At 70.3% G+C, this 57,671-nt stretch carries 47 protein-coding genes, 1 tRNA gene and 1 pseudogene (2 of these 49 only partly in view); 19 read left to right on the forward strand and 30 right to left on the reverse strand.

What is annotated here, in order from left to right; genetic code table 11:
* Positions 1-488, forward strand: the 3' end of a protein-coding gene (locus AS97_RS11790; protein WP_210567195.1) for a LacI family DNA-binding transcriptional regulator. Its footprint begins 493 nt before the window's first position; the window shows 488 of its 981 coding nt (coding positions 494-981); its start codon lies beyond the left edge, outside the window; the stop codon is at positions 486-488.
* A gap of 162 nt (positions 489-650) precedes the next feature.
* On the opposite strand, the gene prcA is transcribed toward AS97_RS11790, so the two are convergent.
* The 5 genes from prcA to arc all read right to left on the reverse strand — a co-directional run bounded on the left by prcA (position 651) and on the right by arc (position 6,324).
* Positions 651-1,424 (reverse strand): proteasome subunit alpha, encoded by a 774-nt coding sequence (gene prcA, locus AS97_RS11795; protein WP_079059856.1) that lies wholly within the window; start codon positions 1,422-1,424, stop codon positions 651-653.
* Positions 1,425-1,477: 53 nt separating this feature from the next.
* A complete protein-coding gene (prcB, locus tag AS97_RS11800; protein ID WP_210564863.1) occupies positions 1,478-2,323 on the reverse strand; it encodes a proteasome subunit beta in 846 nt (281 codons plus the stop codon).
* A gap of 109 nt (positions 2,324-2,432) precedes the next feature.
* The gene (locus tag AS97_RS11805; RefSeq protein ID WP_059148607.1) at positions 2,433-2,651 is read right to left on the reverse strand and encodes a ubiquitin-like protein Pup; all 219 of its coding nucleotides are present in this window, start codon (positions 2,649-2,651) and stop codon (positions 2,433-2,435) included.
* Between the two features lie 135 nt (positions 2,652-2,786).
* Positions 2,787-4,298 carry a depupylase/deamidase Dop gene (gene dop / locus AS97_RS11810; RefSeq protein WP_210564864.1) on the reverse strand — a complete coding sequence of 504 codons (1,512 nt, stop codon included), beginning with the start codon at positions 4,296-4,298 and terminating at the stop codon, positions 2,787-2,789.
* A 259-nt stretch (positions 4,299-4,557) separates the two neighbouring features.
* Positions 4,558-6,324 (reverse strand): proteasome ATPase, encoded by a 1,767-nt coding sequence (gene arc / locus AS97_RS11815; protein ID WP_059148648.1) that lies wholly within the window; start codon positions 6,322-6,324, stop codon positions 4,558-4,560.
* 224 nt (positions 6,325-6,548) lie between these two features.
* Between arc and AS97_RS11820 the strand changes: the two genes are divergently transcribed.
* Positions 6,549-6,872, forward strand: a complete 324-nt coding sequence (locus tag AS97_RS11820) for a ferredoxin (RefSeq protein WP_086705815.1) — start codon at positions 6,549-6,551, stop codon at positions 6,870-6,872.
* Positions 6,873-6,890: 18 nt separating this feature from the next.
* Here AS97_RS11820 and AS97_RS11825 read toward each other — a convergent pair whose 3' ends face one another.
* From AS97_RS11825 to AS97_RS11835, 3 genes are all read right to left on the reverse strand, one after another.
* Complete coding sequence (locus tag AS97_RS11825) at positions 6,891-7,490, reverse strand: hypothetical protein (protein WP_059148649.1); 600 nt, start codon at positions 7,488-7,490, stop codon at positions 6,891-6,893.
* Positions 7,491-7,616: 126 nt separating this feature from the next.
* Positions 7,617-8,582, reverse strand: a complete 966-nt coding sequence (locus tag AS97_RS11830) for a tRNA (adenine-N1)-methyltransferase (protein WP_086705816.1) — start codon at positions 8,580-8,582, stop codon at positions 7,617-7,619.
* Positions 8,583-8,631: 49 nt separating this feature from the next.
* Positions 8,632-9,882, reverse strand: a complete 1,251-nt coding sequence (locus AS97_RS11835; RefSeq protein ID WP_059148611.1) for a site-2 protease family protein — start codon at positions 9,880-9,882, stop codon at positions 8,632-8,634.
* A 128-nt stretch (positions 9,883-10,010) separates the two neighbouring features.
* Here AS97_RS11835 and AS97_RS11840 point away from each other — a divergent pair, with 128 nt between their 5' ends.
* Together AS97_RS11840 and AS97_RS11845 are read left to right on the forward strand one after the other, a co-directional pair.
* Positions 10,011-10,910: a RecB family exonuclease gene (locus AS97_RS11840; RefSeq protein WP_228052868.1), complete on the forward strand. Its 900-nt coding sequence runs from the start codon at positions 10,011-10,013 to the stop codon at positions 10,908-10,910.
* A gap of 168 nt (positions 10,911-11,078) precedes the next feature.
* Complete coding sequence (locus tag AS97_RS11845) at positions 11,079-11,750, forward strand: response regulator transcription factor (protein WP_009719179.1); 672 nt, start codon at positions 11,079-11,081, stop codon at positions 11,748-11,750.
* Positions 11,751-11,840: 90 nt separating this feature from the next.
* Here AS97_RS11845 and AS97_RS11850 read toward each other — a convergent pair whose 3' ends face one another.
* From AS97_RS11850 to metH, 4 genes are all read right to left on the reverse strand, one after another.
* Positions 11,841-13,436, reverse strand: a complete 1,596-nt coding sequence (locus tag AS97_RS11850) for an ABC transporter substrate-binding protein (RefSeq protein ID WP_125755267.1) — start codon at positions 13,434-13,436, stop codon at positions 11,841-11,843.
* Between the two features lie 51 nt (positions 13,437-13,487).
* Positions 13,488-15,086 carry an ABC transporter substrate-binding protein gene (locus tag AS97_RS11855; protein ID WP_079059859.1) on the reverse strand — a complete coding sequence of 533 codons (1,599 nt, stop codon included), beginning with the start codon at positions 15,084-15,086 and terminating at the stop codon, positions 13,488-13,490.
* Between the two features lie 338 nt (positions 15,087-15,424).
* Positions 15,425-16,126, reverse strand: coding sequence for an HAD family phosphatase (locus tag AS97_RS11860; protein ID WP_059148613.1), 702 nt, complete (start codon positions 16,124-16,126; stop codon positions 15,425-15,427).
* 149 nt (positions 16,127-16,275) lie between these two features.
* Entirely contained in the window at positions 16,276-19,782 is a 3,507-nt protein-coding gene (gene metH, locus AS97_RS11865; protein WP_210564865.1) for a methionine synthase, read from the reverse strand.
* Positions 19,783-20,018: 236 nt separating this feature from the next.
* On the opposite strand from metH, the gene AS97_RS11870 reads away from it, so the two are divergent.
* From AS97_RS11870 to AS97_RS11895, 6 genes are all read left to right on the forward strand, one after another.
* The gene (locus AS97_RS11870; protein ID WP_059148615.1) at positions 20,019-20,783 is read left to right on the forward strand and encodes an IclR family transcriptional regulator; all 765 of its coding nucleotides are present in this window, start codon (positions 20,019-20,021) and stop codon (positions 20,781-20,783) included.
* 276 nt (positions 20,784-21,059) lie between these two features.
* Positions 21,060-21,854, forward strand: coding sequence for an MIP/aquaporin family protein (locus AS97_RS11875; RefSeq protein ID WP_059148616.1), 795 nt, complete (start codon positions 21,060-21,062; stop codon positions 21,852-21,854).
* A 33-nt stretch (positions 21,855-21,887) separates the two neighbouring features.
* Positions 21,888-23,435, forward strand: a complete 1,548-nt coding sequence (gene glpK, locus AS97_RS11880) for a glycerol kinase GlpK (protein ID WP_059148617.1) — start codon at positions 21,888-21,890, stop codon at positions 23,433-23,435.
* A 3-nt stretch (positions 23,436-23,438) separates the two neighbouring features.
* On the forward strand, positions 23,439-25,049 hold the full coding sequence (locus AS97_RS11885; RefSeq protein WP_059148618.1) for a glycerol-3-phosphate dehydrogenase/oxidase: 1,611 nt from the start codon (positions 23,439-23,441) through the stop codon (positions 25,047-25,049).
* A 343-nt stretch (positions 25,050-25,392) separates the two neighbouring features.
* Positions 25,393-25,863, forward strand: a complete 471-nt coding sequence (locus AS97_RS11890; RefSeq protein ID WP_059148619.1) for a hypothetical protein — start codon at positions 25,393-25,395, stop codon at positions 25,861-25,863.
* A gap of 159 nt (positions 25,864-26,022) precedes the next feature.
* Positions 26,023-26,694 (forward strand): FadR/GntR family transcriptional regulator, encoded by a 672-nt coding sequence (locus tag AS97_RS11895; protein ID WP_059148620.1) that lies wholly within the window; start codon positions 26,023-26,025, stop codon positions 26,692-26,694.
* A gap of 22 nt (positions 26,695-26,716) precedes the next feature.
* Here AS97_RS11895 and AS97_RS11900 read toward each other — a convergent pair whose 3' ends face one another.
* The 7 genes from AS97_RS11900 to AS97_RS11930 form a co-directional block, all read right to left on the reverse strand.
* Entirely contained in the window at positions 26,717-27,568 is an 852-nt protein-coding gene (locus AS97_RS11900; RefSeq protein ID WP_125755263.1) for an amidohydrolase family protein, read from the reverse strand.
* Positions 27,569-27,570: 2 nt separating this feature from the next.
* Positions 27,571-28,593: an aldo/keto reductase gene (locus AS97_RS11905; RefSeq protein WP_125755261.1), complete on the reverse strand. Its 1,023-nt coding sequence runs from the start codon at positions 28,591-28,593 to the stop codon at positions 27,571-27,573.
* A 20-nt stretch (positions 28,594-28,613) separates the two neighbouring features.
* Complete coding sequence (locus AS97_RS11910) at positions 28,614-29,651, reverse strand: ABC transporter permease (protein ID WP_059148622.1); 1,038 nt, start codon at positions 29,649-29,651, stop codon at positions 28,614-28,616.
* Entirely contained in the window at positions 29,648-31,234 is a 1,587-nt protein-coding gene (locus AS97_RS11915; protein ID WP_210564866.1) for a sugar ABC transporter ATP-binding protein, read from the reverse strand. The genes AS97_RS11910 and AS97_RS11915 overlap by 4 nt, the downstream gene beginning before the upstream one ends.
* Positions 31,235-31,236: 2 nt before the next feature.
* On the reverse strand, positions 31,237-32,271 hold the full coding sequence (locus AS97_RS11920; protein ID WP_059148652.1) for a sugar ABC transporter substrate-binding protein: 1,035 nt from the start codon (positions 32,269-32,271) through the stop codon (positions 31,237-31,239).
* 117 nt (positions 32,272-32,388) lie between these two features.
* Positions 32,389-33,165, reverse strand: a complete 777-nt coding sequence (locus AS97_RS11925) for an SDR family oxidoreductase (protein WP_210564867.1) — start codon at positions 33,163-33,165, stop codon at positions 32,389-32,391.
* Entirely contained in the window at positions 33,162-34,562 is a 1,401-nt protein-coding gene (locus AS97_RS11930) for an enolase C-terminal domain-like protein (RefSeq protein WP_247204799.1), read from the reverse strand. Before AS97_RS11930 ends, AS97_RS11925 begins: the two co-directional genes overlap by 4 nt.
* A gap of 260 nt (positions 34,563-34,822) precedes the next feature.
* On the opposite strand from AS97_RS11930, the gene AS97_RS11935 reads away from it, so the two are divergent.
* Entirely contained in the window at positions 34,823-35,965 is a 1,143-nt protein-coding gene (locus tag AS97_RS11935; RefSeq protein ID WP_210564868.1) for a PAC2 family protein, read from the forward strand.
* A gap of 191 nt (positions 35,966-36,156) precedes the next feature.
* On the opposite strand, the gene mshC is transcribed toward AS97_RS11935, so the two are convergent.
* The 4 genes from mshC to AS97_RS11955 all read right to left on the reverse strand — a co-directional run bounded on the left by mshC (position 36,157) and on the right by AS97_RS11955 (position 39,971).
* Positions 36,157-37,386, reverse strand: coding sequence for a cysteine--1-D-myo-inosityl 2-amino-2-deoxy-alpha-D-glucopyranoside ligase (gene mshC / locus AS97_RS11940; RefSeq protein WP_086705823.1), 1,230 nt, complete (start codon positions 37,384-37,386; stop codon positions 36,157-36,159).
* Positions 37,387-37,658: 272 nt separating this feature from the next.
* Positions 37,659-38,597 (reverse strand): SCO1664 family protein, encoded by a 939-nt coding sequence (locus AS97_RS11945; protein ID WP_210564869.1) that lies wholly within the window; start codon positions 38,595-38,597, stop codon positions 37,659-37,661.
* Complete coding sequence (locus AS97_RS11950) at positions 38,561-39,151, reverse strand: DUF3090 domain-containing protein (protein ID WP_078640529.1); 591 nt, start codon at positions 39,149-39,151, stop codon at positions 38,561-38,563. The genes AS97_RS11945 and AS97_RS11950 overlap by 37 nt, the downstream gene beginning before the upstream one ends.
* Positions 39,152-39,275: 124 nt before the next feature.
* The gene (locus tag AS97_RS11955; protein WP_059148629.1) at positions 39,276-39,971 is read right to left on the reverse strand and encodes a histidine phosphatase family protein; all 696 of its coding nucleotides are present in this window, start codon (positions 39,969-39,971) and stop codon (positions 39,276-39,278) included.
* Between the two features lie 97 nt (positions 39,972-40,068).
* Between AS97_RS11955 and AS97_RS11960 the strand changes: the two genes are divergently transcribed.
* Positions 40,069-41,061 (forward strand): magnesium and cobalt transport protein CorA, encoded by a 993-nt coding sequence (locus AS97_RS11960; RefSeq protein ID WP_059148630.1) that lies wholly within the window; start codon positions 40,069-40,071, stop codon positions 41,059-41,061.
* 77 nt (positions 41,062-41,138) lie between these two features.
* On the opposite strand, the gene AS97_RS11965 is transcribed toward AS97_RS11960, so the two are convergent.
* Entirely contained in the window at positions 41,139-41,945 is an 807-nt protein-coding gene (locus tag AS97_RS11965) for a ferritin-like domain-containing protein (RefSeq protein WP_210567196.1), read from the reverse strand.
* 457 nt (positions 41,946-42,402) lie between these two features.
* On the reverse strand, positions 42,403-43,452 hold the full coding sequence (locus AS97_RS11970; RefSeq protein WP_086705826.1) for an LLM class F420-dependent oxidoreductase: 1,050 nt from the start codon (positions 43,450-43,452) through the stop codon (positions 42,403-42,405).
* A 127-nt stretch (positions 43,453-43,579) separates the two neighbouring features.
* On the opposite strand from AS97_RS11970, the gene AS97_RS11975 reads away from it, so the two are divergent.
* Complete coding sequence (locus AS97_RS11975; RefSeq protein ID WP_059148632.1) at positions 43,580-44,560, forward strand: aldo/keto reductase; 981 nt, start codon at positions 43,580-43,582, stop codon at positions 44,558-44,560.
* Positions 44,557-46,995: a helix-hairpin-helix domain-containing protein gene (locus AS97_RS11980; protein WP_210564870.1), complete on the forward strand. Its 2,439-nt coding sequence runs from the start codon at positions 44,557-44,559 to the stop codon at positions 46,993-46,995. The genes AS97_RS11975 and AS97_RS11980 overlap by 4 nt, the downstream gene beginning before the upstream one ends.
* A gap of 113 nt (positions 46,996-47,108) precedes the next feature.
* Here the strand turns inward: AS97_RS11980 and AS97_RS11985 are convergent, their stop codons facing one another.
* Positions 47,109-47,792 (reverse strand): hypothetical protein, encoded by a 684-nt coding sequence (locus AS97_RS11985; protein ID WP_059148633.1) that lies wholly within the window; start codon positions 47,790-47,792, stop codon positions 47,109-47,111.
* Positions 47,793-47,839: 47 nt separating this feature from the next.
* Here AS97_RS11985 and AS97_RS11990 point away from each other — a divergent pair, with 47 nt between their 5' ends.
* Positions 47,840-48,028 carry a DUF5703 family protein gene (locus tag AS97_RS11990; protein ID WP_014059547.1) on the forward strand — a complete coding sequence of 63 codons (189 nt, stop codon included), beginning with the start codon at positions 47,840-47,842 and terminating at the stop codon, positions 48,026-48,028.
* 216 nt (positions 48,029-48,244) lie between these two features.
* On the opposite strand, the gene AS97_RS11995 is transcribed toward AS97_RS11990, so the two are convergent.
* Positions 48,245-49,108, reverse strand: coding sequence for a chaplin (locus AS97_RS11995; RefSeq protein ID WP_210564871.1), 864 nt, complete (start codon positions 49,106-49,108; stop codon positions 48,245-48,247).
* Positions 49,109-49,435: 327 nt separating this feature from the next.
* Positions 49,436-50,773 (reverse strand): M20/M25/M40 family metallo-hydrolase, encoded by a 1,338-nt coding sequence (locus tag AS97_RS12000; protein WP_210564872.1) that lies wholly within the window; start codon positions 50,771-50,773, stop codon positions 49,436-49,438.
* Positions 50,774-51,006: 233 nt separating this feature from the next.
* Here AS97_RS12000 and AS97_RS12005 point away from each other — a divergent pair.
* A tRNA-Leu gene (locus AS97_RS12005) sits at positions 51,007-51,091 on the forward strand.
* 198 nt (positions 51,092-51,289) lie between these two features.
* Here the strand turns inward: AS97_RS12005 and AS97_RS47295 are convergent.
* Positions 51,290-51,439: a hypothetical protein gene (locus tag AS97_RS47295; RefSeq protein WP_236670061.1), complete on the reverse strand. Its 150-nt coding sequence runs from the start codon at positions 51,437-51,439 to the stop codon at positions 51,290-51,292.
* 780 nt (positions 51,440-52,219) lie between these two features.
* Positions 52,220-53,521, reverse strand: a complete 1,302-nt coding sequence (locus AS97_RS12015) for a glycoside hydrolase family 30 beta sandwich domain-containing protein (protein WP_210564874.1) — start codon at positions 53,519-53,521, stop codon at positions 52,220-52,222.
* A 1,117-nt stretch (positions 53,522-54,638) separates the two neighbouring features.
* Between AS97_RS12015 and AS97_RS12020 the strand changes: the two genes are divergently transcribed.
* The 3 genes and pseudogenes from AS97_RS12020 to AS97_RS12030 all read left to right on the forward strand — a co-directional run.
* The gene (locus AS97_RS12020; RefSeq protein ID WP_247204340.1) at positions 54,639-56,285 is read left to right on the forward strand and encodes a glycoside hydrolase 43 family protein; all 1,647 of its coding nucleotides are present in this window, start codon (positions 54,639-54,641) and stop codon (positions 56,283-56,285) included.
* 105 nt (positions 56,286-56,390) lie between these two features.
* Positions 56,391-57,470 (forward strand): annotated as a pseudogene (locus AS97_RS12025) (endo-1,4-beta-xylanase); the annotation flags it as partial.
* A gap of 134 nt (positions 57,471-57,604) precedes the next feature.
* Positions 57,605-57,671, forward strand: the 5' portion of a protein-coding gene (locus AS97_RS12030; protein ID WP_210564876.1) for a PHB depolymerase family esterase. Its footprint extends 845 nt past the window's final position; 67 of the gene's 912 nt are visible here — the first part of the coding sequence; the start codon lies at positions 57,605-57,607; the stop codon falls past the right edge of the window.

Here is a 57,671-nt window from a genome sequence, read left to right on the forward strand (position 1 = left end):
TGCTGGCGCTCGGGCACCGCCGGGTGGCCCATCTCGCGGCGGCGGTGGACTCCTGGACCTTCCAGGTCCGCGCCCGGGCCCTGGCGGAGGCGATGGACGAGGTCCCGGGCACCGCGTTGGGCATCGAACCGGCGGGGCTGACCGTCGAGGAGGGCCGCCGGGCCGCCGAACGCGTCCTGGCCCGCCCCGGGCTCCGGCCGACCGCGCTCGTCTGCGACGACGACATCCTGGCCGCGGGCGCCTGCAAGGCGGCCCGCCGGCTGGGGCTGCGGATCCCGGACGACATCTCGGTGACCGGCTTCGACGATCTGGCGCTGGCCACGGCGGTGGAACCGGAGCTGACCACGGTGCGGCTCCCGGCGGAGGCGGTGGGCGCGGCCGGTATGCGGGCCCTGATGACGCTCATGGACGGCGAGACGCCCCGGGACACCGTGCTGCCCGTCGAGCTGATCCCCCGGGGCTCCACGGCCCCTCCCCCACGGTCCTGACCGGCCCCGGGGCCACCATTCCGGTCGTTGCGCGGGGCCCGGGGGCGGTGTGTGGGGCCGTGTGGGCTCCTCAACGCGCCCCGTGGGGCCGTACACGACGTCGCCGCCGCCCCGGATGGGCCCGGGGCGACGGCGACGGAGAAACGAACGGCAGCGGCCGGGTCAGTCCTCGGACTCCGAGGTGGACTCCTCGGTCCCTTCGGAGTCGGACGACTCCTCCGAGCCCGCCGCGCTCTCTGCCGACTCCAGGAGCCGGGAGAGCTGACCGCCCAGGACGCGCTTGAACTTGCGCTTCTGGGGGCGGTTGCGGTCCAGGACCGCGACCTCGAGCTGTTCGGCGGTGAGGCTGCGCTCCCCGCCGTTGTTGTCACGGGAGAGCGAGTCGACGGCCAGCTTGAGAGCCTCGGCGAGGGTCATGCCGTCCCGGTGGCGCTGGTCGAGATAGCTGCTGATCTGGTCGGCGTTGCCACCGACGGCGACCGAGCCATGCTCGTCCACGATGGATCCGTCGTGCGGGAGGCGGTAGATCTGGTCGTCCTCGGGGCCCTCCCCGACCTCGGCGACGATCAGCTCGACCTCGTACGGCTTCTCGGCGGCACTGGAGAAGATCGTGCCCAGGGTCTGGGCGTAGACATTCGCCAGCCCGCGAGCCGTGACATCCTCACGGTCATAGGTATAGCCGCGCAGATCGGCGTAACGGACACCGCCGATGCGCAGATTCTCGAATTCGTTGTACTTACCGACCGCCGCGAAGGCGATCCGGTCATAGATCTCGCTGACCTTGTGCAGCGCGCGGGACGGGTTCTCCGCAACGAAGACGATGCCGTCGGCGTACTGCAGCACGACCACGCTGCGGCCGCGGGCGATGCCCTTACGGGCGTATTCGGCGCGGTCGGCCATGGCCTGCTGAGGAGAAACATAGAACGGCGTCGTCACCGGCTGTCCGTCCCTTCTGTCAATGGCGAATGCATTCCGGCTGGACCGTCCTCTCAGAGAAGAGCGGCGCGGGGGCCGTCCGGCTCTTCGAGGCGCCGTTCATGGATGGCACGGGCGAGCTCGGACACCTCGTCCTCGCTGAACCTCTTGAAACCGTCCTCGGTGAGGGAGGTGATGATCGGGTAAATGCGGCGGGCGAGATCCGGCCCGCCGGTCGCCGAATCGTCGTCGGCCGCGTCATAGAGCGCCTGGAGCACGGCGGTGGCGGCCTGCTCCTCGGTCAGGTCCTGGCGATAGAGCTTCTTGAGCGCGCCCCGGGCGAACATCGAGCCCGAGCCGGTGGCGGCGAAGCCGCGCTCCTCCGAACGCCCTCCGGTCACGTCGTAGGAGAAGATGCGCCCCTTCTCCCGGTCGACGTCCCACCCCGCGAAGAGCGGGACCACGGCGAGGCCCTGCATCGCCATGCCGAGGTTGCCGCGGATCATGGTCGACAGCCTGTTCGCCTTGCCCTCGAGCGAGAGGACGGTGCCTTCGACCTTCTCGAAGTGCTCCAGCTCGAGCTGGAAGAGCTTGACCATCTCCACGGCGATACCGGCGGTCCCCGCGATCCCGACGGCCGAATACTCGTCGGCGGGGAAGACCTTCTCGATGTCACGCTGCGCGATGACATTGCCCATGGTGGCGCGGCGGTCACCGGCGAGCACCACGCCGCCGGGGAAGCTCACCGCCACGATGGTGGTGCCATGGGGGGCCTCGATGGCGCCCTGCACCGGGGGCAGCGGACGGTTCCCCGGAAGCAGCTCGGGCGAGTGCTCGCCCAGGAAGTCCATGAACGACGAGGAGCCGGGCGTCAGGAAGGCAGCCGGCAGACGCCCTGTGCTACGAGTGTTGGCTTCCACACGTTTCCTTCCACCAGATCTTGAAATACTGCACGGACCATACCCCTGGCCATGGAAGTCATCCGTCCTGCGCCCCCTTCGCGGGGACGCAGGACGGAGAAGACGCGCTTTACTGCCCGCCCTTCTGGACGAACGACCTCACGAAGTCCTCCGCGTTCTCCTCGAGCACGTCGTCGATCTCGTCCAGCACGGAGTCGACGTCGTCGGAGAGCTTCTCCTGCCGCTCCTTCAGGTCCTCCGCGGCCTGCGCGTCCTGCGCCTGCTCCTCGACCTCTTCGGTCGAGCGCGACGCCTTCTGCTGACCGCCGCCGGTGTCCTTGGTCGCCATATCCCTCACCCCGCTCGGTTCGCCCGCTGATTCGATCGGTCTCAAGATCAGACCCTACAAGCCGGGTCCGACATCGGCCTCCCACTCGCTACAACGTACGGAGGCCACCTCGATGATTCCCGGCTGGGGGGCATTTCAGCCGCCGGACAGCACCCGGACCAGGTCCTCGGCCGTGCGGCAGCGGTCCAGCAGCTCCTTGACGTGGTTGCGGGTGCCGCGCAGCGGCTCCAGCGTGGGGACCCGTTGCAGAGAGTCACGGCCCGGCAGATCGAAGATCACCGAGTCCCAGGAGGCCGCGGCGACGTCGTCCGCGTACTGCTCCAGGCAGCGGCCGCGGAAGTAGGCGCGGGTGTCCTCCGGGGGCTTGTTCTGCGCGCGGGCGACCTCCTGGTCGTCCAGCAGCCGCTTCATCTTGCCGCGGGCCGCCAGCCGGTTGTACAGGCCCTTGTCGGGGCGTACATCGGCGTACTGCAGGTCCACCAGGTGAAGCCGGGCCGCGTCCCACTCCAGGGTGTCGCGCCGGCGGTAGCCCTCCAGCAGCTCCCGCTTGGCGATCCAGTCCAGCTCGCCGGACAGGCTCATGGGATCGCGCTCCAGCCGGTTCAGCACGTCCTCCCAGCGGGTCAGGACGTCCCGGGTCTGCTCGTCGGCGTCCGCGCCGTAGCGGTCCTCGACGTATTTGCGGCCAAGCTCGAAGTACTCCATCTGGAGCTGCACCGCGGTCAGCGTGCGGCCGCTGCGCAGCGTGATCAGACGGCGCAGTGTCGGGTCGTGCGAGACCTGGTGCAGGGTGCGCACCGGCTGGTCCACCGCGAGGTCCACGGCGATGAAGCCGTCCTCGATCATCGACAGCACCAGGGCGGTGGTGCCCAGCTTGAGGTAGGTCGAGAGCTCGGAGAGGTTGGCGTCCCCGATGATCACGTGGAGCCGGCGGTACTTCTCGGCGTCGGCGTGCGGCTCGTCGCGGGTGTTGATGATCGGGCGCTTGAGCGTGGTCTCCAGGCCGACCTCGACCTCGAAGTAGTCGGCCCGCTGGCTGATCTGGAAGCCGTGCTCATGGCCGTCCTGGCCGATGCCGACGCGGCCGGCGCCGGTGACGACCTGGCGGGAGACGAAGAAGGGCGTCAGGTGGCGCACGATGTCCGAGAAGGCGGTCTCCCGCTTCATCAGGTAGTTCTCATGCGTGCCGTAGGAGGCGCCCTTGTTGTCGGTGTTGTTCTTGTACAGGTGGATCGGCTGTCCGCCGGGCAGCTCGGCGGCGCGGAGCGCGGCCTCGGCCATGATGCGCTCGCCCGCCTTGTCCCAGAGCACCGCGTCCCGGGGATTGGTGACCTCGGGGGCCGAGTACTCCGGGTGGGCGTGGTCCACATAGAGCCGCGCGCCGTTGGTGAGGATCACATTGGCCAGGCCGATGTCCTCGTCCGTGAGCTGGCTGGCGTCGGCGGTCTCGCGCGCGAGGTCGAAGCCGCGGGCGTCCCGCAGCGGGTTCTCCTCCTCGAAGTCCCAGCGGGCGCGACGCGCCCGGTGCATCGCCGCCGCGTAGGCGTTGACGACCTGGGATGAGGTGAGCATGGCATTGGCGTTCGGGTGCCCCGGGACGGAGATCCCGTACTCCGTCTCGATTCCCATTACGCGCCGTACGGTCATGCGGCCCTCCTTGCCCGGCGCCGCCCCCGGCTGAGGTCGGCGCTCAAGTACCGCTGCGCTCCCGGTCCATATGCGGCCCCCGATCCCCCGTGCCGCGATCGTGCGGTACCGAAGAGCCTAGAACGGCCAAGCGGTGCTGCGGAGATCATTTCAGTCATTGCTCCGGTCGGGCTCGTAGGACTCATACGAAGAATGCGGTCCGAAAAGCGCATCCGGCTGCGGATGCCCCGTCCAGGACATCCGCAGCCGGACTGCGGTGTTACAGGTACTGACCGGTGTTCGCCACCGTGTCGATGGAGCGTCCCGTATCCGCGCCCTGCTTTCCGGTGACCAGGGTGCGGATGTAGACGATCCGCTCGCCCTTCTTGCCGGAGATCCGGGCCCAGTCGTCCGGGTTCGTGGTGTTCGGCAGGTCCTCGTTCTCCTTGAACTCGTCCACGCAGGCGGCGAGCAGATGGGAGACGCGAAGGCCCTTCTGGTTGTGGTCCAGGAAGTCCTTGATCGCCATCTTCTTGGCGCGGTCCACAATGTTCTGGATCATGGCGCCGGAGTTGAAGTCCTTGAAGTAGAGGACTTCCTTGTCGCCATTGGCGTAGGTGACCTCCAGGAAGCGGTTCTCCTCGGACTCGGTGTACATCTGCTCGACCACCGACTGGATCATCCCGCCGATCGCGGCCTTGGGCGACTGGCCGTGCTCGGTGAGGTCGTCCGTGTGGATCGGCAGGGACTCCGTGAGGTACTTCGAGAAGATGTCCTTGGCGGCCTCGGCGTCCGGACGCTCGATCTTGATCTTCACATCGAGACGGCCGGGGCGCAGGATCGCCGGGTCGATCATGTCCTCGCGGTTGGAGGCACCGATCACGATCACGTTCTCCAGGCCCTCCACGCCGTCGATCTCGGAGAGCAGCTGGGGGACGATGGTGTTCTCCACGTCCGAGCTGACCCCGGAGCCACGGGTGCGGAAGAGGGAGTCCATCTCGTCGAAGAAGACGATGACGGGCGTGCCCTCGCTGGCCTTCTCCCGAGCCCGCTGGAAGACCAGCCGGATGTGCCGCTCCGTCTCACCGACGTACTTGTTGAGCAGCTCGGGACCCTTGATGTTGAGGAAGAAGCTCTTCCCCGCGGGCTTGCCGGTCACCTCGGCGACCTTCTTGGCAAGGGAGTTGGCCACGGCCTTGGCGATCAGCGTCTTGCCGCAGCCGGGCGGGCCGTACAGCAGCACACCCTTGGGCGGCCGCAGTTCGTGCTCCTTGAAGAGGTCGGGGTGGAGGTAGGGGAGCTCGACCGCGTCGCGGATCAGCTCGATCTGGTTTCCCAGACCGCCGATCTTGTTGTAGTCGATGTCCGGAACCTCTTCGAGGACGAGCTCCTCGACCTCGCTCTTCGGAACGACCTCGTAGACATAGCCGGACCGGGACTCGAGCAGCAGGGCGTCACCGGGGCGGATGGTGGTGCGCAGCAGCGGCTCTGCCAGCCGCACCACCCGCTCCTCGTCGGTGTGCCCGATCACCAGGGCGCGCTCGCCGTCCTCAAGGACTTCCTTGAGAGTGACGATGTCCCCGGCGCGCTCGAACTCCATGGCCTCGACCACATTGAGCGCCTCGTTGAGCATGACCTCCTGGCCGCGCTCGAGGTCGTCGAGCTCGACGCTTGGGCTGACATTCACCCGGAGTTTACGGCCCCCGGTAAAGATATCGGCCGTACCGTCCTCGTTCGCCTGCAGAAAGGCTCCGAAACCGGCCGGCGGCTGGGCAAGCCGGTCGACCTCCTCCTTGAGGGCCACGATCTGGTCGCGGGCCTCACGGAGTGTGTTCGCGAGCCGCTCGTTCTGTGCGGAGACTCCCGCCAGATTGGTCTGCAGCTCGACGATCCGCTCTTCGAGAATCCTCGTATGACGCGGAGAGTCGGCGAGCTTGCGGCGCAGGACGGCGATTTCCTGCTCGAGATAGGCAACCTGGCCGGCAGGGTCGTCAGACCCCCGCCCCGGCCGGATGCCGCGGTTGATGTCGTCGTCGTGGGCTGCCACGGTCCTCACCTCCTCCAAGGGGAGCTGGACGCTTCCTGACCCTACCTGGGCCGGTGCGGGTTGAAACCCCTAGATCACAAACCCGGTCGGCGTGTGTCCGATCTTCACCCTTGCGCACTCCCTCACACCAGCCGAATACCCACCCAACAACATCGGAAAGCGACCGGTTGTATCGTCGACACGGTCAACACCCGTCAGGGCTGGCGATATTTAGACACTGTTGAATGGCGTATCGAAGGAACAGCAGGGGGCACACCGTGCGGAACGAGGAGCTCGGCGATCTTGAAGTGTGGATTGACCAGGACCTGTGCACCGGCGACGGCATCTGCGCCCAGTACGCTCCCGAGGTCTTCGAACTCGACATCGACGGTCTAGCCTACGTCAAGAGCGCCGACGATGAGCTGCTACAGGAAAAGGGTGCCACCGCTCCGGTGCCCCTGACCCTGCTCACCGAGGTCAAGGATTCGGCCAAGGAATGCCCCGGCGACTGCATCCATGTACGCCGCGTCACGGACCGGGTCGAGGTCTACGGCCCCGACGCGGAGTGACACTCCGCGAGCGACCGCTCACACACTCCCCGGAACCGGCAGCGCCTTCAGAACGAACCTGCCGTCCCGCCACCGCCAGTTGACCTTGCGCTGCTGATCCGGACAGCACCGCGGCACCTTGGCCGACGAGTATCCGAGCAAGGTGGCCGAAACCGTCTTTCCGCGCACCGCGAAATCGCTGATGCTCATCCCTTCCTTCGGGTCCACGAAGGTGGCCACCACGCGGGGCGCGGCGCCCACGCGGGCCGGCTGGGAGAGCACATACACGCCACTGGGCGGGGTGCCGAACGCCGTCCGGCAGCGCACCACGACGGCGGTCTCCGGCCGCCCGTCGCCGTTCAGGTCCGCCGAGGCCCGATCGATGACGTCGGGCCCGGCCCGTCCGCAGTCCACCGGATAGTCCGCGGCGCGGGGATCGGGCGCCTTGGCCGCCGGAAGCCCCCCGGCACGCGGGGCGGAGGCGGCGGCGGACGTGGTGGCCTTGGCGTCGGAGGGCTGGAAGAACGACCCCCCGGCGATGACGGCGGCCACGGCGGCCGCGGTCGCGACCCAGTGCACCGGACGGGGATGGGTGTGCGCGAGATCCGGGCCCAGAGGCTGCACGCGGGATGACTCCATGTAAGGGCTGAGGCGGGAGATGCCCCGCATCGTGCCACATCTCACAGGGGCGCGGCCACCGCCCGCACACGGGGAATTCGGTGGCCGCGCCGAGCTGTTGTGGCGCCGGTGTCCGTCAGGCGGCTCTCAGGCGTCGCCGGACGGGGCGTCCTGGCCGCCGGAAGCGCTCCGGCCGCCTCCTGAGGAGTCCGCGGCACCGGAGTCCTTCGCGGTGCCCCAGCCCACGTAGTCCTCGCCGTAGGCGCCCTTGGCGGGCCTGCGGCGGCGCATCGGGGGCTCCACACCGTCCGCGAGCCGGCGGGCGGTGAGCAGGAAGCCGGTGTGGCCGATCATGCGGTGGTCGGGCCGTACGGCCAGGCCCTCGACGTGCCAGGTGCGCACCATGGTTTCCCAGGCCGAGGGCTCGTTGAAGGTGCCGTGCTCGCGGATGCACTCCACGGTGCGGGCGAGCTGGGTGGTGGTGGCGACGTACGCACACAGGATGCCACCGGGGACGAGCGCCTTGGACACCGGCTCCAGGCACTCCCAGGGGGCGAGCATGTCCAGGATCACCCGGTCGACCTCGGTGTCGCTGAGGTTGTCCTGGAGATCGCCGACGGTGAGCCGCCAGGCGGGGTGCGGGGCGCCGAAGTAGCGCTCGACGTTCTGGGCGGCGATCTCGGCGAAGTCGGCCCGGCGCTCGTAGGAGTGCAGCATGCCCTGGTCGCCGATGGCCCGCAGCAGAAACATGGAGAGCGAGCCGGAGCCGACGCCCGCCTCGACGACACGTGCGCCGGGGAAGATATCGGCCATCGCCAGGATCTGCCCCGCGTCCTTGGGGTAGACCACGGCGGCACCGCGTGGCATGGACAGGACATAGTCGGGGAGCAGGGGGCGCAGCGCGAGATACGCGACGTTTCCCGTGGTACGCACGACGGTCCCCTCAGGGGCACCGATCAGCTCGTCATGGGGGAAGGATCCCTTGTGGGTGTGGAAGTTCTTCCCGGCCTCGAGCGTGAAGGTGTAGTGGCGTCCCTTGGGGTCGGTGAGCTGGACCTGGTCCCCGACCTGGAAGGGCCCGCGACGGCGGGCGGCACCGGTCGGTTCGGACATGTGAACAGCCTACCGGGCACTTCACCCTGCCCGGACCACACCGGGGGCCTCAGGAGGGGCCCGCGGGCGTCCTGGCCATGGCCGCCACGAAGGCGCGCTCGACATCCGCCGTGGAGAGCACCCCGTAGATCTCGCCACTCTCCTCCACCACCAGGTACTCGGTGGCGGGGGTGGCCCGCAGGGTGTCCAGCAGCTCCTCGCCGGTGAGCTCGGCGGAGACCCGCATACCGTCCTTGAGATCCTGGGCGAGACCGCTGACCGCGACCCAGGGGCGGCGGTGCTCGGGGATGCCCACGATGGCGGCCTCGCGCACCACGGCGGTCGGGGTGCCATGGCCGTCCACCACGACCAGGGCGCGGGCCCCGGCCTCGTTCGCCCGGCGCAGCGCCTCGGAGAGCGGGGTGTCGGCCGCCACCGGGACGGCGCGCCGGGTGAGCGTACGGGCGCGCAGGTCCGGCAGCCGCTCCCGCAGCCGGGCCATCCGCAGGCTGTTGCCCGCGCCGGTCCAGATGATCGCGGCGAGTATGGCGGCCAGCAGCGCGTCGGTGAGCGAGTCGACGCTGCCGAAGCTCTCGGGCTCCTCGCCGAGCCCGCCCGCCTGGGTGAGCAGCGGCAGTCCGACGAGCACCGCGACGGCGAGCGCGCGGCCGCTCCAGGCGGCGGCGACGGTGCCGGTCATGGGCCTGCCGCTGATCTTCCAGACCACCGCGCGCAGCATCCGCCCGCCGTCCAGCGGAAGCCCGGGCAGCAGGTTGAACGCGGCCACGATCAGGTTGGAGATCATCAGCCCGGCGAGCAGCACCCCGGGCACCGTGCCGGGCTCCACAACCATCATGCCCAGGTAGAACACGCCCGAGAGGACCAGGGAGAGCAGCGGGCCGACGAAGGCGAGCACGAACTCCCGGCCGGGAGTCTCGGTCTCCTTCTCGATCTCCGAGACACCGCCGAAGAACTGCAGCTGGATCCGGCGCACCGGCAGCTTGAAGCGGAGCGCGGCCACGGTGTGGGCGAGCTCGTGCACCAGCACCGAGGCGTAGAAAGCCACCGCGAAGAAGAGCGAGACCAGATAGCGGGCGGCGCCGAGCTCGGGCAGCACCCGGTCGAGCTGACCGCCGAAGACCCAGGTGATGAGGGCGGCGACCAGGAACCAGCTGGGCGAGACATACACCGGCACGCCGAACGGGCGGCCCATGAGAATGCCGCCGCCCGCCTCGCGTGGGCGCGGCTGTTTGCCGCCCTCGGGCTCGGTCGTGCGGTCCGATTCCCCGTTGTCGGACTGCCGCTGCCCGCTGTTGTCCACGGTGTCCCCTCGTCGGATGCTCGGTCGCACCCCTCTTTTGATACGGTCCCCACGATCATGCAGTGCGAGGGGCTCGGACGTCGATGGTATGCGTCCGGCTGTCAGTGGCGGGTCGTAGGGTCTTCGCCATGGGAACCACCACGGGAACCACCACCGGGAAGGCCGAACCGTCGGACGGGCCGCCGAAGTCCCGCCCCGCCGCCTCGTTGTCACCGTCACGGGCGGCCGATTTCATGCGGTGCCCGCTGCTGTACCGCTTCCGAGTGATCGACAAATTGCCGGAGAAGCCCAGTGCGGCGGCCACCCGCGGCACGGTGGTCCACGCGGTGCTGGAGCGGCTCTTCGACGCACCGGCCGCCGAACGCACCTCGCCGCGGGCCCGGGCGATGGTGCCGGGCGAGTGGGATCGGCTGCTGGCCGCCAAGCCGGAGCTGGCCGAGCTGTTCCAGGAGGAGGACGGCGCCCCGGCGCCGGACCGGCTGGCCGAGTGGCTGACAGGGGCTCAGACGCTGGTGGACCAGTGGTTCTCGCTGGAGGATCCGACCCGTCTGGAGCCCGCGGAGCGGGAGCTGTTCGTGGAGACGGAGCTCGAGTCCGGGCTGCGGCTGCGTGGCATCATCGACCGGATCGACATCGCTCCCACGGGTGATGTGCGGATCGTGGACTACAAGACCGGCAAGGCCCCCGCGCCGCAGTACGCGGGCGAGGCCCTGTTCCAGATGAAGTTCTACGCGCTGGTGCTGTGGCGGCTGCGCGGGGTGATCCCGCGGCGGCTGCAGCTGGTGTACCTGGGCAGCGGCGATGTGCTGACGTACGACCCGGACGAGCGGGATCTGCTGGCGGTGGAGCGCAAGGTGCTGGCCCTGTGGGAGGCGATCCGGCTGGCCACGGAGACCGGTGCCTTTGTCCCCCGCCAGACCAGGCTGTGCGGTTGGTGCGACCACCAGGCCCACTGTCCGGAGTTCGGGGGTACGCCGCCGCCGTATCCCCTGGCCGTCGTGCCGCCCCAGAATCGAGGGTCCGCGTAGCGCCCCCTGAGGACGGTGGCGGGCGACGGGCAAGAAGGAGGTGCCGCGTAGCGCCCCCTGAGGGCGGTGGCGGGCGACGGGCAAGAAGGAGGTGCCGCGTAGCGCCCCCTGAGGGCGGTGGTGGGCGACGGGCGGGCAGAATGGACGCGGTCTAGTGAAGGAGTTCCCGTGGCGATCCGCGTCCTACTGGTCGATGACCAACCGCTGCTGCGCACCGGCTTCCGGATGATCCTCGAGGCGGAGCAGGATCTGGCGGTCGTCGGCGAGGCAGGGGACGGTCTGCAGGCCCTCGACCAGGTGCGGGCGCTGCAGCCTGATGTGGTCCTGATGGACATCCGTATGCCGCGGATGGACGGCGTGGAGGCGACCCGCCAGATCACCGGTCCGGGGCGGGACGGCCCGGCCAAGGTGCTGGTGCTGACCACCTTCGACCTGGACGAGTACGTGGTGGAGGCGCTGCGCGCCGGGGCCAGCGGCTTTCTGCTGAAGGACGCGCCCGCGACCGAGCTGGTGCAGGCCATCCGCGTGGTGGCGGCGGGCGAGGCGATGCTGGCGCCCAGCATCACGCGCAGGCTGCTCGACAAGTACGCCGGTCACCTCCCGTCGGGCGAGGAGCCGGTGCCGGACACCTTGCACACCCTCACCGAGCGCGAGGTCGAGGTGCTGAAGCTGGTGGCCCGGGGGCTGTCCAACGCGGAGATCGCCGCGGATCTGTTCGTCAGCGAGACCACGGTCAAGACGCATGTGGGCCATGTGCTGACCAAGCTGGGGCTGCGCGACCGGGTGCAGGCAGCCGTCTACGCCTACGAGAGCGGTCTGGTCCGCCCCGGCGCGCAGTAGCCGCATCGCGGGACGGTGGCGGTACGGCGGGAGGCCCGGGGCACGTGCCCCGGGCCTCCCGCCGTACCGCCGTAAAGCCGCGCGTGCCCGTCAGCTGTCGGACGACTTGCCGATCTCCCAGAAGCGGAAGACCGTCGAGGAGTCGAGGGTCCACTGCAGCCCGGAGATGTCGTCCTGGGCCACCGCGTACTGCTTGCCCTGCCACAGCGGGAGCATCGGCACCTCGTCGGCGACGATGTCCTGGATCCGCTGGAAGTCGCCGACCGTGGCCTCGCGGCTGGGCTGCTCGGCGGTGGCCGGGATGAGCTGCGCGGACAGCCGGGGCGAGGTGTAGTGGTTGGCCAGGACGTTGCCGGCGCCGAAGAACGGGGCGACGAAGTTGTCCGGGTCCGGGTAGTCGGGCACCCAGCCCTTCACATAGACGCCGTACTTCCCGTCGGCGACGCCCTTCTCGTACGCGGCGACGTCCGCGCTCTTCACGTCGACGTCGAACAGCCCGCTGGCGTTGAGCTGGTGGGCGATCTGGCGCAGGCCCGGGACGGTGCCGGGGCCGTAGCGGATCGGGGTGCCCCACAGCGTCAGCCTGACCTTGCCGGAGATGCCCTCGTCCCGCAGCGCCCGCTTGGCCTTCTCGGGCTGCGGGCGGTCGCCGTACTTGTCGTAGAAGGCGGTGTTGTGGCCGGTGATCCCGGCCGGGACCACCGAGTACAGCGGCTCGGCGGTGCGCTTGTAGACGTCCCGCACCAGGGTGGAGCGGTCGATGAGGTACGCCATGGCCTTGCGGACGCCGAGCTTGCCCGCCACCGGGTCCTTCATGTTGAAGACCAGGTGCTGGACCTCGGCGCCGGTGCCCTCGACCACGTTCAGGCTCTTGCCGCCGCCGAGGCTCTGCGCCTGGAGGTCGGCGAGGTCGCGCATGGCCAGCCCGCGGTAGGCGAGGTCCACATCGCCCTTCTGCACGGCGGACTTCAGCCGCGCCTGCCCGCCGTGGAAGAACCTCAGGCTCAGCCCGGAGTTCTTCGGCCGGGCGGGCCCCTGGTAGCCGTCGTTGACGGAGAAGTCGGCCTCCTCCTTGGTGAAGGAGTCCAGCTTGTAGACGCCGGAGCCGACCGCCTTGTGGTCCGTGCGCAGCTTGTCGGCGGGGTATTCCCGGTGGTCGACGATGGACCCGGCGCCGGAGGCGATCTTCTGCGGGAAGGTCGCGTCGGAGCCCTTCAGATGGAAGACGACGGTCCGCTTGTCCGGGGTGTCGATGCTCCCGATGGAGCTGAGCATCAGCGCCGGACCGTTGGCGTCATTGATCCGCTTGGTGCGCTCGAAGGAGAACTTGACGTCCTCGGAGGTGAGGCCGTGACCGTTGGAGAACTTCAGGTCGTTCTGCAGGGTGCAGGAGTAGACCCGGCTGGCGTTGTCCTTGAAGGAGCACTTCTCCGCCGCCTCCGGCTGCGGTGTGGTGCTGCCCTTCGGGAAGCTCAGCAGGGACTGGAAGACGTTGTTGAACAGCAGCCAGGAGCCCGGGTCGTAGCCGGATGCCGGGTCGGTGGCGAGCACCTCGTCCGACATCCCCATGACCACGTGCTCGCCGCTGCCCGCCGCGTCCCCGTCCTCACTGCCGCATCCGGTGAGCAGGGCGGCGGCCAGTCCCGCGCCGAGGGGAGCCGCCAGCCACTGATCACGTTTCCTCAACGGTCTTCCTCACACATTCGTCGTCTCGTGCCTGACCCCCGTGGGTCGTTCTCAGTCGCCCTTGCCGAGCTCCCACAGCTGGAGCATGGTCGAGGAGTCGAAGGCGTACTCGGCGCCGATGACGTTCTCGCGGGCGGCCACGTAGGTGTTGCCCTGCCACAGCGGGAGATAGGGCACGTCGCCGGCGACGGTGTTCTGGATGGACTGGAAGTCCTCGTCGGCGAGGCTGCGCTGGGCCTCCTGCCGGGTCTTGGGGATCAGCTCGTCCTGGATGGTGCTGTTGCGGTAGGGCGAGTTGAGGAAGTTGTCCGTGGTGAGGAACGGCGCGGTGTAGCTGTCGGGGTCCGGGAAGTCGGGCAGCCAGCCCATCCCGGAGGCGGAGAACTGGCGCTTGACGAGCGCCGGGCGGAAGTCCCGCCACGGGTAGCCCTTGATCGTGACGGAGAAGAGCCCGCTGGCGTTGAGCTGCTTCTTCAGCTCCTTGAACTCCCCGGCCGTCTCCGGACCGTAGTGGTCGGTGGTGTAGGTCAGCTTCAGCTTCACCGGGGTGCTGATACCGGCGTCGCGCAGCACGCTCTTGGCGGCCGCGGGGTCCGGGTCGCCGTACTCGTTGTGGAAGGAGTTGATATGCGAGGAGATGCTGGTGGGGATCATCGAGTAGAGCGGCTCGGCGGTCCGCTTGTACACATCGCGCACCAGCGCCTGGCGGTCCACGAGATGGGCGATGGCCTGCCGGACCGCCTTGTTCTTGACCACCGGGTCCGAGGTGTTGAAGACCAGATAGCGGATGCCCTGCCCGGAGGACTCGAAGAGCCGGACGCCCTTGACGTCGCCCTTGTTGAGCTTGTCGATCTGATCGGGCGAGAACCCCCGGTGGACCACGTCGAGATCACCCTTGACCAGCGCCTTCTCCATGGTCGCGGCGGAGTCGTAGAAACGCATCTCCGCCTTGTCGGCCTTCACCTCGACATCGCCCTTGTAGCGGCTGTTCTTGGTGAAGACGACCTTGACCAGCCGATTGTCGCGCACCTCGGTCTTCGCGGTGTACGGGCCCGAGCCGGTCATCTCGAACCCGTTGCGCAGCGCGTCGGGCTTGTAGACCTCGCTGTCCAGGATCGCGGCGGCCGGAGTGGTGAGCTTGGACGGGAAGGTCGCGTCCGGCTGCGAGAGGTGGATGACGATCTCGCGGTCGCTGGGGGTTTCGATCTTGTCCACGTTGGACAGCAGCGACTTGGTGCCGTTGGGGTCGTCGATGCGCAGCACGCGCTCGAGGGAGAATTTGACGTCCTCGGAGGTCAGGTCGTGACCGTTGGAGAACTTCAGACCGCTGCGCAGCGTGCAGCGGTACTGCTCGCTCTGCCGGTCCTGGAAGCCGCACTTCTCGGCGGCGTCGGGTATCGGCTCGGTTCCCGAGCGGGGCAGTCTCATCAGCGTCTGGAAGGCGTTGTGCAGCACGCTCCAGGAGGCGAAGTCGTAGGCCAGGGCCGGATCCAGCGGAGCGGGCGCCTCCTTCGACGCCTCGATGCGGTCCGTGCTGCCCAGGACGATCGCCTTACCGTCCGAGCCCGAGCCGTCGGTACCACCGCACGCGGCGAGCGTGGAGATCAGGAGGCCGGCCACAGCCGGCAGCACCAGCGACTTGCGCGTCATTGTCGGGAGTCTCCCTGCCATCGATCAACTACTCGCGACGAGATTAGTCCGCGGCGCCGACCATGCTCAGACACAACGAAGTTGAGGCGATATCACGCCCCGATAACGAGCGGCCATTGACCGATATCCGGACGCTGCCACGATTCGTACGGCATGCCGCCAATCCCGGCATATGGGTTCACCCAAATCGCACCAGACGGGACGCGCGACAGGCAACCATCCCGCCCGTTCACCGCCCGGGCAGTGATAAACATCACGTTCCATTGTCGCCAACGGAACGTGAAAAATGCGCCCGCGCTATTCAGTTTGCAATTTACAGAAATACGCTCGGTGCGCGTTCAGTGCATTGCAGTGACCAGAGTACGCAAAAATGAAAGATCGACTTCTTCGAGCGAGCCGACGACCGTACGCCCCGCGGCGGGCTCGATCGGCACCACGGACGGCACCGCGACCACCCGGCACCCGGCCGCCTCGGCGGCCCGTACGCCCGTGTCGGTGTCCTCGATGACCACGCACCGCCCCGGCTCGGCGGTCAGTCCGGCCGCGGCGAACAGATACGGGTCCGGGTGCGGCTTGGTCCGCTCGACCTCGTCGCCCGCGACCGTCAGGGTGAAGTGCTCGGGGCCGAGTGAGCGCAGGACCCGGTCCATCACCCGCCGGTGGGAGGCGGAGACCAGGGCGGTGGGGATGCCCTGCGCGGCCAGCTCGGTGAGCAGCCGGCGAGCGCCGGGCAGCATCGGCACACTGCCGTCGATCAGCTCGGTGAAGCGGCTGTTGAGCAGGCCGGTAAGCTCGGCGAGGGCGATCTCGGCGCCGGTGGCCTCGATCAGGAACTGGGCGCTGCGCGACATCGGGCCGCCGACGACAACCTGGCGGTACTCCTCGGCGAGCGCATGACCGAGCTCGGCGAAGATGGCGACCTCCGCGTCCCACCAGATGCCCTCGGTGTCGACCAGGGTGCCGTCCATGTCGAGCAGAACGGCTTGCAGTGCCGAGCCTTCGGCCGTACGGGTATCGACGGCGGGGATGCTGCTGGTCATCCAAACACCTCCGGATAAGGGGCACGAAGGCCGGCCCCCTTCCCCTGACGGGAAGGCGACCGGCCTCTACCGGATCGACCATTCTACGTCGCGTCGCGCCGACGCGCCTCGTGAGCACCGTAAGGCGGTCACGAACCGCCGCCGCGGAACTACCGCGCGTTGAAGTACTTGGCCTCCGGGTGGTGGATGACGATGGCGTCCGTGGACTGCTCGGGGTGGAGCTGGAACTCCTCCGAGAGCTTCACCCCGATCCGCTCGGGCCGCAGCAGATCGGCGATCTTCGCGCGGTCCTCCAGGTCGGGGCAGGCGCCGTAACCCAGCGAGAAGCGCGCGCCGCGGTACTTCAGCGCGAACATGTCCTCCATCTCGCTCGGGTCCTCACCGGCGAAGCCCAGCTCGCCGCGGACCCGGGCGTGCCAGTACTCGGCCAGCGCCTCCGCCAGCTGGACGGACAGGCCGTGCAGCTCCAGATAGTCGCGGTAGGAGTCGGCGGCGAACAGCTCGGCGGTGGCCTCGCCGATCTTCGAGCCGACGGTCACCACCTGCAGCCCGACGACATCGGTCTCACCGGACTCCTCGGGCCGGAAGAAGTCGGCCAGACACAGCCGGCGGCCGCGGCGCTGGCGCGGGAAGGTGAAGCGGGTCCGCTCGCTGCCGTCCTCGTTCAGCAGGACCAGGTCGTCGCCCTTGGAGACGCACGGGAAGTAGCCGTAGACGACGGCCGCCTCCAGCAGGTTCCCGGTGTGCAGCCGGTCCAGCCAGCCGCGCAGCCGGGGCCGCCCCTCGCTCTCCACCAGCTCCTCGTAGCCGGGCCCGTCGCCGGTGCGCGCCTGCTTGAGCCCCCACTGGCCCTTGAACAGCGCGCCCTCGTCCAGCCAGGAGGCGTAGTCGGCCTGCTGGATGCCCTTGACGACGCGGGTGCCCCAGAAGGGCGGCGTGGGCAGGGGGTTGTCGGTGGCCACGTCCGAGCGTGCGGGGCCCTCGTCCGGCTCCGGCTCCCGCACCTGGGCGGCGCGCTGGGGGACGCGGCGCTGCCGGAGCTCGGGGAGCGCCGCGCCGGGCACACCGCGCTTGACGGCGATCAGGGCGTCCATGAGGCGCAGGCCCTCGAAGGCGTCGCGGGCGTAGCGCACCTCGCCCTCGTAGATCTCGTGCAGGTCCTGCTCGACGTAGGCGCGGGTGAGGGCGGCGCCGCCGAGGATGACGGGGAACCGGGCGGCCAGCTTGCGCTGGTTGAGCTCCTCCAGGTTCTCCTTCATGATCACCGTGGACTTCACCAGCAGCCCGGACATGCCGATCACATCGGCGCGGTGCTCCTCGGCGGCCTCCAGGATCGCCGAGACCGGCTGCTTGATGCCCAGGTTGACCACGTTGTAGCCGTTGTTGGACAGGATGATGTCCACGAGGTTCTTACCGATGTCATGGACGTCGCCGCGGACGGTGGCGAGCACGATGGTGCCCTTGCCCTCGTCGTCGGACTTCTCCATGTGCGGCTCCAGATGCGCCACCGCGGTCTTCATGACCTCGGCGGACTGGAGCACGAACGGAAGCTGCATCTGGCCGGAGCCGAACAGCTCGCCGACCACCTTCATGCCGTCCAGCAGCGTCTCGTTGACGATGTCCAGGGCGGGGCGCTCCTGGAGCGCCTCGTCGAGGTCGGCCTCCAGCCCGTTGCGCTCACCGTCGATGATGCGCCGCTTGAGGCGCTCGTCCAGGGGCAGCGCGGCCAGCTCCTCGGCCTTGCCCGCCTTGAGGGACTTGGCCGTGGCGCCCTCGAAGAGCCCCATCAGCTTCTGCAGCGGGTCATAGCCCTCGGCGCGGCGGTCATAGATCAGGTCCAGGGCGGTCTTGACCTGCTCCTCCTCGAACCGCGCGATCGGCAGGATCTTGGAGGCGTGCACGATCGCCGAGTCCAGGCCCGCCTTGACGCATTCGTCGAGGAAGACGGAGTTGAGCACGATCCGGGCGGCCGGGTTGAGGCCGAAGGAGATGTTCGACAGGCCCAGCGTGGTCTGGACGTCCGGGTGGCGCCGCTTGAGCTCGCGGATCGCCTCGATGGTGGCGATGCCGTCCTTACGGGACTCCTCCTGACCGGTGCAGATGGTGAAGGTCAGGGTGTCGATGAGGATGTCCGACTCGTGGATGCCCCAGTTGCCGGTCAGGTCGGCGATCAGCCGCTCGGCGATCTCCACCTTGTGCTCCGGCGTGCGGGCCTGGCCCTCCTCGTCGATGGTCAGCGCGATCAGGGCGGCGCCGTGCTCCTGGGCGAGCCGGGTGACCTTGGCGAACCGCGAGTCGGGGCCGTCCCCGTCCTCGTAGTTGACGGAGTTGATGACCGCGCGTCCGCCGAGCTTCTCCAGCCCGGCCCGGATGACGTCGACCTCGGTGGAGTCCAGGACGATGGGGAGGGTGGAGGCGGTGGCGAACCGCCCGGCCAGCTCCTCCATGTCCGCGACGCCGTCCCGGCCGACGTAGTCCACGCACAGGTCGAGCAGATGGGCGCCCTCGCGGATCTGCTCCCGGGCGATCTCCACACAGTCGTCCCAGCGAGCCTCCAGCATGGCCTCGCGGAACTTCTTGGAGCCGTTGGCGTTGGTGCGCTCGCCGATCGCCAGGTACGAGGTGTCCTGGCGGAACGGCACCGTCTGGTAGAGCGAGGCGGCGCCGGGCTCGGGGCGCGGGGAGCGCTCGGTGGGGGTCAGGTCGCGGACCCGCTCGACGACCTGGCGCAGATGCTCGGGCGTGGTGCCGCAGCAGCCGCCGACCAGGGAGATCCCGTACTCGCGGACGAAGGTCTCCTGGGCGTCGGCCAGCTCGCCGGGGGTGAGGGGATAGTGGGCGCCGTCCTTGCCCAGCACCGGAAGGCCGGCGTTGGGCATGCAGGACAGCGGGATGCGGGAGTGGCGGGCGAGATGGCGCAGATGCTCGCTCATCTCGGCGGGGCCGGTGGCGCAGTTGAGGCCGATCATGTCGATGCCGAGCGGCTCGAGGGCCGTGAGCGCCGCGCCGATCTCGGAGCCGAGCAGCATGGTGCCGGTGGTCTCGACGGTGACCGAGCAGATCAGGGGGAGGTTGGCGCCGGTGGCGTCCAGGGCGCGGCGGGCGCCGAGGACCGCGGCCTTGGTCTGCAGCAGGTCCTGGGTGGTCTCCACCAGGAGGGCGTCCGCGCCACCGGCGATCATGCCTTCGGCATTGGCCTGGTAGGCGTCGCGGAGGGTGATATAGGGCGCGTGGCCGAGGGTGGGCAGCTTGGTGCCGGGGCCCATGGAGCCCAGCACCCAGCGCTGGCGTCCGTCGGCGGCGAACTCGTCGGCGACCTCACGGGCGATCCGGGCGCCGGCCTCGGAGAGCTCGTGGACGCGTTCGGGGATGTCGTACTCACCGAGCGCCGCGTGGTTGGCACCGAAGGTGTTGGTCTCGACGCAGTCCACCCCGGCGGCGTAGTACTCCTCGTGGACCGAGCGGACGATGTCCGGGCGGGTGATGTTGAGGATCTCGTTGCAGCCCTCGAGCTGCTGGAAGTCGTCGAGACTGGGGTCCTGCGCCTGGAGCATCGTCCCCATCGCACCGTCGGCGACCACCACGCGGGTGGCCAGTGCTTCGCGGAGCGCGTCGGCTCGGGCGGCGGATGTGGGCGATGGCGTATGCGAGGCCATGGATGTGCTCCCTGGAGTGCGACGGCTGTCGGCTTTGCGCCCTCCCTGGGGACGGCGCACCACGCCAGAGTAGCTGCCAGTGGTCATTTCACGATGGTCGTTCCATCAGCCGGGATGGGCGCGGGCGGCCGGCCCTCGGCGGGCCCTTGATCGTCGACAGATGGCCTTGCGGTACCGCAGGGTCGACATGGACCGATAGTGTTCAGCATTGTCGAACCGCAGTCAGGAGGTTGGCGATGGCCCGGAACATCCAGTCGTTGGAGCGCGCCGCCGCGATGCTACGCCTGCTCGCCGGTGGTGAGCGACGTCTGGGACTGTCCGACATCGCCTCCACTCTGGGGCTGGCCAAGGGCACCGCGCACGGCATACTGCGCACGCTGCAGCAGGAGGGCTTTGTCGAGCAGGACGAGGCATCCGGCCGCTATCAGCTCGGCGCGGAGCTGCTGCGCCTGGGCAACAGCTATCTGGACGTGCACGAGCTGCGCGCCCGCGCCCTGGTCTGGACGGACGACCTGGCCCGCTCCAGCGGCGAGAGCGTGTACCTGGGCGTGGTGCACCAGCAGGGTGTGCTGATCGTCCACCATGTCTTCCGGCCGGACGACAGCCGCCAGGTGCTGGAGGTCGGCGCGATGCACCCGCTGCACTCCTCGGCCCTGGGCAAGGTGCTCTCCGCCTACGACCCGGTGGCCCACAGCGAGGTGACCGAGGCCGACCGCAAGGCGTTCACGCCCCGCACGGTGACCGGGGAGCGGGAGTTCGAGGGCGTACTGGACCTGATCCGGGCGCGCGGCTGGGCCTCCGATGTGGAGGAGACCTGGGAGGGCGTGGCGTCGGTCGCGGCGCCCATCCACGACCGGCGCCGGCTGCCGGTGGGCGCGGTGGGGATCACGGGCGCGGTCGAGCGGGTGTGCGACGGCGGGGAGCTGCGCTCGGAGCTGGTGGCCGCCGTACGGGACTGCGCCCGCGCCGTCTCCCGGGACCTGGGCGCCCTCCGTTTCTGAATCGTGGCAACCCGCGTGGATCTGCCCCCATATCCCGGCATGACCTGCTTCATCACGGTTTCACATACGCGCGATTTTTCCTTCACACGACCCTTGACGGGGTCTTCGCTGTGAAGAAAACTGCCGTTCATCGGTCGGCATTGTCGAACACCTGACGACAATATTCGCTATGGTGGACTCGCCGCGGGCCGACCAACGCCCTCCCACGAGGGCGCGGACCACCGGTGAGAACCCGGGGGTTCGCCTTCCCCTGGACGAAGGACAAAGGAGTCGCGGGTGTCCAGCTCCGACATCTTCATCGGCGAGACCATCGGTACCGCCGTACTCATTCTGCTCGGCTGCGGTGTCGTCGCCGGCGTGATCTTGAAGCGATCCAAGGCGTTCGAGGCGGGGTGGGTCGCCATCACCCTCGGGTGGGGCTTCGCCGTCCTCACCGGCGCGTATATCTCGGCGCCTCTCTCGGGGGCCCATCTCAACCCGGCGGTGACGCTGGGCCTCGCCATCAAGGGCGGCATCGAGTGGAGCGATGTGCCGGTCTACTTCCTCGGCCAGATGCTCGGCGCGGTGATCGGCGCGGCGCTGGTGTGGCTCGCCTACCTCGGCCACTTCCACGCCCATCTCACCGACCGCGAGATCGTCGGCGGCCCGGGCGCCCAGGACACGGTTGCCGCGGACAAGCAGCAGGCCACCGACGCCGGCCCGGTGCTGGGCGTCTTCTCCACCGGCCCCGAGATCCGGAACGTCGCACAGAACCTGGCCACCGAGATCATCGCCACGGCCGTGCTGGTGCTCGCCATCCTCACCCAGGGGCTCAACGGCGACGGCAAGGGCCTGGGCGTCATCGGCGTCATGATCACCGCCTTCGTGGTGGTCGGCATCGGCCTCTCGCTCGGCGGCCCGACCGGTTACGCCATCAACCCGGCGCGTGACCTCGGCCCCCGTATCGCCCACGCCCTCCTGCCGCTGCCCAACAAGGGCGGCTCGGACTGGGGCTATGCCTGGATCCCCGTCGTCGGCCCGCTCATCGGCGGCGCCATCGCCGGCGGGATCTACGAGATCGCCTTCGCCTAGCCCACCCCACCACCCGCAGGAGAGCAGCAGATCATGACCGACACCCACACCACGAGCGCCTCGTCCCACGGCCAGGGCCCGTTCATCGCGGCCATCGACCAGGGCACCACCTCCAGCCGCTGCATCGTCTTCGACCGCGACGGCCGCATCGTCTCGGTGGACCAGAAGGAACACGAGCAGATCTTCCCCAAGCCCGGCTGGGTGGAGCACGACGCCACCGAGATCTGGGAGAACGTCAAGGAGGTCGTCGCCGGCGCCATCAGCAAGGCCGGCATCACCGCCATCGACGTCAAGGCGATCGGCATCACCAACCAGCGCGAGACCACCCTGCTGTGGGACCGCAAGACCGGTGAGCCGGTGCACAACGCCATCGTCTGGCAGGACACCCGCACCGACGCCCTCTGCCGCGAACTCGGCCGCAACGTCGGCCAGGACCGCTTCCGCCGCGAGACCGGCCTCCCGCTGGCCTCCTACTTCGCCGGTCCCAAGATCCGCTGGCTGCTCGACAACGTCGAGGGGCTGCGCGAGCGGGCCGAGGCGGGCGACATCCTCTTCGGCACCATGGACTCCTGGGTCATCTGGAACCTGACCGGCGGCGTCAACGGCGGTGTGCACGTCACCGACGTCACCAACGCCTCCCGCACCCTCCTGATGAACCTCCACACCCTCGACTGGGACGAGAAGATCCTCACGTCGATGGACATCCCGGCCGCCGTGCTGCCGCGGATACGCTCCTCCGCCGAGGTCTACGGCCACACGGCCGAGGGCATCCTGGCGGGCGTGCCGGTCGCCTCGGCGCTCGGCGACCAGCAGGCGGCCCTCTTCGGCCAGACCTGCTACGCCGAGGGCGAGGCCAAGTCGACCTACGGCACCGGCACCTTCCTGCTGATGAACACCGGCGAGAAGCCGGTCAACTCCTACAACGGGCTGCTGACCACGGTCGGCTACCGGATCGGCGACGAGAAGCCGGTCTACGCCCTGGAGGGCTCGATCGCGGTCACCGGTTCGCTGGTGCAGTGGATGCGGGACCAGATGGGCCTGATCAACAGCGCCGCCGAGATCGAGACCCTCGCCAGCTCCGTCGAGGACAACGGCGGCGCGTACTTCGTGCCCGCCTTCTCGGGCCTGTTCGCCCCGTACTGGCGGGACGACGCGCGTGGCGTGATCGCGGGCCTGACCCGCTATGTCACCAAGGCGCACATCGCGCGCGCCGTGCTCGAGGCCACCGCCTGGCAGACCCGCGAGATCGTCGACGCGATGACCAAGGACTCCGGGGTCGAGCTCACCGCGCTCAAGGTCGACGGCGGTATGACCTCCAACAACCTTCTGATGCAGACCCTCTCGGACGCCCTGGACGCACCCGTGGTGCGCCCGATGGTCGCCGAGACCACCTGCCTCGGCGCGGCCTACGCCGCCGGTCTGGCCGTCGGCTTCTGGCCGGACACCGACGCCCTGCGCGCCAACTGGCGCCGGGCGGCCGAATGGACCCCCCGAATGGACGCGGACGTCCGCGACCGCGAGTACAAGAACTGGCTCAAGGCCGTGCAGCGGACCATGGGCTGGATCGAAGACGAGGAGTAATCAATGACCACCCTGCAGAGCGTTCCGTCCCTCGGAACGCACCCGGCTGCCGGTTCGAACCCGAGCCGAGCCGAAACCCGGGAACAGCTTTCCAAGGCGACGTACGACCTCCTGGTGATCGGCGGCGGCATTCTGGGCATCACCACTGCCTGGCACGCCGCGCAGTCCGGGCTGCGGGTGGCGATGGTGGATGCCGGTGACTTCGCCGGCGCCACCTCCTCCGCCTCCTCCAAGCTGCTCCACGGCGGCCTGCGCTATCTCCAGACCGGCGCGGTCAAGCTGGTCGCCGAGAACCACTTCGAGCGGCGCGCGGTCTCCCGTACCGTCGCCCCGCACCTGGCCAACCCGCTCACCTTCTACCTGCCGGTCTACAAGGGCGGCCCGCACGGCGCGACCAAGCTGGGCGCGGGTGTCTTCGCCTACTCGGCGCTCTCCGCGTTCCGGGACGGCGTCGGCCATGTGATCGGCGCCGAGCGGGCCGCGCGCGACGTCCCGGAGCTGCGCACCGAGAACCTCAAGGCGGTCGCGGTCTACGGCGACGGCCAGATGAACGACAGCCGCATGGCCCTGATGACGGTCCGGGCGGCCGTGGAGGCGGGCGCCACCGTCCTCAACCACGCCGAGGTCGTGGGCCTGCGCAAGAGCGACGGCCGGGTCACCGGCGCCGAGCTCAAGGACCGCACCGACGGCACCGAGTTCGGGGTGAACGCCCGTCTGGTGCTCAACGCCACCGGCCCCTGGGTCGACCATCTGCGCCGGATGGAGGACCCGAACGCGGCGCCGTCGATCCGGCTGTCCAAGGGCGCGCATCTGGTCCTCAAGCGCACCTCCCCCTGGCGGGCGGCGCTGGCGACCCCGATCGACAAGTACCGCATCACCTTCGCCCTCCCCTGGGAGGACATGCTGCTGCTGGGCACCACGGACGAGGAGTTCGAGGGCGACCCGGCCGATGTGGCGGTCAACGAGGCGGACATCGCCCAGATCCTGGACGAGGCGGCCTTCTCCATCCGCGACCAGCAGCTCTCCCGAGACCTGATCACCTACTCCTTCGCGGGGCTCCGGGTGCTGCCCGGCGGCCCCGGCGACACCGCCAAGGCCAAGCGCGAGACCGTGGTCACCGAGGGCAGGGGCGGGATGCTCTCCATAGCCGGCGGCAAGTGGACCACCTTCCGCCACATCGGCCGCACCGTGATGCACAAGCTGGCCCAGCTGCCGGGCCGCCCGCTCGCCGACGACATGGAGCCGGTCAAGCTGCTGCCCAAGCACATGCCGCTGCCGGGCCTGGCCAATCCGCACGCCGTCGAGCACCGGCTGCTGGTGGACGGCGGCACCCCCGGCCCGCGCATGGCCGCCGACACCGCCCGTCACCTGGCGACCCACTACGGCTCGCTCTCCTTCGACATCGCCCGGCTGGCCAGCGGCGACGCGGCGCTCGCCGAGCGGATCCACCCGGACGCCCCGGAGATCTGGGCGCAGGTCGTCTACGCCCGGGACTACGAGTGGGCGCGCACGGCGGACGACGTACTGCGCCGCCGCACCACCCTGACCATCCGCGGCCTGGACTCCGAGGACATCCGGAGCCGGGTCGAGGATCTGCTGGCCAAGCGACCCTGACCCCCACGGGCCCGCCTTCCCAGTCCGGGCGGCCGGGTGAGACGAAACGTCGTCTCACCCGGCCGCCCGGACTGGGTTCGGACCCCGGCCGGATCGCCCCGGTGGTGCGCCGGGGCAGCGCGCAACACGCCGCGGAGCTGACCTGAGGCTTCCCCAAGTTCCGTCGTCTGTACGGCAGTTGGCGGTGATCCTCTGTGCGGGCCGCGGACTTACTCGCGCGTTAAAAATCTGCGGAATCGCTCTTGCCTTCTTCGGCGGTGCGCGCATCAATGACATCGCCCGTGGATGACGGGCGGGAACCCCCCACACATCAGCGCACTCCCCCACTCCGGAAGGCAGTCCCATGAGACGCTTCAAGCTCGGGATCAGCACGGCAATGGGAACAGCAGCACTGGCCGCCGGCGCGCTGGCGCTGGCGCCGACCGCGTCCGCGGTCGACCCCACGACCGCGACCCTGACCGCCGACTGCGGGACCTACGGGTCGGGCCTGGCCACCCTCACGGCCACGCAGAGCGGGACGGCCGCGACCATCACCCTGTCCTCGGGAGCGATCAAGGCTCCGATCGACGTCCCGGCGGGCTCGGTGAGCTCGACGCTGACCCTGTCGAAGAACGGCTCCGGGACCGCCACCTTCACCGGCAACGCCAACCCGGCGATCCCGACCGGCTCCGATGTGACCACGGGCCCGCTCAAGGGCACGGTGGCCGCGGGCGACGTCCTGGAGGCCAAGTCGCTCAAGCTGGTCATCTTCGGCCTGATCACGGTGAACTGCACCGCCACCTCGCCCCAGAACCCGGGGCCGTTCACCTTCTGAGCCCTCCGATGAACCGGCGCTGAGCCGGTCTTCGGGCCCTCCCGGCAGCAGGCCACAGCGGACCGGCGGCGTCCCCGGCGGACGCCGCCGGTTTCGCGCGCGCCATAAGCCATAATGGACCCCTGATACATCGGATGTTTGGCTCCGGGGAGGTCCACCATGGCGGTCACCGACGAGGCGATCGAGAAAATCAAGGGCATGATCGTCTCGGGCGCGCTGCGGCCCGGTGACCGGCTCCCCAAGGAGAGTGAGCTGGCCGCCGATCTCGGGCTGTCCCGCAACTCGCTGCGCGAGGCCGTGCGGGCCCTGTCGCTGATCCGGATCCTCGACGTACGCCAGGGCGACGGCACCTATGTGACCAGCCTCGACCCCCAGTTGCTGCTGGAGGCGCTGAGCTTCGTCGTGGACTTCCACCGCGATGACACCGTACTGGAGTTCCTGGCCGTACGGCGGATCCTGGAGCCCGCGGCCACGGCGCTCGCCTCCGCCCGGATCAGCGACGCCGAGCTGGACCGGCTCCAGGAGCAGCTGGACGCGCTCGGGCAGGAGCCCTCGGTGGAGGAACTGGTCGCCTGCGACCTGGAATTCCATCGCGGCATCGTCCAGTGCTCGGGCAACTCGGTGCTCTGCTCACTGCTCGACGGGCTCTCCGGGCCCACCACCCGGGCCCGGGTGTGGCGCGGTCTGACCCAGGAGGACGCGGTCAGCCGCACCCTCCATGAGCACCGGGCGATCCTCTCCGCGCTGCGGGACCGCGACGCGGAGGCGGCGCGGTCCTGGGCGACGGTGCACATCGCGAGCGTGGAGCAGTGGCTGCGCTCCACGCTGTGAGCCCCGGCGGGCGGTGCGCGCCTTACGGCCGGAGGCGGTAGGCGCGGGCCGCGTTGCCGCCGAAGACGGCGGCGCGCTCGTCCTCGCCGAGCTGGAGCGTGGCCCGCTCCGCGAGGGCCACCACCTCGTCGTAGGTCGCGGCCAGGATGCACACCGGCCAGTCGGAGCCGAACAGCACCCGTCCGGGCCCGAAGGCGTCCAGGACGTGCCGCGCGTACGGCAGCACCTGCTCCGGCTTCCAGCCGTCCCAGTCCGCCTCGGTGACCAGTCCGGACAGCTTGCAGTCGACGTTGGCCAGGGCCGCGAGCGAGGTGAGCTGCCGGGCCCAGAGGTCGCGCTCACCGCTCGCCACCGGCGGCTTGGCCGCGTGGTCGAGGACGAAGCGCACCTGCGGCAGCTCGCGGACGGCGTCGATGGCCGCGGGGAGTTCGCGCGGGGTGACCAGCAGGTCGTAGACCAGCCCCGCGTCGGCCACGGCGGCGAGCCCCCGGCGGGCGTCCTCGCGGTCCAGCCAGCGCGGATCCGGCTCGTCCTGCACCTGGTGGCGCAGGCCCACCAGTCGGTCGCCGCCGGGTCCGGCGGCCAGCTCCGCGAGCACCTCGCACACCCCGGGATCGGTGAGGTCGGCCCAGCCGACGACGCCCGCGATCCGGTCCGATCCGCCCGCCAGGGCCAGGAGTTCCCGGGTCTCCTCGACGGAGGAGCTGGACTGGACGACGACGGTGGCGCCGATCCCATGGGCGTCCAGATGCGGGGCGAGATCGTCCGGGGTGAAGGTGCGGCGGATGGGTTCGGCCCAGGGGCCGTCCATCCAGGGCTGCTCACGGCGGGTCAGGTCCCACAGATGGTGGTGAGCGTCGATACGGCGAGGCAAGATCACTCCTCGGGGGTGGGGACCGGCAGCGGGATGTCCTCGTCGAGCAGCCCGCGCGCCACCAGAGCCTGCCACAGCTCATCGGGGATGTCGTGGCTGAACAACGCGGCGTTGTCCCGGACTTCGGCCGGGGTGGCACAGCCGACCACGGCCGCGGCCACGGCGGGATGGCCGAAGGGGAAGCGCAGCGCGGCGGCCCGCAGCGGCACCTCGTACTCGGCGCACACCTCGGCCAGCCGCTGGGCCCGCGCCAGGAGCTCGGGCGGCGCCTGCTGGTAGTCGTAGCGGGCCCCGGGGGCGGGGTCGGCGAGCAGCCCGGAGTTGTAGACCCCGCCGACCACCACGGAGGTGCCGCGCCGCTCGCAGACCGGCAGCAGATCGTCGTGGGCGGTGCGGTCCAGCAGCGTCCAGCGCCCGGCGCACAGCACGACGTCCACATCGAAGTCGGCGACGAACCGGGCGAGGAGGTCGCTGTGGTTCATGCCGAAGCCGATGGCCCGGACGAGTTTCTCCTGCTTCAGCTCGGCCAGCGCCGCGAAGCCCGTCTCATAGACCTCACGGATGTGGTCTTCCGGATCGTGAACGTAGACGATGTCCAGGGCGTCGACCCCGAGCCGCTCCAGGGAGGACTCGAGAGTGGCGCGGATGCCGTCCCGGGTGAAGTCCCACTCCCGGACCCGGTCGGGGGTGTCGGCGAACCCGTCCGGCTGGACGGGCTCCCCGGGGGCCCGCGGCCGCAGCCGCCGCCCCACCTTGGTGGAGAGGGTGTACGAGGCGCGCTCGCGCCCGGCCAGCACCCGCCCCAGCCGCTCCTCGGAAAGACCCACGCCGTAGTGCGGCGCGGTGTCCATATAGGTCAGGCCGGTGTCGAACGCCGCCCTTACGGTGTCCCGCGCACGCTCCTCCGGCACCGCCTCGTAGAGATTGCCCAGCGGCGCGCAGCCAAGACCCAGGGGTGGTACGCGCACCCCCGAGCGACCCAGTTCGCGCGGACCGCTCGGGGCCCGTCCTCCGTCGCCCACCATGGCTTCCTCCCGACCGGCTCTCAGTCCTGCTTCTCGCCGCTGGCGTAGCGGGAGATGATCAGCGCGACGATGATGATCGAGCCGTTGATGAACTGGTTCCACAGGGGCGGTACCCCGCCCAGGGTCATCACATTGACGACCAGTTGCAGCGTCAGCACGCCCGTGAGCGCGCCGAAGAGCGTGCCGCGGCCGCCCTTGAGGCTGATTCCGCCGATGACCGCCGCGGCGAACACCTGGAAGATCCAGCCGTTGCCCTGGGTCGCGGCGACCGAGCCGTAGTGGCCGGTGTAGAGGATGCCCGCGAAGGCGGCGAGGAGCCCGCCGACGCTCAGCACGATCCAGGTGATCCGGTCCACCCGGATGCCCGCCGCCCGCGCGGCCTCGGGGTTGCCGCCGATCGCGTACAGCGCGCGCCCGTGCCGCAGATAGCCGAGCGCCAGGCCGCCGAGGGCGTACAGCCCCAGGCAGATCCACACGGCGGCGGGCACGCCCAGCCAGTCGGCCTTGCCGAGGTAGCGGAAGGACTCGGGGACGTTGACGATCGACTGGCCCTCGGCGACGCCGACCTGCAGTCCGCGCAGCATGGTGAGCATGCCCAGGGTCGCGATGAAGCCGTTGACACGCAGCTTGAGCATCAGGAAGCCGTTGGCCGCGCCGATCAGCGCCCCGACCGCCAGGCACAGCGGTATGGCGGTCCACACCGGCAGCAGCCCCAGGCCCTCGAACCGCGCCCCGTGATCGGGCAGGACGAGCCATAGGGCGATCACCGGCGCCACGGCGATGGTCGACTCCAGGGAGAGGTCCATCCGCCCGCTGATCAGGATCAGCGCCTCGCCCAGCACCAGCAGCCCCAGCTCGGTGGACTGCTGGACGACGCCGATCAGGTTGTCCTCGGTGAGGAAGGCGGGCGAGACGATGAAGCCGATGACCCCGAGGACGAAGATCACGGGGACCAGTGACAGATCGCGCCAGCGCGCGATGTCGATCCGCGGCCGGCCCCGCCCCGCCGGGCCGTCAGCCACCGCCTCGGCGGTTTGCTGACGTGCCGTATCGGTCATGACTGCCCTCCCTCTGTGCGGTCTCCTGTGTCCCTCGCCGTGCCGTTGGTGCCCGGCTCCGTCATGCCCTCCATGGCGGCGACGAGCTGACGGTCGCTCCAACCGCTGTCGAACTCCGCGACCACCCGCCCGTGGAAGAAGGCCAGGACCCGGTCGCAGACCCGCAGATCGTCCAGTTCGTCGGAGACGATGACCGCGCCGCTCCCGGCCGCGGCGACGTCCCGTACGACGCCGAGCAGGGCATCCTTGGACTTCACGTCCACCCCGGCGGTCGGGCGGATCGCCACCAGGAGGCTGGGCTCACGGGCCAGGGCCCGCGCGATGACGACCTTCTGCTGATTTCCGCCGGACAAACCCGAAACGGGCTGCGAGGGGCCCGAGGTCTTGATGTCCAGGGAGGTGATCATCCGCTGGGCGAAGGCACGGGTCCGGGAGGGCAGCACCGTGCCGTAGGGCCCGAGTTGGTCGGTGACGGTCAAGGTGGCGTTCTCGGCGACGCTGCGGCCCAGGACCAGGCCCTGATCGTGCCGGTCCTCCGGGACGTAGCCGATGCCCGCGTCGATGGCGTGCGGCACGCTCCCGGGGCGCACCGGGCGGCCGCGCACCGAAAGCTGCCCGCCGGCCGGTTTGCGCAGGCCCACCAGGGTCTCGCCGACCGCCGTGTTGCCGCTGGCCGTGACCCCGGCCAGGCCGAGCACCTCGCCGGGGCGCACCACCAGGTCCAGCGGGTCGAACTCGCCCTCCAGGCTGAGCCCTTCGGTGCGCAGCACCGGCTCCCCGCCCGGGCCGGCCTCCTTACGGGCGACGGGGGCGCGGACGGCCGCCCGGGAGTCGCCTCCGGGCGCCGCGCCGTCGTCCCCGGTCATCGCCGCCACCAGCTCCTCCTTGGGGAGGCCGGCGACCGGGGCGGTGAGCACATGCCGGGCGTCGCGGAAGACCGTGACGGTGTCGCAGAGTTCGTAGACCTCCTGCAGATGGTGCGAGATGAACAGGAAGGCCACCCCCTGCCGCCGCAGCTCCAGCAGCTTGGCGAAGAGCCGGTCGATACCGCCCGCGTCGAGCTGGGCGGTGGGCTCGTCGAGGATGATCAGCCGGGCGCCGAAGGAGAGGGCGCGGGCGATCTCCACGAACTGCCGCTGCTCGACGCTGAGATCCCTCGCCCGCGTCCGCGGATCCACCTCCACGCCGTACTCGGCCAGCAGCGCGCGGGCGTCCTCGCGCAGGGCGCGCCAGCGGATGTGGCGCGTCCCCGGGAAGCGGTTGAGGTAGAGGTTCTCGGCGACCGTCAGGTCCGGGACCACCATCGACTTCTGGTAGACGCAGGCCACCTTGCGCTGCCAGGCGGCGGTGTCGCCGTAGCCGGGGGCGGGCTCGCCCCCGAAGGCCACCTCGCCCTCGTCCGGGCGCTCCATCCCGGTCAGGACGGACACCAGCGTGGACTTGCCCGCCCCGTTGCGCCCGACGAGCGCATGGGCCTCCCCGGGCCGTACGGCCAGCCGGGCCTGGTCCAGGGCGACGGTGGGACCGAACCGTTTGACGATGCCCTGGGCCCGCACCACGGCGGGCTGCTCGACCGTGCCCATGGTCACTTCTTCTCGAGCTGGTTGGCCCACAGCTTCTTGTCGTCGACGTTCTCCTTGGTGACCAGCGGCGCCGGGAGCTGGTCCTCCAGACCGTTCTCGATCTTGACGATGGTGGAGCCGTGATCGGTGGGGCCGGGTTTGAACGTCTTGCCGTCCAGAGCGGCCTTCGCGTAGTTCAGGGCCCACTGGGCGTAGAGGTCGGCGGGCTGGGAGAGCGTGGCGTCGATCTTCCCGGAGCGGATCGCGTCCAGCTCCTCGGGTATCCCGTCGTTGGAGATGATCGTGATGTGCTTGTCCGAACCGGCCGGCTTCAGCAGCCGCTTCTGCTCCAGCAGCGCGAGCGTGGGCTGCAGGAATGCGCCGCCCGCCTGCATGTAGATGCCGTTGATGTCCTTGTGCTGGGCCAGCAGGCTCTGCAGCTTGGCGGAGGCCACATCGCCCTTCCAGTCGGTGGGCAGCTCATGCACCTTGATGCCGGGGTACTTCTTCTTCATGCAGGAGGCGAACGCCTGTGAGCGGTCCCGGCCGTTGATGGAGCTGAGGTCGCCCTGGAGTTCGGCGACCCGGCCCTTGCCGCCCAGCTTCTCGCCGAGGTACTCGCACGCCTTGGTGCCGTACGCCCGGTTGTCGGCCCGTACCACCATGTAGACCTTGCCGGAGTCGGGCCGGGTGTCCACGCTCACCACGGGGATCTTCTTCTCCTCCAGCTGTTCCAGGGTGGAGGAGATGGCGCCGGTGTCCTGGGGGGCCATGACGATCGCCTTGGCGCCCTGGTCGGTGAAGGCCTGGACGTTGGCGACCAGCTTGGAGATGTCGTTCTGCGAGTTGGACAGCGGCAGCGCGGAGACGGTGCCCTTGTCGACACCCTTCTCCAGGTACTGCTGGTAGGAGTTCCAGAAGTCGGTGTCCGTCCGCGGCATGTCGATGCCGACCTTGCCGCCGCCGGCGCCATTGCTCTCTCGATTGCAGCCGGTGAGCGCCACGACGGCCAGCAGCACGGCGCAGGCGGCGGTGCCGGTGGTGCGGAGTCTCGTCATCGAGTCCCGTCCTTGGTCATTCTGGGTCGAGTGGTGCGGGTGGTACCGGTCTCGGGCGTAGCGCCGGGCGAAGCCGTTGTCCACAGTGGCGGCGTCGTCCGGGGTGGAGACGGTGTCTCAGGAGGAGGCGGGGCGCAGCCGCAGTCCCTGCATTCCTCCGTCGACGGCCAGCGCGGTGCCGGTGACGGCCGCGGCGGCGGGGCTGGCGAGATACGCGACGGCGGCGGCCACCTCGTCGGCGGAGACCAGCCGTCCGGTGGGCTGACGGGCCTCCAGGGCGGCGCGCTCGGCCGCCGGATCGGGGGCCTGGTCGAGCAGCCGGCCGACCCACGGGGTGTCCGCGGTGCCGGGGTTGACGCAGTTGACGCGGACCCCCTCGCGGATGTGGTCCGCGGCCATGGCGAGGGTCAGCGAGAGCACCGCGCCCTTGCTGGCGCTGTAGGCGGCGCGCTGCGGCAGTCCGGCGGTGGCGGCGATCGAGCAGGTGTGGGTGATGGAGACGGCGCCGGGCCGGTCGACCGCGGCGGCGCGCAGATGGGGCAGCGCGGCCCGCGCGGTGCGGACCAGGCCCAGCACGTTGATGTCCAGCAGCCGGTGCCACTCCTCGTCGGAGTTGTCCTCGACGCTGCCGATGGCGCCGATGCCCGCGTTGCCGACGAGGGTGTGCAGGGCGCCGAACTCGCTCACCGCCACGTCCACCGCGGTCCTGACCGCCTCGTCGGAGGTCACGTCGGCCGTGAGCGCCAGCGTGCCGTCCGGGGCGCCCGACGGATCGCGGTCGAGCACGGCGACCCGCGCTCCCCGGTCGCGCAACGTGGCGGCGATGGCGGCGCCGATACCGGAGGCGCCGCCGGTGACGAGCGCGGCCAGCCCCTCGAAGTCGCCGGTGGTCACTGGTTGTCCTCCTGTCGAACGGGCGGTGCGGATGCGGGCTGTACGGATGCGGGCGGGGCGGATGCGGGCGGTGCCGGTTCGGGCCCCGCGAGGCGGGCCCGCCATTCGGGCCCGTCCGGATAGCGGTAGGCGGCGATCGACTCGGGGTACATACGGGCGGAGAAGCCCGGCGCGGTCGGGGCGCGGTAGCGGCCCGACTCGATGACCACGGGATCGGCGAAGTGCTCGTGGAGGTGGTCGACATACTCGATGACCCGGTCGTCCCAGCTGCCCGATACGGCCACGAAGTCGAACATGGCGAGATGCTGGACGAGTTCGCACAGCCCGACGCCGCCCGCGTGCGGGCACACCGGCAGTCCGTACTTGGCGGCGAGCAGCAGGATCGTGAGGTTCTCATTGACCCCGGCGACCCGCGCCGCGTCGATCTGGACGAAGTCGACCGCCTCGGCCTGGAGCAGCTGCTTGAAGACCACCCGGTTGGCGACATGCTCGCCGGTGGCGACCTTGACCGGCTGTCCGGCGCGGATGGCGGCGTGGGCGAGGACGTCGTCCGGGCTGGTGGGCTCCTCGATCCAGTACGGGTCGTACGGCGCCAGGGCACTCATCCAGCGCACCGCCTCCGCCACGTCCCAGCGCTGGTTGGCGTCCACGGCGATGCGCACATCGGGGCCGACCGCCTCGCGCGCGATCCGCATCCGCCTGAGGTCCTCGTCGAGATCGGCGCCGACCTTGAGCTTGATCTGGCCGAAGCCGTCGGCGACGGCCTCCTGCGCCAGCTTGATCATTTTCTCGTCGGAGTAGCCGAGCCAGCCGGGCGAGGTGGTGTAGGCGGGGTAGCCCCGCTCGCGCAGCAGCGCGGCGCGCTCGGCGCGGCCGGGCTCGGCGGCGCGCAGGATGGCGAGTGCCTCGTCACGGGTGAGCGCGTCGGTGAGGTAGCGGAAGTCGACCAAGTCGACCAGCTCCTCGGGCGACATCTCGGCGAGGAACTGCCACAGCGGCTTCCCTGCCTGCCGGGCGGCGAGATCCCAGGCGGCGTTGACCACCGCGCCCGCCGCCATATGCATGACGCCCTTCTCCGGCCCGAGCCAGCGCAGCTGCGAGTCATGGGTCAGTTCACGGTGCAGGGCGGCCAGATCGGCCGCCGTCAGCGGCGCGGGGCGGCCCACCACATGGAGGCGGAGAGAGCGGATGGCGGCCGCGGTGACATCGTTGCCGCGGCCGATGGTGAAGACGAAGCCGTGCCCCTCGGACGCCGCCCCCTCCCCCGCGTCCGTGCGCAGCACGACATAGGCGGCGGAGTAGTCGGGGTCCGGGTTCATGGCGTCCGAGCCGTCGAGCTGCTCCGAGGTGGGAAATCGGATGTCATGGACCTCGAGCTCGGTGACGGATGGACGCAGACTCAATGGGGGCTCCCTGAAACGATGCGCGAGAGAGAACATCGGACCTTTCGCGATGGTCCGATGTATAGCGCTGCGCGAAGGGTTACGTCCAGAGGTACGCAAGAACTTCCCAAGGACAGATCGGATGAATCTCTTAGTGGTCCTGGACAGGGGCTGCGGCCGGAGCACCGGAAAGCCGTAGGCTTGGGTGGCACGCAATGGGAACTGCAGCCGGTGGCGGCACCGATCCGTCCGCCCCGGCCGGAAGGAGGCGCTGGGTGATCGAGCTTGAGGGGGTTCCCGAGCTGATCGACCCGGTCATGATCTGTGCCTTCGAAGGCTGGAACGACGCCGGAGACGCCGCCTCGACCGCGGTCGGGCACCTGGACCGGGAGTGGAAGGGCGAGGTCTTCGCCTCGCTCGACGCCGAGGACTACTACGACTTCCAGGTGAACCGGCCCACCGTTGCCCTGGAGGGCGGCGTGCGCAAGATCACTTGGCCGACGACCCGGCTCTCGGTGGTCCGGGCGGACACCGGGGAGAAGTCCCGGGACCTGGTGCTGGTGCGCGGTATCGAGCCGAGCATGCGCTGGCGGTCGTTCTGCAACGAGATCCTCGGCTACGCCCATGAGTTGGGCGTGGAGATGGTCGTCATCCTCGGCGCACTGCTCGGAGACACCCCGCACACCCGGCCGGTGCCGGTCAGCGGGGTCACCTCCGACGCGGACCTGGCCCGCAGTCTCGATCTGGAGGAGACCCGCTACGAGGGCCCGACCGGGATCGTCGGAGTCCTCCAGGAGGCCTGCGCCCACGCCGGCGTCCCGGCGGTGAGCCTGTGGGCGGCCGTGCCGCACTACGTCTCGCAGCCGCCGAACCCGAAGGCCACCCTGGCGCTGCTCAACCGCCTCGAGGACCTGATCTCGGTGCGCATCCCCCTCGGCGAGCTGACCGAGGACTCACGGGCCTGGCAGTTGGGCGTGGACCAACTGGCCGCCGAGGACAGCGAGGTCGCCGAGTACGTCCAGTCGCTGGAGGAGGCGCGGGACACCGCCGAGCTGCCGGAGGCGTCGGGCGAGGCCATCGCCCGCGAATTCGAGCGCTATCTGCGGCGGCGCGACGGCCAGCCCGGCCCCGGCGGCCATGCGACCGAGAGCGGTGGTCTCGCGGAGGGCGGCACGGGCGGCCCCGGCGCCCCCTATCTGCGGGATCCCTCCACCGGCCATGGGCGGCCGCGTAAGCCGTCCCCCAAGGACGAGGTGGCCAACGACACCGAGGACACCGGCGGCGCCGAGGACGACGCCAAGGGCCCGGACGACGCCCAGGGCGCCCAGGGCGGTGAGGGCCAGGACGCCTCCCGCCGCGACGAGGGCGGCACGGACCGGGGCGGCGACGGGGACGAGGGGTCCGGCTCCGGCCGGTAGCCGCGGCCGCGCCACCGCGCGCGTACGCCACGCTCCGTACGGTGCACGGGCCCACATGACGCCCGGCGTCACGCGTCCCCACGTCAGCCCGTGGCGCGGCAGACGGGACGCGGCGACGAGCCCGCGCCGGGAGGACCCCGGCGCGGGCTCATGCGTTCACCGTCATCCCGGTGCGGCGATACGACGCCGCGTCAGAGCGCCACGCCCAGCAGCGCGTCCACGGCGCGCGAGACCAGCCCGGGCGCCCCCTCGTCCGTACCGCCGGTGGCCGTCTGCGTGGCCGCCCAGCGGTCGACGGCGGCCAGGGCGGCCGGGGAGTCCAGGTCGTTCGCGAGCGCCTCGCGGATCTCCTCCACCAGCGCGGCGGCCGAGGGCCCGTCCGGTCGCGAGACGGCCGCACGCCAGCGCCCGAGGCGCTCCTCGGCCTCCCGCAGCACCCCGTCCGTCCACTCCCAGTCCGCGCGGTAGTGGTGGGCCAGCAGCGCGAGCCGTATGGCCGCCGGGTCCACACCGTCGCGGCGCAGCGCCGAGACGAAGACCAGATTGCCCTTGGACTTGGACATCTTCTCGCCGTCCAGGGCCACCATTCCGGCGTGCACATACGTTTTGGCGAACGGCCGCTCACCGGTGAGCACCTGGGCGTGCGAGGCGCCCATCTCATGGTGCGGGAAGGCGAGATCGGATCCGCCGCCCTGCACATCGAAGCCCATGCCGAGATGGTCCAGGGCGATGGCCACACACTCGATGTGCCAGCCGGGGCGGCCGGCGCCGAGCGATCCGCCGTCCCAACTCGGCTCGCCGTCACGGGCGGCCATCCACAGCATCGGGTCGAGGGGGTTCTTCTTGCCGGGGCGCTCCGGGTCGCCGCCGCGCTCGGCGGACAGCAGCCGCATGGCCTCGGCGTCGAGCCGGCTGACCGACCCGAAGGAGGGGTCGGACTCCACGGAGAAGTAGATGTCGCCTTCGAGTTCATAGGCGGCGCCCAGGTCGCGCAGCCGCTCCACGAGCGGCACGATGCCCGGTATCGACTCGACGGCGCCGATGTAGTGGCGCGGGGGCAGCATCCGCAGGGCCGTCATGTCCTCACGGAAGAGGGCGGTCTCGCGCTCGGCGAGGGCCGTCCAGTCGTCGCCGTTCCGCTGGGCCCGCTCCAGCAGGGGGTCGTCGACATCCGTGACGTTCTGGACGTAGTGAACCTGGCGCTTGGTGTCGAGCCATACGCGCTGAACGAGGTCGAACGCGTTGTAGGTCGCGGCATGACCCATGTGGGTCGCGTCGTACGGGGTGATCCCGCAGACGTAGATGCGCGCGACGGGACCGGGGGTCAGAGTGATCCGTCCCCCGGTCGCGGTGTCGTGAATGCTCAGGTCCCGGCCACTGCCGGGCAGGGCGGGAACCTCAGAAGCGGGCCAGGCATACATGCAATGAGCGTAACCGGATGCAGCGTCCGTATACGAACCGGACCAGCGGTGTTGGCCGGAAGGGCGGTCTTGTGGATGCGCCCGTGAGCTGCATGGGCCCCCTGAGCCGCGTCCCACGGCTGCCGGGCGGGGACTCGGCGGAGCGCCGCCCGGAGGCGGAACGGGACACTCCGCTCAGACCGGCGGCCAGGAAACCCGGAGCCGGACGCGGCCGCCGGGCCCGGTGGCCGCCGGGCCAGGCGGCCTCAGACCGGCCGCCTGGACCGGCCGCCTCAGACCGGCGGCCAGGGGATGGCGGGCCACTGGCCGCTGGGCTCGGGGTGCTTCCCGGTCCGCAACAGCGTGGCCACACGGGCCCTGAGAGCCTCGATCTCGGCCCCGGTGATCAGCTCCGCCAGCCGGGCGCAGAGCGCGCCGCCGTCGGCCAGCTGGTCCGCCAACCGGCGCAGCACCTCCAGCACATCGTCCGGCAGCGGCTCCCCGGCCCAGCCCCACAGCAGCGTGCGCAGCTTGTCGTCGGCGTTGAAGGTCACTCCGTGATCAATCGCATAGAGCCGGCCACCGGCCGCGGGCAGCAGATGGCCTCCCTTGCGGTCACCGTTGTTGATCACCGCGTCGAGGACGGCCAGCCGGCGCAGCCGTACGTCGTCGGCGTGGACCAGCAGCGCCGTACGGCCCTCGCCCACCTCGGCGTAGCCGATCGCCTTCCAGCCGGGGCCCGGTTCGTCGCCCTCGACGAGCGCGAGCAGCTCCGCTCCCCCGATCTCCCCGGATCCCTCGCCGTCGCCGTCCGCGGATCCGTCGCTGTCCGCCCCGTCGGGGGCCACCTCGACCTCTATCCAGAGCTGGCACATCCCCTGCCCGTACGGCCCGTCGCGCAGCACGGTGGGCGGCACCAGGCCCCAGCCGGTGGCCTCGGAGATCTCGTACGCCGCGACCTCGCGCTGGGCGAGCGTGCCGTCCGGGAAGTCCCACAGCGGCCGTTCCCCGGCCACCGGCTTGTAGACGCAGGGGGCACTGTGGCCGTCGTACTCGACCGTGCAGTACAGCACCGCGTTGGACGCCTCCCGGACCTGTCCGCGCACCGTCAGCTCACCGAGAGCCAGCAGCTCGGCCGGGGGCAAGAGGCGCGAAGCCTCCGTTGAGGGTGGTGGTGCGAGACGGGTGGGCGGCGTCAGGCTCCGCGGCGGTATCCGTTCTGGCGCGGACATACGTGTCCCTCCGGGTCGAGCGGCAGACTGCACAGCGGGCAAGGCGGCCGGCCGGCGTTGACGACCTCCAGGGCGCGCTTGGCGAACGCCCTCGCCTGCGTACCGGTGAGCCGCACCCGCAGCATGGGCGGGCCGTTCACATCGTCCTGGAGCAGCCGCTCCTCGGCCTCGGCCAAGTCCTCCTCGGACTCGGCCTCCAGCTCGACCAGCGCCTGTGCCTCGACGATCATCCGCTGTTCCTCGCCGTCCCAGGCGAGTGCCATGGTGCCGACCCGGAACTCCTCCTCCACGGGGGCCTCCAGCGGTGCGGTGTCGGTGAGTTCGGTCGGCGCGACGGCGGGGACCGGGGCGTTTCCGCCGGTGCGCCGCACCACCTCGTCCAGCAGCTCGTCTATCCGCTCGGCCAACGCGGCGACCTGCGTCTTCTCCAAGGCGACACTGGTGGTCCGGCCACTGGCGGACGCCTGCAGGAAAAAGGTACGGCGACCAGGCAGCCCGACCGTACCGGCGACGAAACGGTCCGGCGGGTCATAGAGGAACACCTGACGGGACAACGTCCTGCTCCATTTTGGTTCGACTGTTCGGCTGACTGACTGCTGACCGCTGGGTGCCACGACCGCCCGGTCAGGGCTGTCACGGCGCCCTCGCACCGCGGCACCACCCTACTGCGCACGGAGATCACGGTGCTCCCGCGTCGCCGCCCACCGCCGCGTCCCCGCCCCGGTCGCCGGTGGTCTCCTCGCGCGGGGCCAGCCCCGCGAAGTCGCCGGTGTCGCCGAGCCGGACGACGAAGGGCCGGGTCGGGGTGTACCGGATCGCGGTGACCGAGCAGGGCTCGACCGAGATCCGCTGAAAGAGATCGAGATGCAGCCCGAGGGCGTCCGCGACGATCGCCTTGATGACGTCCCCGTGGGAGCACATCAGATAGACCGCGTCGGCGCCGTGCTCCCGCTCGATGCGGGCGTTCCAGTCGCGCACCGCCTCGACCGCGCGCGTGTGCATGGCGCGCATGGACTCGCCACCGGGGAAGGCGGCGGCCGACGGATGCTGCTGGACGATGTTCATCAGTGGTTCATCGGCGAGCTCGGCGAGCTTACGGCCCGACCAGTCGCCGTAGTGGCACTCCCCGATCCGGTCGTCGGGGTGCAGCGGCAGGTCGGGGCGGGCGGCGAGCAGCGGGGCCAGCGTCTCCCGGCAGCGCTGCAGGGGGCTGGTGACGGCGGCGGCCAGGGGCAGCCCGGCCAGCCTGCCGGGCAGCGCCGCGGCCTGGGCCGCACCGCGCTCGTCGAGGGCGACACCGGGAGTCCAGCCCGCGAGGACGCCCGCGGTGTTGGCGGTGGACCGGCCGTGCCGTACGAGGATCAGCATGGGCATGCCTGCCACCCTACGACCCCTCCGGCGCCGCTCAGCGGGCATGCGCACCGATCCCGCACAAGGGCCCCCTGTGCCTACCGCCATCACGCGAGGCAGAATGCGCTGCGTGATCGTGGATTGTGCCATCTACCGGGACGGGTGCCGCACCGAGGGGCCCGCCGACTTCTCCGACGCCCTCGACGAGGCGCGCGCGAGAGGGGACGCCTTCTTGTGGATCGGCCTGCATGAGCCGACCGAGAAGGAGTTCGAGCTGGTCACCAGCGAGTTCGGACTTCATCCGCTGGCCGTGGAGGACGCCCTGCGCGCCCACCAGAGGCCGAAGCTGGAGGTCTATGACGATTCGCTGTTCCTGGTGCTCAAGCCGGTCCAGTACGACGACAAGGCCGGCACCGTCACAGCGGGTGAGCTGATGGTCTTCGTCGGTGACTCCTTCGTGGTGACCGTAAGGCACGGCGGAGCGAATCCGCTCAGCACGGTGCGGGACCGGCTGGAGAAGACGCCCGAGGTGCTCCAGCACGGTCCGACCGCGGTGATGTACGCGGTCTCCGACGCGGTCGTGGACCACTACCTGGACGTGGCCGACGCGCTGCACGGGGACCTGGAGGGGCTGGAGACGGAGGTGTTCGCCCCGAACGCGGGCGCCGGGCAGAACACCGCCGGGCGGATCTACGCCTTCAAGCGCGAGGTGATGGAATTCCGCCGGTCGACCGGGCCGTTGGGGGAGCCGATGGAGCGGCTCACCGGCGCCGGGGTGCCGTTCGTGCACGAGGGCTCCCGGCCGTTCTTCCGCGATGTCAGCGACCATCTGACCCGGGTGAACGAGCATGTGGAGGGGCTGGACCGGCTGCTGTCGGACATCCTCTCCGCCCATCTCGCGCAGATGGGCGTGCGGCAGAACGACGACATGCGGAAGATCTCGGCGTGGGCGGCGATGGCGGCGGTACCGACGATGATCGCCGGGATCTACGGCATGAATTTCCAGCATATGCCCGAGCTGAAGCAGCCCTGGGGATACCCGGGGGTGGTCGCGCTCATGGGGGGTGTGATCGCCGTGCTGTACCGCTGGTTCAAGCGCCGCGGCTGGCTCTGATCGGGCGGCTGCGGTCCGGCGGCTGACCCTCCTGGCGGCACCTGCCCCCGGGCGCGCCCGCGGGCCCGTCGGCGGGCTCAGACGAACTCGGCCGCCTCGGATGCCCCGGAAGCGCTCTGCGCGGGCCCGCCGAGCGCGTTGCGCCGCTCGGGCATTCGCAGGGACACCATGCGCCGCCAGCCGCCCAGCCGCTCATACCCGTGCAGGGCGTGGATCCCGGCCGCGAACAGCGCGGCCTTCGGCTTGGGCCAGCCGAGGACGCACCCCATGTGGGCCATCACGGCCAGGCTGACGTCCCGGTAGACCTCCATCTCGACGAGTGCGCTCTCCCGCAGGACCCGCTGGATGGTCCGGCCGTATCCGGCGGCGGCCAGGCGCAGCAGCTCCTCGTGGCAGTAGGCGAGGTGGTTGTCCTCGTCCTCCGCGATCATGCGCACGGCGCGGCCGAGGTCGGGGTGATCGCCGAAGCATCTGCGCAACATCACCATCTGCGCCGAGGCACGCTGTTCGGTGACCCGGCTGTGGGCGAGGTAGATCACGATGTCGTGCTCGGTGAGCGGCTCGTCGCGGCGCAGCTTGTCATGGGCGAGGCCGATGCCGCGCGCCTCCAGGAGCATCGTGTAGTCGGCCGCGCGCGGCACCTCCATGGGCTCCAGATCGCGCTTGCTCAGCAGGGCGTTGAAGATCCGGCCGTGTTTGTCCTCGTCGGCGCCATGGCGGGCGATCTTGGGGGCGAGGTCGCGCAGGCTCTCGGGCACGAGGGCGGCGATCCGGCCGTTCTCCCAGCCTCCCTGGGCCTCCCCGCTGGCCGCGACGGAGCAGAAGAGGCGGAACGACTCGTCGTTGTCGAGGATCTCCTGGAACACGCTTTTCGCCGAGAACATCGCCGCCACCTCCGTGCGCTTGTCGTGCGCAGCCGTGCGCTTCCGTGCCGACATCCGCGCAGGGGCCGCGCAGAATAAGTCAACGGCCCGGTGGGCGCGGCGGCAACAGCTGAGCCTCACGGCTCGGCCGAACGGAGGACGGTGTGGGTGCCGCGCCCCCGTAACTCCTGGGCGGCGGAGGCGTTGTGCTGGATGACGGCCGTGGCGGGGAAGACCCCCGAGCCCCCACCACGGCCGCAGAATCCTCCCGGCGCGGCGCCGGAACCGGCTCCCCAGCAGAGCCGACTCTTCAGCCGAGAGCCGACTCCCCAAGGGCCTTCGACGGCCGGTGTGCGGCTTGTCACGGCGCTGCGAGCGCCATCGCGACTTCTCACCGCCTTACCGCGAGCAGGGCCGCCCCTGGCGCTGGTCGCCCTCTCGGCGCCCGATGGCGGCCCTTTGCGCTGGTCGCCGCCCTTTACGCGACTCCGGCCCGATCCAGGGCCTCCACGCCCGCCCGCAGCCCGGCGAGGCGCTCCTCCAGCGTGGAGCCCGTGGGGGTGAGCGACAGGGTGGTGACCCCGGCCTCCGCGTACGCCTGCATACGGTCCGCGATGCGCTCCACGGGGCCGAGCAGCGAGGTGGAGTCGATCAGCTCGTGGGGGACGGCCGCGGCGGCGCCCTCCTTGTCCCCGGAGAGGTACTTCTCCTGGATCTCGGCGGCCTCCTTCTCGTACCCCATGCGCTGCGCGAGCTTGTTGTAGAAGTTCTGCTTGGCGCTGCCCATACCGCCCACGTAGAGCGCCGTGTACGGGCGGAACTGGTCGGCGAGGGCGCGCACATCCTCGCCGAGGGCCATGGGGACGGTGGGCACCACGTCGAAGCCCTCGAGGTCCTTGCCCGCCTTCTCCCGGCCCGCGCGCAGCGAGCCGAGGGTGGTCGCCTCGGCGTGCTCGGGGGCGTAGAAGAGGACCAGGGCGCCGTCGGCGATCTCGCCGGTCTGCTCCAGGTTCTTCGGGCCGATGGCGGCGATGTACAGCGGGATGTGCTCCCGCACCGGGTGCACGGTCAGCTTGAGGGGCTTGCCGGGACCGTCGGGCAGCGGCAGCGTCCAGTTCTGGCCCTCGTGCGTCAGCCGCTCGCGTGACATCGCCTTGCGGATGATCTCCACGTACTCGCGGGTGCGGGCGAGCGGCTTGTCGAACCGCGTCCCGTACCAGCCCTCGGACACCTGCGGCCCCGAGACGCCGAGCCCGAGGCGGAAGCGGCCACCGGAGAGGGTGTCGAGGGTGGCGGCGGTCATGGCCGTCATGGCGGGGGTACGGGCCGGAATCTGGAAGATGGCGGAGCCGACGTCGATGCGCTCGGTCTGCGCGGCGACCCATGCGAGGACCGTGGCCGCGTCCGAACCGTAGGCTTCGGCGGCCCAGCAGACGGCGTACCCGAGCCGATCGGCCTCGCGGGCGACCTCGAGGTTGTCGGCGTCCATTCCGCCGCCCCAGTAGCCAAGGTTGATCCCGAGCCTCATACCGCACCTCTTACTGATCAGTAACGCTGCTGTTCCGGGGACTCTAGCGCGCACGGCCGGGATACGTCAGGGGTGGGTTATCCACAGGCTGCCACGGGTCACTGTCCGGACAGTAATCTCGACGTTCATGGAGCTAAGGCACCTCGGCCGCACGGGTCTGCGCGTCTCCCGGCTCGGCCTCGGCACGCTCACTTGGGGGCGGGACACAGACGAACACGACGCCGCGGATCAGCTCAAGGCGTTCTGGGAGGCGGGCGGGACGCTGGTCGACACCGCGGATGTCTACGCGGACGGCGGCGCCGAATACCTCCTGGGGCAGCTGCTGGAGGGGCTGCTGCCGCGGCGCGATCTGCAGATCGCCACCAAGGCCGGCAGCGTGCCCGATCCCGACCGCCGCTTCGACGGCTCGCGCGGCCATCTGCTGGGCGCGCTGGACGCTTCCCTGGAGCGGCTGGGCACGGACTATGTCGACCTGTGGCAGGTGCACGCCTTCGACCCGTTCACCCCGCTCGAGGAGACCCTGCAGGCGCTCGACATCGCGGTCAGCAGCGGCCGGGCCCGCTATGTGGGGGTGTCCAACTTCAGCGGCTGGCAGCTCGCGAAGGCCGCCACCTGGCAGCTGGCCTCCTCCGGTGCGCACACCCGGCTGGCCAGCACGCAGATGGAGTATTCACTGCTCCAGCGCGGTGTGGAGCGCGAGGTGCTGCCCGCCGCCCTCGACCTCGGCGTCGGGCTGCTGCCGTCCTCGCCGCTCGGCCGCGGTGTGCTCACCGGCAAGTACCGCCACACGACACCCGCCGACTCGCGCGGCGCCTCCGAGCTCGCGGCCTTCGTCGCCCCCTATCTGGACGAGGAGGCGAGCCGGATCGTCGAGGCGGTCGCCATAGCCGCCGACGGCCTGGCGACCACCGCGCTCAATGTGGCGCTCGCCTGGGTCCGCGACCGCCCGGGTGTCACCGCGCCGATCGTCGGCGCGCGCAACGCCCAACAGCTGAGAGCGGCGTTGTCGGCGGAGAGCCTTAGTCTTCCGGACGAGATCTGCCAGGCGCTCGACGATGTGTCGGCGCCCGTGCACCGCTATCCCGATCAGGACTGGAGCACGCTGTGAGTACCGACCGCCTCGCCGGCGAGGCCGCATCCGCGCCCGAGGAGGCCGAGCCCCATCCCGCCGTGCCGGCGGAGCCGGACGGCACCGGGACCCCGGCCCCGGGCGGCCCCGGAGGCCCCGCCACCGCCGGGACGGAGCCGGACCACACCCCGGACGACCACAGCGAGCCCGGCGGCGCGAGTGCCCCGTCGGGGAGGGACCGGAACGACGCGGGGACGGCGGCCGCCGGACAGGGCGGGGCCGACGACACCAAGGCTCCCACCGCCGGAACGGGCGGCACCCACGGCGGGAGCGCCGACCGCGAACAGCCTCCGGCGGGCGAGGCCGACGGTCCCGCTACGGAAGCGGGCGCCCACAGCGGGAGCGGCGACCGTGAGCGGGCCGCGGCCACCCCCGGGGACGGGGCGGGCGAGAAGGGGCGGCGGTCGGCGGCGGCTGAGGCGTTGGCCGCTGCCGTACGGGCCGTGGAGAGCGGTGAGCGGTCGGCAGCGTCGTTCTTCAACGACGCCCCCGCGCGCCGTCCGGCGGCGCCCACCCCCACCGCCCCCGCCGGGCCCGTGCGCGAGCGGCCCCGTACGGCGGCCCCCGCACCCGCGCCCGCTCCCGTGCGGCCGCCATCGGCCCGTCCGGCGCCCGGGCCAGGGGGCGAGATCCCCGGCAGCGGGGACGTTCGGCAGGTGCTCGCGGCGGGCGGAGCCCCCGAGAGCCTGGCCGGGCCGGTCGCCGAAACGCTCGGGGAGCGCGCCGCCGAGACGCTGCGCGAGGACCCCTGGCAGCTGCTGGCCGTGCCCGGTGTGCGCCCCGACCAGGCGGACGGCTTCGCTCGCGCCCTCCTCGGTCCGGCCTGCGAGCCCGGCGACGAGCGTCGTGCGCTGGCGCTCACCGGCTGGCTGCTGGAGCGCGCCGCCCTCGAAGGACACACCGCGCTGGAGTCGTCCACGCTGCGCGACGCACTCGCCAAGGTGTCCGTGCCGGACCCGGACGAGGCACTGCGCACCGCGATCGCGGAAGGTGCGGTGCTGGTCTTCCAGGACGCGCTCGACGCCCCGCCAGGGGCCCGTCCCCAGGCGGCCGACGACGAGGAGGCCGAGCAGCCGGTGCGGGTGCTGCTGGGGCTGGACCGCTATGCCCTGGCGGAGGAGAGCCTGGCCGACGCTCTCGCCCGGATGGCGAGCACCTTCGTCCCACCGCAAGACGGCGAGCCAACCGCGGACGGCCCCGGCGCGCCCGAGTGGGAGAGCGCGGCCGCCGCCGCGCCGACCGCCTCCGCCGCGGAGCTGATCCGTACGGTCGCGGCCCACGGCCTGGTCACCCACAGCGGTGGCGAGGCGGCGCGCGACGAACCGGCGGCGCTGGTCGCCGCCGCCCGCGCCCTGGGCCTACGGGCCTACGCGGCGGCGCACAGCGAGGACGGCAGGCGGCGGCTGGCCGCCTCCCTGAGCGAGGCCCCGGGCGCCGATCCGGAGGCCGCTTCCGCGGCCGTCACCGTCGCCGGGCTGCTGGCTGACGCCGAGGGCCCCGGACGCGACGAGGAGGGCGCGCTCGCGCTCGATCTGCTCGCCGTGCTGGACGCCTCACAGCTCGATGTGGAAACGGCCGCGATGCTCGTCGAGTCGCTGCCGGACGGCGCCCGTCTCGTGCTGAGCGGGGACACCGGGGTGCTGTGGTCGGCCGGCCCCGGCCGGGTCTTCGCGGACCTGGTGGCGGCCCGCCGCTGCCCGCAGGTCGTCTCCCGCACCCCCGACCCGGGCCCCATCGGCGAGCTGGTCTCGGGGATCGGGATCGGCGAGCTCAACCAGGTGGAGGCGCCCGGCAAGGAAGTGGTGATCGTGCCCGTGCGGGACGCGGGCGAGGCGGTGCACCGCACGGTGCAGCTCGTCGCCGATTCGGTGCCCCGTGCGATCGGCATCCCGGCGGAGCAGACCCAGGTGATCACCCCGGGCCACGGTGGCGCGGCCGGCACCCGCGCGCTCAACGCCGCCCTGAAGACCCGGCTCAACCCCGGCCCCGGCCAGTTCGGCGGCTTCGACCCGGGCGACCGCGTGGCATACACCCCGGCCCCCGGCCGTACGGTGCCGGGCACGGTGGTCTCGGCGGACGCCGAGGGGCTGCGGCTGGACTGCGCGGGCGGCCCCGTCGTGGTGCCGCGCACCGAGGTCGGCGAGCTGGTGCGGCACGGCTGGGCCCTCACCGCCCACCAGGCTGCCGGAGCGCGCTGGCCCGCGGCCGTGGTGGTGCTGCCGGGCGACGCCACGGCGGGGCTGACCCGCGCCTGGATCTACACGGCCTTCAGCCGCGGTGAGCGTCATCTGTCGGTGGTCCACGGCGCCGAGGGGGCGCTGCCCCGGGCGGTGGCGGAGATCCCCTTCAAGGAGCGCACCACACGGCTGCGCGCCCTGCTCCAGGCCCAGGTCCCGGCCGGGCCCACCGGCTGACCTGCGGCCCGGCACCGGCTCGCGACAGGGCCCCGGACACACCATGGCCCCGGATCACCCCACCGTGAGGCGGGGTGATCCGGGGCCGGGCGATCAGTCCGGAGCGGCGGTGCTCAGCTGCCCGGCTCCAGCACCTCCAGCTCGTCCTCGTCCTCGAGCCCTTCGTCCTCGAGCTCCTCGTCGAAGACCGAACTCATGTCGAAGCGGCACACGACCATATGCGGATCCGCCTGGTCGAAGGGGGCCGAAAGCCACTCCCCCGGCTCCGGGGGCTCCTCGGCCGCCACCACCCAGAGCGTGGAGTCGCCCTCCTCCAGACCGAACTCCTTGTGACGAGAGGCGATCTCATCGGCCTCGAACTCGCCGAAGATCACGCCCAAGGCGGTGTGCACACTCTCCCCGGCGGCCGCGCCGCCGCCCTGCCGGTCGTTCCCTGTGTCGATGTCCGGATCCAGGTCAGCGATCCGCTGCGCCTGCGAGAGCAGCCGCTGCGGTTCGACGACGACGTAGTCCCTGCGGATCAGCACGCTCAGCGCGCTCGGCTCCTCCGGCCCGGCATAGGCGGGGAGGCGGTCGTCACCAGGGATCTCGAAGGGCGTCACCTCGTCGTAGGCGTCATAGAGCAGCTCGTCGTAGACCTCGGCTGCCGCGGCCAGTTCGTTGAACGCGGCGTAGACGGCCGGATCGCCTTCCCCCGACCGGCGTTCGACAGCGTCGAGGTGACGATCCAGTGCGGCTTTCACCGCTTCGGCAGCGGCGCGTACCTCGGCAGCGGATGGCTGCGCAGCATCAGACATAGTGCAGACGCTATCCGTAGCAGGGCAGTTCCCGCACAATAGATGCGATGCCGGAATACGAATTCTGTGATGTGTATGTGCCGCGCGGGGTTTCCCGCAAGGCCACTACCCGCCTGCTCACCGACCATGCCGAGTACGGACACTGGGAGTTGGATCGCCTCAGACTCAACCCCGACGGCAGCCGCAGAGTGCGATTGCGGCGCCGGATCATCCGCCAGCTTCGGGCCACCTGGTAGCGGGCCGGAACAAGGCGGAGCGGGCCCCGCTTGGTGCGGGGCCCGCCGAGAGTGACGCCACGGTCACCAGGCTAGGAGATCCGGTGTGTGATGCGTGGCGTGCGAGGTGCGGTGCACGGTGTGCGGTGCACGGCGGGTGATGCGTGACGACCACCACACGGCACGGTCAGCGCCTGTCTCACCCGTCTCGCACCTACCTGGCAGCGCGATGTGTGATCAGCGCTGCGCGGCGCGGGCCCGACGGTAGAGCACCGTGCCCGCCAGCAGCAGGCCCGCGGCGGCCGGAATGGCCAGCTCGACGGGGCCGGCACCGGTGTGCGCGAGCTGTTCCTTGCCGCCGAGGTTGGCGGACGGGTCGAGGCCGTGGTTTCCCGCCTGCTCAGCGGGGTCATCCGAGCCACCGCCGGGGTTCGAGCCTCCGGGGTTCCCGGGGTTGCCCGGATTGCCGGGGTTACCAGGGTTACCGGGCTCACCCGGGTTGCCAGGGTTGCCGGGCTCACCAGGGTTTCCGGGGTTACCGGGGTTGCCCGGGTTCCCGGGGTTGCCAGGATTGCCCGGGTTTCCGGGGTTGCCCGGATTCCCAGGGTTACCGGGGTTGCCCGGCTCACCCGGCTCACCCGGGTTCTCCGGCACCGCCGGGACCGTCTCGGCGCAGTCCCCGCCGTCGCTGGTGTTGCCGAATCCGACCGCGCTGATGTTGTTCCCGCACACATTGACCGGAACGCCGATCGGGGCCTGGATGTTGTTGCCGGAACCGATCCCCGACGAGTCACTGGCGCTGCCCTGCGCCTGCGGACCGCCGGCCTGGGTACCGCCACCGCCGGACGAGTCGTCCGAACCGCCGCCGCACCGCCCCCCACCGGCGCCGTTGAAGACGCCGATGACACTCACCGTGTTTCCGCACAGATTCACCGGCACATGCACCGGGACCTGGATGTTGTTGCCCGAGACGACACCCGGCGAGTACGCGGCGCCACCGTCGGCCCCCGGACCCGCCGCCTGGGCGTAGCCGCCGGTCACGGCGAGAACGCCGCTCGCCGCGGCTACGGTGATCAGGCCCTTTTTCGCAACCTGTCGCATAACTGTCTGCTCCCCTAGCCTTCCGTCCCGGCCGGAGTGCGCGCGGGCGATCTCGCCCGCACCCCCATCCCCGGGCGTCCCGGAGCACACACACTCCGAAACCGCCCGGGGCTCACACCCCGGTGGACCGTGACCCGATGTCACGTGATCGATGCGGTAGTTGCCGAAGGCGGGGTACAGCACCACCCCTTGTCGGCACCGCGGCCCGGTTACGGGCCGCACACACCATGTAACGAGGAGGGAGCAATCAAGCTATCAAGCTACGACACCATTCACCCTTTTTGGTTCCTTCGGTATGTGTGATCGATTAGGCCGTTGGTGCAGCCCTCAGCAGGCGTCCAGGAACCGGTCCAGCACCCGCACGCCGAACTTCAGCCCGTCCACCGGCACCCGCTCGTCGACCCCGTGGAACATCCCGGCGAAGTCCAGCTCGGGGGGCAGCCGCAGCGGCGCGAATCCGAAGCAGCGGATGCCGAGGTCGTCGAAGGACTTCGCGTCCGTACCGCCCGAGAGGCAGTACGGCACGGCGCGGGCGATCGGGTCCTCGGCCTTCAGCGCCGACTGCATGGCCTCGACCAGCGCCCCGTCGAAGTTGGTCTCCAGCGCCTTGTCCGCGTGCACGTCCTCCCGCTTGACCCGTGGGCCGAGGATGCGGTCGAGGTCGGCCAGGAACTCCTCCTCGAACCCCGGCAGGAAGCGCCCGTCCACATGCGCCGTGGCCTGACCCGGAATGACGTTGACCTTGTAGCCGGCGCTGAGCATGGTCGGGGCGGCGGTGTTCTGGAGCGTGGCCCCGATGATCTTCGCGATGCCGCCCAGCTTGGCCAGCGTATCGTCCATGTTCTCCGGGTCGAGCGGGGTACCGAGCGCATCGGACAGCTCGTCCAGGAAGGACCGTACGGTCTTGGTGACCCGCACCGGGAACTTGTGCCGCCCGAGCCGCCCGACCGCTTCGGTCAGCTCCGTGATGGCGTTGTCGTTGTTGGTCATCGAGCCGTGCCCCGCGGTGCCGTCCACCGTGAGCCGCATCCAGTGCATGCCCTTCTGCGCGGTCTCGATCAGATAGAGCCGCAGATCCTCGTTGACGGTGAAGGAGAAGCCGCCGACCTCGCCGATCGCCTCCGTCACGCCCTCGAAGAGGTCGGGGTGGTTGTTGACCAGGTGCTTGGCCCCGTAGACCCCGCCCGCCTCCTCATCGGCGAGGAAGGCCAGCACGATGTCGCGCGGGGGCTTGCGGCCGCTGCGCAGCCGGTCCCGGACGACCGCGAGCGTCATCGCGTCCATGTCCTTCATGTCCACCGCGCCCCGGCCCCAGACGCAGTCGTCCACGATCTCGCCGGAGAAGGGGTGGTGGGTCCAGTCCTCGGCGTTGGCCGGTACGACGTCGGTGTGGCCGTGGATGAGCAGCGCCGGACGGGACGGATCCTCCCCCTCGATCCGTGCCACGGTCGACGCCCTGCCCTTGTGCGACTCGAAGATCTTCGGCTCGAGCCCCACCTCGGCGAGCTTCTCCGCGACGTACTCGGCGGCCGCGCGCTCACCGGGGCCGGAGTGGTCGCCATAGTTACTGGTGTCGATCCGGATCAGGTCACGGCAGAGGTCGACCACCTCGTCCTCGCCCCTGACCGTTCCGGTCGTCGTCGCGCCCGAAAGCGACTCACTCACGATGCCTCCTCGTCGTTGCGCTGCCACGGGACGCCCAGGTACGGACCCCCGCGGCAGGGGTCACCCGCCCATCCTCCTCCGCTCGCCCGCCCAGCCCAAGGCTGCAATACCGCCGTCACGCCCCCGTCACACAGCGCTGCCGCGGAGGCCCGGCCGGCTGTGATCGAGCACGTCCCGATGTTTGCTATGGTTTTCCACGTCGGAACGGCCACAGGCCGGCCGGCAGACACCTGGTCCGGGTGGCGGAATGGCAGACGCGCTAGCTTGAGGTGCTAGTGCCCTTTATCGGGCGTGGGGGTTCAAGTCCCCCCTCGGACACGATCTTACGTACATGGACGATGCGGGTTGTGACTCAACGGTCACGACCCGCTTCTTCATGGTGCAGGTGAGCCTTAGTGCCCATGCCGTGACTCTGTTGGTGATCTTTCAAGCCTCTGTGCGGCGGCGGTGCAGAGGGAGTGGAGGTGACAGGCGGGCGTCGGCAGTCCCGGCGCAGACGCCCGACCCCCTTCGACATCACCGCCACACGGCCGTCTTGCGGAGCACTTTGCCGGGGCGGTGTGGGGTGAAGGTGCCATCGCGCAGCACCGGGCGGCCGTTGACGAGAACGTGGCGGGTGCCCTCGGCGTAGGAGAGCGGTACGTCGTACGTGGCGGTGTCGCTCACCGTACGGGGAACGAAGATCCGCGAGATCGGCGACCGTGCCTTCGCTCGGGGTGCCTCGGTCAGTGAGGCCGAGGCGGGCCGCGGGCAGTGCGCTCATCTTGCGGATGGCGTCCTGAGGGTCAAGGATCTGGCGGTCGCGGGTGTACCGGGCGAGGACCCGGGCGAACGTGCCGAAGTGACGGGGGTGGGGGTGGCCGTCGGTGGTCGAGTCCAGTTCCCAGCCGTCGCTGACGACTGCGCTCGAGGGGCGGCGGAGCACTGTGTCCACATCCGCCTCGGACATGGCGTGGTTGACGATCCAGACTTGAGCCCGGTGGGCGCGCGGCACGTCGAGGGATGCCTCGGCTGGGTCGCGGCCGGTGGTGGCGGCGATGTCCTGGATCGTGCTTCCGGCCCATGAGGAGGAGCGGCCCGGTGGCATCGCGGCGATGACGGTGGCTTCGGGCAGGAAGGTGTGTCCGGTCTTCGCCCGGTCCGCGACGGTCGCCTCGCGGGTCTTCGGGTTGTCCAGCCGGGCGAGGAGCGCGTCGGGACCGCCGTCCGCCTCGCACCCCATGCCGGACCGGGCGAGCAGCCGCAGTACGGGGGGAATCCCAGGTGAAGGCAAGACGTCCTGGACCAACACGGGACCCCTTTGGCTGGTGGCCTGCCGGGCGGGCGGCGGCTGACCTCGGCCTTTCGTTCTGGCCCATGAGCGGGTTTCGGCCTGGTGGAAGGCTGAACGGCACGACTGGACCGGGCTCTGTCCAGCGGGAGTTGACCGGGTGACGGCGGGTTGCCTCACCCGGTCACGAAGGTGGCCACGCTTCGAGCGGGCAGCTGGCCCGTGAAGGAACCGTTCGACACGTCGATCGCACCCCCGGGCGCGAGGTTCCTGCTCGCATCCGTCAACCAGGACGACACGCTGGACGAGGCGTTACCCACCATGGTGAACGACTGACTCACCGGCGAGGTCCCCTTGTTGATGGCGACGATGACCACTGTGGAGTTACCCCCCTTGTAGGCCGAGACGTAGAGGTTCGACTGGGGATTGGAGGTCGCGTCAATCCGTACGTACCCCGGGCGGACGAACTTCGAGAAGTGCGCCATATTGGCGCCGCGCTTGCTGATGCGCCCGTCTTCCCTCATCGGGCCGTAGCTACGCCGGATGTACCACCACACATATGCCTGGAACTCGGCGTCCACCAGGGCGCGATGAATGTGTTCTCCCACGTCGAGCGCTTGGGGCCAGAGATCGGCCGAATCGGTGCTGTTGGGATGGTAGACCTCGGTCATCCAGAGTTCTTTGCCCCGGCCCTTCTGCTTGAAGAGGGGGTAGGGGAAGTTCTGGTACGGCGTGCCGTAGAGATGAGCCCCGAGGATGTCCAGGTTGGCGAGCGCCCCGGGGTCATTGAGGATCGGGTCCGAGAAGCTCTTCACATACTGGAAGGACTCCGGCGCGATCACCTTGGTACCGATCGAGCCGGCGTTCTCCCGCAGGAATCGCACCATCTCGCCCGTGGTCCACCATGTCCAGTCATGCGCGTAATCGGGCTCGTTCTGCACCGAGATGGCGTACAGGTTCACCCCGTTGTTCTTCATGTACGTGACGAAGTCGTTCAGGTGCTGCGCGTAAGCGCCGTACATGTCGTACCGGAGCCGTCTCGCATTGGTCTGACTGCCGTGGACGAAGGTCTCCACCATGTGCGCGGGGGGATTCCACGGCGACGCGATGACGGTAGCGCCGTGCTCGATCGCGCGCTTCGCCGTCGCCACCTCGCGGCTCCAGTCCGCCTGGTTCTCGTGTACGGGGATTCTCAGCACGGAAAACCCGAGTTGCCCCTCACCGTTGCCGAAGGCCACGTCCCTCTGGGCAGCGGTCAGGTCACTGACCCAGAGCGTGTGGTTCATGCCACCGAAGCCCCGGATGGTCTGCCGCTCCGCCGCCGGGTCGATGGTCACGTTGGCGGCCACCGCCGCGGACGCTCCGGCGGCCGGTGTCGCGGACACGAGGACCGGCAGGGCGCTCATCGTGGCCAGAACAGACCTCCGACTCGGGAATTCCCGCCCGGGGCCCACGGATTCATTCCGACGCGGCGTCATCGATGTTCCTCCTGAAGGTTGGAGTTGATCCGCACTGGACCGGTCCTCATCGGTCGGCGTCGGACGCTCTCGCTTTGGGAGCGCTCCCAATTTCGGCAGTCAGTTCCGGCGGGCTTATGGCTTCGTCCACGTGACGGGCCGGTGAAGCGCGCCGCTGGCACTCGGCTCCGGGGCTGAGCAGCCGCTGCCCCGGAACCCGCTGATCACGATGGCGTTCACGGCGCTGGCCCTGGCGACCGTGGAACCATCCAACAGCGGGCGTCGGGGCGCGGCGACCCCGGGCGCGTCAGGACCTCGTGTCCTGCGCCGCCCGACTCATGCGTGAACGGTCACACCACCGCATGATTGTGGTGACGGATTCCGAAGTGTCAAGAGCCATCACAGCGCCGTTTTCTCCGGGCCGGATGTGCCCGGCCAGAGGTCCGGCGTCCACGCTGGGTGATCGCCGCCCCTGCTTCCAGGAACAGGTGAGTGACCGGTCGGATGCGCTCCGCGGGTCGGCACACGGGCTGATGCGCACCACTCCTGACAGCGCGGGCGCCCCACCGTGACCATCCGCGACGTCGCACGGGTAGCGGTGGTCTCCTACCGGACGGTCTCCCGTGTGATCAACGGGCATGGCTCCGCGTCCGCGAAAGCACCGGCCCGCACCGCGGCACCAGCGGCTGAACGACAGGCGGAGAACCGGCCGCCGGCCACACGCCGGGAGCCAGGTGCCGCTCCGGCTTCCCCGCCCTCGTACGGCCTTGGCCGGTATGCGTGGGACTCTTCGGCGCCAGAGGTGTTGACGCCTCTCGTCGCCCGTCTATCATCCATGCTTGTCCGAGCATCCGATTACTGTTCGATATATCGAATTCCCGTCGGACGGACAGGTTTGTGCCGGCCCCACAGACCACCGCTGAAAGCCGTACCTGGCGATGTGTTCATGCGTCATCGTGCCGCGGTCCAAGGACACGGTGGCGTCGCGGTAGCTGTGCCCCAGCCGACTCAGGGAGTTTCCTCATGCATCCGCACCCGGTGGGACGCCGCTCCCCAGGTGTTCTGTTTCTCGCCGAAGGGCTGCCCGCGCCCATGTGATGCCCGCCGCCCCGACCACAACGAGAGAGAGCGACCCTCCATGTCCTGGCTCCATGATGAGCACAGTCGCCGCAAGGCACTGGCAACGGCCACGGGGCTGGTGGCAGGGACCCTGCCCCTCTCCGCCGCCGCCCGCGCCACCGCCTTGCCCCGCGAGTCCGCCGCGGTCACTCCCGCGGCCGCTGCCGCCCAGTTCACGAATCCGGTGATCTGGCAGGACTTCGCGGACATCGACATCATCCGCGTCGGCAACGCCTACTACTACTCGGCCTCCACGATGCACTACTCGCCGGGGGCACCCATTCTCCGTTCGTACGACCTGGTGAACTGGGAGTTCGCCGGCCACTCGGTGCCGGTGCTGGACTTCGGCTCCAAGTACGACCTCAGCGGCTCCCGCGCCTACGTCAAGGGCGTCTGGGCGTCGTCGCTGGCCTACCGCCCGAGCAACCGGACGTTCTACTGGCTCGGCTGCATCGAATTCTCCCGGTCGTACATCTACACCGCCCCGTCCGTCGAGGGGCCCTGGACCAGGCTCACGACCATCAACAACGCTTATTACGACGCGGGTTTGCTCATCGACAGCGATGACACCATGTACGTGTCGTACGGGAACACCACCATCAGCGTGGCCCAGCTCTCCGCCGACGGCCGCACCCAGGTCCGCGCACAGCAGGTGTTCACCACGCCGTCGAGCGTGGGGACCCTGGAGGGCTCCCGGTTCTACAAGATCAACGGCAACTACTACATCTTCCTCACCCGCCCCGCCAACGGCCAGTACATCCTGAAGTCCACCAGCGGCCCCTTCGGCCCGTACACCATGCGGCAGGTCCTGCTCAACCTGGGCGGACCGGTCTCCGGCGGCGGGGTGCCGCACCAGGGCGGGCTCGTACAGACTCCCGGCGGCGCCTGGTACTACATGGCCTTCGTGGACGCCTACCCCGGCGGCCGGATCCCCGTACTCGCCCCGGTCAGCTGGACCTCCGACGGCTGGCCCGTCGTACAGCTGGTCAACGGCGCGTGGGGCGCGTCGTATCCGAGCCCGGCCCTTCCCGCGCCGCCGCGCCAGGTCACCCCGCTGACCGGCGTCGACACCTTCGACGGTACGACCCTGAAGCCGCAGTGGGAGTGGAACCACAACCCGGACAACACCAAGTGGTCGGTGAACAACGGCCTGACCTTGCGCACCGCGACGGTCACGAACGACCTGTACTGGGCCCGCAACACCCTCACCCACCGGATCCAGGGGCCCACCTCAACCGCCACCATCCAGCTCGACCACTCCGCGATGCGAGACGGCGACCGGGCCGGACTGGCGCTGCTGCGCGACTCGTCCGCGTGGATCGGGGTGAAACGGGACGGCGGTGCGACCCGGGTGGCGATGGTGAGCGGGCTGACCATGGACGGCAACTGGAACACCACCGGCACCGGAACGGAACTCGCGGGCGCCGCTGTCCAGGGCGGCCGCATCTGGCTGCGCGCCACGGCCGACATCCGCCCCGGGGCGGGACGGCCGGGCACCTTCTCCTACAGCACCGACGGCACCAACTTCTTCCGTCTCGGGCCCTCGTTCACCATGGGCAACGACTGGCGGTTCTTCATGGGCTACCGGTACGCCATCTTCAACCACGCCACCCAGGCACTCGGCGGCTCGGTCAACGTCACCCGGTTCGAACTCGCCACCCCCTGACCGGCCCTCTTTGGGCCACTGTCCGCGCACGGACGCGAACGCACTCGTACGCCCGATTCTGGGAGCGCTCCCAAAACGGCCGCTCCCACCCATGTGAGGAGAGAGATGAACGATCGCGAACGACACGACCGGCACGGCCGGCGCCGCACCTCGACGTTAGGGCTCATCGCCGCAGGCGTCATGGCGGTGGCCGGGATCGCCACCGCCGCACCCGCCACCGCGTCCCCATCCACCCAGGCTTCCACCCTGGGCGCACAGGCGGCCCAGTCCGGGCGGTACTTCGGGACCGCCGTGGCCGCGGGCAGGCTCGGCGACTCGACGTACTCGACCATCCTGGACCGCGAGTTCAACATGGTCACACCCGAGAACGAGATGAAGTGGGACACCACCGAGCGGTCCCGCGGCTCGTTCAACTTCGGCCCGGCCGACCAGATCGCCAACCGCGCGACCTCGCGCGGGCAGCGCCTACGGGGCCACACCCTGGTCTGGCACTCCCAGTTGCCCAGCTGGGTCAGCTCCATCGGCGACGCGAACACTCTGCGCAGCGTGATGAACAACCACATCAACAGCGTGATGGGCCACTACAAGGGCAAGATCTACGCCTGGGACGTGGTCAACGAGGCGTTCGCCGACGGCGGCAGCGGCCAGCACCGCTCCTCGGTCTTCCAGAACCTGCTGGGCGACGGCTTCATCGAGGAGGCATTCCGCACCGCGCGCTCGGCCGACCCCGCGGCCAAGCTCTGCTACAACGACTACAACATCGAGAACTGGAACGACGCCAAGACCCAGGGCGTCTACCGCATGGTGCGCGACTTCAAGGCGCGCGGGGTGCCCATCGACTGCGTCGGCCTCCAGTCCCACTTCGGCACCGGCGGCCCGCCGGCCTCCTTCCAGACCACCCTGTCCAGCTTCGCCGCCCTCGGGGTGGACGTGCAGATCACCGAGCTCGACATCGCCCAGGCGCCCACCACCGCGTACACCAACACGGTCAAGGCATGCATGAACGTCCCGCGCTGCACCGGCATCACCGTATGGGGCATCCGCGACACCGACTCCTGGCGCTCCGGGGACAAGCCACTGCTCTTCGACGGCAACGGCAACAAGAAGGCCGCGTACAACGCCACCCTGACCGCCCTCGGCGGTACACCGGCCGCCAGGAGTACGACCCCTCCGGCCGCCTCAGGGCCGTCCGGTCTCCGATGAGGCTCGAGCTGAGCCGTCGGCCTGCTGACCCACCGCAAACACCCGGGCTCGGCACGGAAACGGACACCCGCGACCCACACATATGCCCCTGACCGAACGAGAAAAGGAGTGGTGTGATGCTGAGGCCCAGGTTGTGGCCTGCCATGGTCGCGGGGCTCCTCGCCCTGGCCATGGGCGGCGCGC

The sequence above is a fragment of the Streptomyces sp. AgN23 genome, assembly GCF_001598115.1.
GTDB classification, from domain to species: Bacteria; Actinomycetota; Actinomycetes; order Streptomycetales; family Streptomycetaceae; genus Streptomyces; species Streptomyces antimycoticus.

Coding starts and splice junctions, on each gene's coding strand:
- AS97_RS11890 (WP_059148619.1), top strand. CDS start 25,393: ATGAGACGCTTCAAGCTCGGGATCAGCACGGCAATGGGAACAGCAGCA.
- AS97_RS11820 (WP_086705815.1), top strand. CDS start 6,549: ATGGCGTATCGAAGGAACAGCAGGGGGCACACCGTGCGGAACGAGGAG.
- AS97_RS11825 (WP_059148649.1), bottom strand. CDS start 7,490: ATGGAGTCATCCCGCGTGCAGCCTCTGGGCCCGGATCTCGCGCACACC.
- AS97_RS11960 (WP_059148630.1), top strand. CDS start 40,069: ATGCGCTGCGTGATCGTGGATTGTGCCATCTACCGGGACGGGTGCCGC.
- AS97_RS11910 (WP_059148622.1), bottom strand. CDS start 29,651: ATGACCGATACGGCACGTCAGCAAACCGCCGAGGCGGTGGCTGACGGC.
- AS97_RS11965 (WP_210567196.1), bottom strand. CDS start 41,945: ATGTTCTCGGCGAAAAGCGTGTTCCAGGAGATCCTCGACAACGACGAG.
- AS97_RS12020 (WP_247204340.1), top strand. CDS start 54,639: ATGTCCTGGCTCCATGATGAGCACAGTCGCCGCAAGGCACTGGCAACG.
- AS97_RS11920 (WP_059148652.1), bottom strand. CDS start 32,271: ATGACGAGACTCCGCACCACCGGCACCGCCGCCTGCGCCGTGCTGCTG.
- AS97_RS11905 (WP_125755261.1), bottom strand. CDS start 28,593: ATGGTGGGCGACGGAGGACGGGCCCCGAGCGGTCCGCGCGAACTGGGT.
- AS97_RS11840 (WP_228052868.1), top strand. CDS start 10,011: ATGGGAACCACCACGGGAACCACCACCGGGAAGGCCGAACCGTCGGAC.
- AS97_RS11955 (WP_059148629.1), bottom strand. CDS start 39,971: ATGCCCATGCTGATCCTCGTACGGCACGGCCGGTCCACCGCCAACACC.
- AS97_RS12015 (WP_210564874.1), bottom strand. CDS start 53,521: ATGACGCCGCGTCGGAATGAATCCGTGGGCCCCGGGCGGGAATTCCCG.
- glpK (WP_059148617.1), top strand. CDS start 21,888: ATGACCGACACCCACACCACGAGCGCCTCGTCCCACGGCCAGGGCCCG.
- AS97_RS11945 (WP_210564869.1), bottom strand. CDS start 38,597: ATGTCCGCGCCAGAACGGATACCGCCGCGGAGCCTGACGCCGCCCACC.
- AS97_RS11805 (WP_059148607.1), bottom strand. CDS start 2,651: ATGGCGACCAAGGACACCGGCGGCGGTCAGCAGAAGGCGTCGCGCTCG.
- AS97_RS11895 (WP_059148620.1), top strand. CDS start 26,023: ATGGCGGTCACCGACGAGGCGATCGAGAAAATCAAGGGCATGATCGTC.
- AS97_RS11915 (WP_210564866.1), bottom strand. CDS start 31,234: ATGGGCACGGTCGAGCAGCCCGCCGTGGTGCGGGCCCAGGGCATCGTC.
- AS97_RS11885 (WP_059148618.1), top strand. CDS start 23,439: ATGACCACCCTGCAGAGCGTTCCGTCCCTCGGAACGCACCCGGCTGCC.
- mshC (WP_086705823.1), bottom strand. CDS start 37,386: ATGTATGCCTGGCCCGCTTCTGAGGTTCCCGCCCTGCCCGGCAGTGGC.
- AS97_RS11970 (WP_086705826.1), bottom strand. CDS start 43,452: ATGAGGCTCGGGATCAACCTTGGCTACTGGGGCGGCGGAATGGACGCC.
- metH (WP_210564865.1), bottom strand. CDS start 19,782: ATGGCCTCGCATACGCCATCGCCCACATCCGCCGCCCGAGCCGACGCG.
- AS97_RS11870 (WP_059148615.1), top strand. CDS start 20,019: ATGGCCCGGAACATCCAGTCGTTGGAGCGCGCCGCCGCGATGCTACGC.
- AS97_RS11860 (WP_059148613.1), bottom strand. CDS start 16,126: ATGACCAGCAGCATCCCCGCCGTCGATACCCGTACGGCCGAAGGCTCG.
- AS97_RS11990 (WP_014059547.1), top strand. CDS start 47,840: ATGCCGGAATACGAATTCTGTGATGTGTATGTGCCGCGCGGGGTTTCC.
- AS97_RS11995 (WP_210564871.1), bottom strand. CDS start 49,108: ATGCGACAGGTTGCGAAAAAGGGCCTGATCACCGTAGCCGCGGCGAGC.
- AS97_RS11830 (WP_086705816.1), bottom strand. CDS start 8,582: ATGTCCGAACCGACCGGTGCCGCCCGCCGTCGCGGGCCCTTCCAGGTC.
- AS97_RS11975 (WP_059148632.1), top strand. CDS start 43,580: ATGGAGCTAAGGCACCTCGGCCGCACGGGTCTGCGCGTCTCCCGGCTC.
- AS97_RS11855 (WP_079059859.1), bottom strand. CDS start 15,086: ATGACGCGCAAGTCGCTGGTGCTGCCGGCTGTGGCCGGCCTCCTGATC.
- AS97_RS11985 (WP_059148633.1), bottom strand. CDS start 47,792: ATGTCTGATGCTGCGCAGCCATCCGCTGCCGAGGTACGCGCCGCTGCC.
- dop (WP_210564864.1), bottom strand. CDS start 4,298: ATGACCGTACGGCGCGTAATGGGAATCGAGACGGAGTACGGGATCTCC.